38 protein-coding genes and 1 pseudogene are annotated in these 42016 nt (G+C 29.9%); 29 read left to right on the top strand and 10 right to left on the bottom strand.

Going from position 1 to position 42016, the window contains the following annotated elements; translation table 11 throughout:
• Window positions 1-75 precede the first annotated feature (75 nt).
• The 11 genes and pseudogenes from ABF633_RS13715 to ABF633_RS13665 all read left to right on the top strand — a co-directional run bounded on the left by ABF633_RS13715 (window position 76) and on the right by ABF633_RS13665 (window position 13833).
• The gene (locus ABF633_RS13715) at window positions 76-2112 is read left to right on the top strand and encodes a metallophosphoesterase (protein WP_415524451.1); all 2037 of its coding nucleotides are present in this window, start codon (window positions 76-78) and stop codon (window positions 2110-2112) included.
• 251 nt (window positions 2113-2363) lie between these two features.
• Complete coding sequence (locus ABF633_RS13710; RefSeq protein WP_415524450.1) at window positions 2364-3590, top strand: efflux RND transporter periplasmic adaptor subunit; 1227 nt, start codon at window positions 2364-2366, stop codon at window positions 3588-3590.
• A gap of 46 nt (window positions 3591-3636) precedes the next feature.
• A complete protein-coding gene (locus ABF633_RS13705) occupies window positions 3637-4353 on the top strand; it encodes an ABC transporter ATP-binding protein (RefSeq protein WP_415524449.1) in 717 nt (238 codons plus the stop codon).
• A complete protein-coding gene (locus tag ABF633_RS13700) occupies window positions 4350-5546 on the top strand; it encodes an ABC transporter permease (RefSeq protein WP_415524448.1) in 1197 nt (398 codons plus the stop codon). The genes ABF633_RS13705 and ABF633_RS13700 overlap by 4 nt, the downstream gene beginning before the upstream one ends.
• A 32-nt stretch (window positions 5547-5578) precedes the next feature.
• Window positions 5579-5800 (top strand): annotated as a pseudogene (locus tag ABF633_RS13695) (glycosyltransferase); the annotation flags it as partial.
• Window positions 5801-6093: 293 nt separating this feature from the next.
• The gene (locus ABF633_RS13690; RefSeq protein ID WP_415524447.1) at window positions 6094-6849 is read left to right on the top strand and encodes a hypothetical protein; all 756 of its coding nucleotides are present in this window, start codon (window positions 6094-6096) and stop codon (window positions 6847-6849) included.
• A 352-nt stretch (window positions 6850-7201) separates the two neighbouring features.
• Window positions 7202-8113 (top strand): quinolinate synthase NadA, encoded by a 912-nt coding sequence (nadA, locus tag ABF633_RS13685; protein ID WP_415524446.1) that lies wholly within the window; start codon window positions 7202-7204, stop codon window positions 8111-8113.
• A gap of 1 nt (window position 8114) precedes the next feature.
• Window positions 8115-9419 (top strand): L-aspartate oxidase, encoded by a 1305-nt coding sequence (locus ABF633_RS13680; RefSeq protein ID WP_415524445.1) that lies wholly within the window; start codon window positions 8115-8117, stop codon window positions 9417-9419.
• Window positions 9400-10236 (top strand): carboxylating nicotinate-nucleotide diphosphorylase, encoded by an 837-nt coding sequence (nadC, locus tag ABF633_RS13675; RefSeq protein WP_415524444.1) that lies wholly within the window; start codon window positions 9400-9402, stop codon window positions 10234-10236. The genes ABF633_RS13680 and nadC overlap by 20 nt, the downstream gene beginning before the upstream one ends.
• 545 nt (window positions 10237-10781) lie before the next feature.
• On the top strand, window positions 10782-12161 hold the full coding sequence (locus tag ABF633_RS13670) for a radical SAM protein (RefSeq protein WP_415524443.1): 1380 nt from the start codon (window positions 10782-10784) through the stop codon (window positions 12159-12161).
• Window positions 12162-12555: 394 nt separating this feature from the next.
• Window positions 12556-13833, top strand: a complete 1278-nt coding sequence (locus ABF633_RS13665; protein ID WP_415524442.1) for an ABC transporter substrate-binding protein — start codon at window positions 12556-12558, stop codon at window positions 13831-13833.
• Between the two features lie 331 nt (window positions 13834-14164).
• On the opposite strand, the gene ABF633_RS13660 is transcribed toward ABF633_RS13665, so the two are convergent.
• On the bottom strand, window positions 14165-15307 hold the full coding sequence (locus tag ABF633_RS13660) for a glycosyltransferase family 4 protein (RefSeq protein ID WP_415524441.1): 1143 nt from the start codon (window positions 15305-15307) through the stop codon (window positions 14165-14167).
• A 278-nt stretch (window positions 15308-15585) separates the two neighbouring features.
• On the opposite strand from ABF633_RS13660, the gene ABF633_RS13655 reads away from it, so the two are divergent.
• Genes ABF633_RS13655 through ABF633_RS13640 form a run of 4 tightly spaced genes read left to right on the top strand, consistent with a single transcriptional unit; the run spans window position 15586 to window position 18630 of the window.
• The gene (locus tag ABF633_RS13655) at window positions 15586-16602 is read left to right on the top strand and encodes a CotS family spore coat protein (protein ID WP_415524440.1); all 1017 of its coding nucleotides are present in this window, start codon (window positions 15586-15588) and stop codon (window positions 16600-16602) included.
• A complete protein-coding gene (locus ABF633_RS13650) occupies window positions 16599-16811 on the top strand; it encodes a hypothetical protein (protein WP_415524439.1) in 213 nt (70 codons plus the stop codon). The genes ABF633_RS13655 and ABF633_RS13650 overlap by 4 nt, the downstream gene beginning before the upstream one ends.
• Before the next feature lie 6 nt (window positions 16812-16817).
• Window positions 16818-17576 (top strand): hypothetical protein, encoded by a 759-nt coding sequence (locus tag ABF633_RS13645; protein ID WP_415524438.1) that lies wholly within the window; start codon window positions 16818-16820, stop codon window positions 17574-17576.
• Window positions 17577-17601: 25 nt separating this feature from the next.
• Window positions 17602-18630 carry a CotS family spore coat protein gene (locus tag ABF633_RS13640; protein WP_415524437.1) on the top strand — a complete coding sequence of 343 codons (1029 nt, stop codon included), beginning with the start codon at window positions 17602-17604 and terminating at the stop codon, window positions 18628-18630.
• Between the two features lie 77 nt (window positions 18631-18707).
• On the opposite strand, the gene ABF633_RS13635 is transcribed toward ABF633_RS13640, so the two are convergent.
• The gene (locus ABF633_RS13635) at window positions 18708-19835 is read right to left on the bottom strand and encodes a glycosyltransferase family 4 protein (protein WP_415524436.1); all 1128 of its coding nucleotides are present in this window, start codon (window positions 19833-19835) and stop codon (window positions 18708-18710) included.
• Between the two features lie 235 nt (window positions 19836-20070).
• Here ABF633_RS13635 and ABF633_RS13630 point away from each other — a divergent pair, with 235 nt between their 5' ends.
• The 5 genes from ABF633_RS13630 to ispE all read left to right on the top strand — a co-directional run bounded on the left by ABF633_RS13630 (window position 20071) and on the right by ispE (window position 26418).
• The gene (locus ABF633_RS13630; protein ID WP_415524435.1) at window positions 20071-21075 is read left to right on the top strand and encodes a CotS family spore coat protein; all 1005 of its coding nucleotides are present in this window, start codon (window positions 20071-20073) and stop codon (window positions 21073-21075) included.
• Window positions 21076-21191: 116 nt separating this feature from the next.
• Entirely contained in the window at window positions 21192-22169 is a 978-nt protein-coding gene (gene yabG / locus ABF633_RS13625) for a sporulation peptidase YabG (protein ID WP_415524434.1), read from the top strand.
• Window positions 22170-22563: 394 nt separating this feature from the next.
• Window positions 22564-22800 (top strand): Veg family protein, encoded by a 237-nt coding sequence (locus tag ABF633_RS13620; protein WP_415524433.1) that lies wholly within the window; start codon window positions 22564-22566, stop codon window positions 22798-22800.
• Window positions 22801-23639: 839 nt separating this feature from the next.
• On the top strand, window positions 23640-25202 hold the full coding sequence (locus ABF633_RS13615; protein WP_415524432.1) for a DUF3794 and LysM peptidoglycan-binding domain-containing protein: 1563 nt from the start codon (window positions 23640-23642) through the stop codon (window positions 25200-25202).
• 373 nt (window positions 25203-25575) lie between these two features.
• A complete protein-coding gene (gene ispE, locus ABF633_RS13610) occupies window positions 25576-26418 on the top strand; it encodes a 4-(cytidine 5'-diphospho)-2-C-methyl-D-erythritol kinase (RefSeq protein ID WP_415524431.1) in 843 nt (280 codons plus the stop codon).
• A gap of 168 nt (window positions 26419-26586) precedes the next feature.
• Here ispE and ABF633_RS13605 read toward each other — a convergent pair whose 3' ends face one another.
• From ABF633_RS13605 to ABF633_RS13590, 4 genes are all read right to left on the bottom strand, one after another.
• Window positions 26587-27471 (bottom strand): HDOD domain-containing protein, encoded by an 885-nt coding sequence (locus ABF633_RS13605; RefSeq protein ID WP_415524430.1) that lies wholly within the window; start codon window positions 27469-27471, stop codon window positions 26587-26589.
• 91 nt (window positions 27472-27562) lie between these two features.
• On the bottom strand, window positions 27563-27769 hold the full coding sequence (locus tag ABF633_RS13600; RefSeq protein ID WP_415524429.1) for a hypothetical protein: 207 nt from the start codon (window positions 27767-27769) through the stop codon (window positions 27563-27565).
• Window positions 27770-27838: 69 nt separating this feature from the next.
• A complete protein-coding gene (locus ABF633_RS13595; RefSeq protein ID WP_415524428.1) occupies window positions 27839-28432 on the bottom strand; it encodes an HDOD domain-containing protein in 594 nt (197 codons plus the stop codon).
• 76 nt (window positions 28433-28508) lie between these two features.
• A complete protein-coding gene (locus tag ABF633_RS13590; protein ID WP_415524427.1) occupies window positions 28509-28931 on the bottom strand; it encodes a LysM peptidoglycan-binding domain-containing protein in 423 nt (140 codons plus the stop codon).
• A 238-nt stretch (window positions 28932-29169) separates the two neighbouring features.
• On the opposite strand from ABF633_RS13590, the gene spoIIR reads away from it, so the two are divergent.
• Window positions 29170-29871 (top strand): stage II sporulation protein R, encoded by a 702-nt coding sequence (gene spoIIR / locus ABF633_RS13585; protein ID WP_415524426.1) that lies wholly within the window; start codon window positions 29170-29172, stop codon window positions 29869-29871.
• 44 nt (window positions 29872-29915) lie between these two features.
• Here the strand turns inward: spoIIR and ABF633_RS13580 are convergent, their stop codons facing one another.
• Window positions 29916-31070, bottom strand: a complete 1155-nt coding sequence (locus ABF633_RS13580) for an MGDG synthase family glycosyltransferase (protein ID WP_415524425.1) — start codon at window positions 31068-31070, stop codon at window positions 29916-29918.
• Between the two features lie 288 nt (window positions 31071-31358).
• Between ABF633_RS13580 and ypeB the strand changes: the two genes are divergently transcribed.
• The 3 genes from ypeB to ABF633_RS13565 all read left to right on the top strand — a co-directional run bounded on the left by ypeB (window position 31359) and on the right by ABF633_RS13565 (window position 34524).
• Window positions 31359-32732, top strand: a complete 1374-nt coding sequence (gene ypeB / locus ABF633_RS13575; protein ID WP_415524424.1) for a germination protein YpeB — start codon at window positions 31359-31361, stop codon at window positions 32730-32732.
• A 149-nt stretch (window positions 32733-32881) separates the two neighbouring features.
• Window positions 32882-33913: a D-alanine--D-alanine ligase family protein gene (locus ABF633_RS13570; RefSeq protein WP_415524423.1), complete on the top strand. Its 1032-nt coding sequence runs from the start codon at window positions 32882-32884 to the stop codon at window positions 33911-33913.
• 194 nt (window positions 33914-34107) lie between these two features.
• Window positions 34108-34524, top strand: coding sequence for a DUF1934 domain-containing protein (locus tag ABF633_RS13565; protein ID WP_415524422.1), 417 nt, complete (start codon window positions 34108-34110; stop codon window positions 34522-34524).
• A 134-nt stretch (window positions 34525-34658) separates the two neighbouring features.
• On the opposite strand, the gene ABF633_RS13560 is transcribed toward ABF633_RS13565, so the two are convergent.
• Complete coding sequence (locus tag ABF633_RS13560; protein WP_415524421.1) at window positions 34659-36257, bottom strand: CTP synthase; 1599 nt, start codon at window positions 36255-36257, stop codon at window positions 34659-34661.
• A gap of 323 nt (window positions 36258-36580) precedes the next feature.
• Window positions 36581-36874 (bottom strand): ribose-5-phosphate isomerase, encoded by a 294-nt coding sequence (locus ABF633_RS13555; RefSeq protein ID WP_415524420.1) that lies wholly within the window; start codon window positions 36872-36874, stop codon window positions 36581-36583.
• Between the two features lie 346 nt (window positions 36875-37220).
• On the opposite strand from ABF633_RS13555, the gene ABF633_RS13550 reads away from it, so the two are divergent.
• The 3 genes from ABF633_RS13550 to rho all read left to right on the top strand — a co-directional run bounded on the left by ABF633_RS13550 (window position 37221) and on the right by rho (window position 39961).
• Window positions 37221-37568: a hypothetical protein gene (locus ABF633_RS13550; protein ID WP_415524419.1), complete on the top strand. Its 348-nt coding sequence runs from the start codon at window positions 37221-37223 to the stop codon at window positions 37566-37568.
• Between the two features lie 110 nt (window positions 37569-37678).
• Complete coding sequence (locus ABF633_RS13545; RefSeq protein ID WP_415524418.1) at window positions 37679-37837, top strand: hypothetical protein; 159 nt, start codon at window positions 37679-37681, stop codon at window positions 37835-37837.
• 465 nt (window positions 37838-38302) lie between these two features.
• Complete coding sequence (gene rho / locus ABF633_RS13540) at window positions 38303-39961, top strand: transcription termination factor Rho (RefSeq protein WP_415524452.1); 1659 nt, start codon at window positions 38303-38305, stop codon at window positions 39959-39961.
• Between the two features lie 72 nt (window positions 39962-40033).
• Here rho and rpmE read toward each other — a convergent pair whose 3' ends face one another.
• Window positions 40034-40246, bottom strand: coding sequence for a 50S ribosomal protein L31 (gene rpmE / locus ABF633_RS13535; RefSeq protein WP_415524417.1), 213 nt, complete (start codon window positions 40244-40246; stop codon window positions 40034-40036).
• Window positions 40247-40418: 172 nt separating this feature from the next.
• On the opposite strand from rpmE, the gene ABF633_RS13530 reads away from it, so the two are divergent.
• Window positions 40419-41003 (top strand): thymidine kinase, encoded by a 585-nt coding sequence (locus tag ABF633_RS13530; RefSeq protein ID WP_415524416.1) that lies wholly within the window; start codon window positions 40419-40421, stop codon window positions 41001-41003.
• Window positions 41004-41005: 2 nt separating this feature from the next.
• A complete protein-coding gene (locus tag ABF633_RS13525) occupies window positions 41006-41983 on the top strand; it encodes a DUF1385 domain-containing protein (protein WP_415524415.1) in 978 nt (325 codons plus the stop codon).
• The last annotated feature ends 33 nt before the right edge of the window (window positions 41984-42016 follow it).

The following is a 42016-nucleotide window of genomic DNA, read 5'->3' as shown; positions in this document are numbered from 1 at the left end:
GGATTCAAAATATTCGTCGCATCTTTGACTTACTATTTATTTTCACATGCCTAAAGTAGAGGGGTAGATTAAAAAATGATAGGTCATAAGAAATTAGCCGCATTAGTTGTAATGCTTACAGTAACACTTTCTGGTTCGCTTGTAACAAGTGGAATAGCAGCTACCAGTCCAACAGGAAATAACACATTAACAGCTGCAGCTACCGACAGTAATAGTAATTTCACTGATATATCACTTTCAGTAGGTTCAAATCCTACAGACTTAAATTTCACATGGTATTCACTAAATAGCAAAGGTACTCCAACAGTTCAGGTGGCATTAAAATCTGATTATAATGGTACAAGCTTCCCAGCTGATAAAGCACGTGTATTCACTGGAACTACTTCATTAGGAAATAACGGTTTTACTTCCTATAAAGTAAATACCAATGGATTTGCAGAATCTACTCAATACGTATATCGTTTAGGTGATGGAACAAATTGGAGTCCGGTGTATAATTACAATACTTATCAAACAAGTCAATATAGTTTCTTCTATATGGGTGATCCACAGATTGGTGCAGGCGGCGATATAGCCAAAGATACTGCTGGTTGGGTAGATACTATGAATAAAGCTACTAAGCAATTTCCTAGCACTAATTTTATGGTTTCAATTGGTGACCAGATAAACAATGGTGGCGAACTTAATGGACAAAGTAATGAATTAGAGTACAGTGGATATTTTGCACCAGACCAGCTTAAGAATATCCCTATTGCAGCAATTGCCGGAAATCATGAAACCTATGGAGCAGGCCATACAACTCATTTTGATGCTCCAAATATGTCAACACAATATGGTAATTTTGCAGGGCAGCCTACTTCAGGAGCAGATTACTATTTTACTTATGGTAACACATTGTTTATGGCTTTAAATAGTAATGATATGAATGAAGCTGAACATGAGCAATTTATGAAAGATGCCATTGCTAAAAATCCAAATGCAACTTGGAAAATAGTACTTATGCATCATTCAATTTATAGTTCTGCAAATCATGAAACTGATTCTGATATTAAACAGAGAAGAATAGATATACCACCAATTATTGATGAACTTGGAATAGACGTAGTCTTAGACGGACATGACCACGAATATACAAGAACTTATCAAATGAAGGGCGGACAAGCTCAGAAAGTTAATGTAGATGCTGAGGGAAGAGTTATAGATCCAGCAGGTACTCTTTATATGACAGTTAACTCTGCCAGCGGAAGTAAGTACTATAAATTACAAGAGCCAAATAATAATTACTATGAAGCTAAGAAAGAGCAACTTCAGGTACCAACCTTCTCCCGTGTTTCTGTAACAAGCAACAGCTTTACAATTACAACTTATAGAACTGATAATATGACAATAACAGATAGTTATACAATTGCTAAAACAACAGCACCTCAGCAGGCAGCTGTAAATGTCAATGATCAAATAAACAACTTACCAAATGCAGATTCTATTTCATTGAACGATGCTGATAAAGTTCAAGCAGCTCGCAATGCTTATAATGCATTAGATGCTAGTCAGCAGAAGTTTATAAGTAATTTAGATAAATTAACTGCTGATGAAAGTAAAATCGCTCAGCTTCAAGCAACAGCAAAACGACAGGCTGATAAGAAAGCAGCAGATGATGCTATTGCAGCAATTAATAATATTCCTGACAATATAGTTTTAGATTCTAATTCAAAGGTTTCAGCTGCACAAGAAGCATACAATGCACTTACTTCTGCTCAGAAGGCACTAGTAACAAATTATGCAAAATTACAAACAGCTGAAGCTACTGTTGCAAAACTTCAACAACCAACTTCAAATGGATCATCATCAGGCAGTAATTCAGGATCAATTTCTTCAGCAGCATCTAACGGAAGTTCATCTAATGGAACTTCAACAAGTACTACACCAACAACTACTTCGGTAGCAACTACTCTTCCAAAGACTGGACAGTTTGTAGATCAAAATGTTCTTATTGCATTGGGAGTATTATTAATTGCTATGGGATCAGCTGTTATGGTAATTTATAAAAAGAAGATAAATTTAAAAGAAACCTGTTCAAGATTTTTTAATTCTTTTAGACATTTAAGAGCATAGTAGAAGAATGTATGGCTCCTCACTTTGGTGAGGAGCCATTATTGCTTTAAGAAAGAAAAAAATTAGTTTGATAAAGATACCTTCGTGTTATATGCATGAAGGTGTCTTTTTTATTTTCAACAATCACATAAATTTCACACAATTATTTGATATTAGTGCAACAATTTCTCACTATAATTAACCTCAGACAGAGATATGAATTAAAAAATAATTATGAAAATTAATAATATAAGATTAGTGGAGGTATAAGAATGAAAAGTAAGTTGATTAAAGCTATTATTGCATGTGTTGTAGTTGCCATGCTTGGTACAGGTGGATATTTTGGATATAAAAATTATTTTGGAAAGAAAACAACAACTACTTCTACAAGATACTATAGTGCTTCGGTTACCAAGATGAATTTAAGTAAAACAGTTCAGGGAACAGGTGCTGTTTACTCAGGTTCTACAAAAGATGTTACACCAAATAATAACGGAACCTTATCGGGGTTAACTGTAAAAACAGGGGATACCGTTAAAGCAGGTCAGACTTTATTTACGGCTAGCAGCAGTGACCTTACTAAAGCTGTGACTACAGCACAAAATAATTTGACAAAGGCTCAGCTTTCATTGTCAACAGATGAAAGTGCAGATAAAGTGGATGCAAATAAAGTAGCTCAGGATAAAATATCTGTAAGTGATGCTGAAGATCAATTAACTACGGCACAAACTGCCTTAAATAGTATAACAGTTACTGCACCTATAGGTGGACTTGTAACTGCAGTAAATAATGTAAATGGAGATACGGTACAAGCTGGAAAAAGTGTACTTACAATACAGAATATGAGTTCATTAAATATTAATGTATCTGTAGATGAGCTTGATATAAATAAGATAGCTCTAAATCAAAAAGCTACTATAAAATTTGATGCTATTTCCGATAAAACCTATAATGGCACAGTGGCATCAATAGCTCAGACGGGTACAACTTCAAACAGTGTAACTACCTATAATGTAGTGGTCACTATAAGTAATCCTGATTCAAATATAAAGCTTGGTATGAATGGTACTGCAACTATTGCTGTACAGAGTAAAGAAAATGCTTTAGTAATTCCGGCAGAGGCATTAGTTGAAACTAATGGTCAGAAGTATGTAAGAGTAGCAGATACCAGTGATTCATCAAGCAGTAGTAATAATAGTGGAAGTTCAAATTCAGCTGCCACAAATGGAAATAGGTCATCTTTTTCAAATAGCGGTGGTAAATTAGTGGCTATAAAAACGGGATTAGAAACTGAAAATTATATAGAAGTAACGGAGGGAGTTAAAGAAGGAGATAAAATTTTAGTTCAGCTGCCACAATCAACTACTACTAACAGCAATAGAAATAACGGCTTTGGTGGTATGGGACAGGGAATGAATGGCGGTATGGGAGGTGGACCTCAAGGAAGCGGGGGAAGCTCTCAAGGTAGAAGCAGTAGTGGCAGCAGCGGAAAAAATTAATGTATTTATTTTATAAATAAAAGATTTCCAAAGGGAGGGAAAATAAATGACAGAGGTTTCAAATGGTAAGGATATAATTAAAATGACTAACATAGAGAAAATATATAAAATGGGAAGTAGTACTTTTAAAGCTTTAAGTGATGTTAATTTAAATATTGCAGAAGGAGAATATGTTGCCATTGTCGGACCGTCAGGTGCTGGAAAATCTACTCTGATGAATATTATAGGATGCCTTGATAAACCCAGCAGGGGAGAATATGTTTTAGATGGTATAAATACCAATTGTAATGATAATAAATTAGCTGAAATAAGAAATAAAAAGATAGGATTTATATTTCAGAACTATAACTTATTACCTAAATTAAATATATTGGAGAATGTGGAACTGCCATTATTATACTTAGGATACCCAAATAATAAATCAAAGGAAAAGGTAAGAGGTGTAATTGAAAAGGTTGGATTGTCCAATCATTTAAAACATAAACCTTCGGAGTTGTCTGGAGGGCAAATGCAAAGAGTTGCCATAGCTAGGGCATTAGTAACGGATCCTCAGATGATTCTTGCAGATGAGCCTACAGGTGCACTTGATAGTAAAACGGGAAAAGAAGTTCTAAAAATGCTAACGGATTTAAATGATGAAGGTAATACTATTGTAATGATTACTCATGATATGGATATAGCTTCTCATGCCAAGAGAATCATCACAGTACGGGATGGGAAAATAATTTCAGATAATTTGAATAAGAGGGAGGTAGGAGCATGAAATTTACAAAACTTGTTAAAATAGCCTTATCCTCTGTATGGAATAATAAAATGCGTTCTTTTCTTACAATGCTTGGTATAATTATTGGTATATCTTCAGTAATTATACTTGTAGGTATAGGTCAGGGAACTCAAAAGGAGGTTAGTGACCAGATTGATAGCTTAGGTACTAACCTCATAACAGCAAATATTATGAGTTCAAAGTCTATAACCATCAGTGATGAAGATTTATCTAGTTTGAAAACTAAGCCGGGAGTTAAAGAAATTGCTCCGCAAATATCTGAATCAAATATAAATGTAAAATCAGGTACTAAATCAAGTACTACAACTTTAGAGGCATCAACGCCTGAATATGTACAAATTAGAAATCTTACAGTAAGTTCTGGAAGGTTTATAACTGAAAGAGATATAACAAACAGATTTAATGTAGCTGTAATAGGAACTGAAACAGCTGAAAATGTTTTTGGAGATACAAATGTAGTAGGAAATAGTATATATGTGAATGGTATAGAATTTACTGTAGTAGGAGTTCTTAAATCAGAAGGTACTTCAAGTTCAGGTTCTAGTGATAATAGAATAATAGTTCCATTAACCTCAGGACAAAGACTTTTAAAGACTGCCAGTGCTAAGACTTATTATATAGAAGCAGATAGTAAGGATACAGTAGATACAGCAATGTCTTATATACAATTATTCTTAGATAAAAAATTTGGTCTTGCTGGAAATTCTACCAGTACAACCACCAATAGTTATTACAGAGTTATGAGTCAAACAAGTCTTTTGGATACTGCTACGTCCACTACTAAGAGCATGACTACCATGCTTGCAGGAGTTGCGGCTATATCACTTGTGGTAGGTGGTATAGGTATTATGAATATAATGCTTGTTTCTGTAGTAGAGAGAACACGAGAAATAGGTACAAGAAAGGCTATTGGAGCTAAAAGAAGAACCATATTGCTACAATTTTTAATTGAAGCAGCAAGTGTAAGTGCAGTAGGTGGAGGTATAGGTGTTTTATTTGGGTATTTAGGAGCATTTATTGGAGAAAAATTCTTTTCTACAACAATTGTTATTTCCAACAATGTTGTACTTGGTTCCTTTATATTCTCTGTAGTAGTAGGTCTGGTATTTGGAATATATCCAGCCAATAAAGCATCTAAATTAAATCCAATAGATGCCCTAAGATTTGAGTAAAATTAAAATTTATTTAAAGTGAAGTGATAAAAATGGAAGATAAAATAATTTATTCTGTTATGGTTCCCTTATATAATGAAGAGCTTGTAATTAATGAAAGTTATAAAAAGTTAGCTTGGGTTATGAATTGTACAAAAGAAAATTATGAAATTGTATTTATAAATGATGGAAGCAAAGATTCTACTAGAATTAAAGTAGAAGATATATGCAGAGAAGATAATAGAATAAAACTTGTAAATTTTTCAAGAAATTATTGATAGTATAATAAATTATAAGGAAGATAAAAATAAACATGAATTAGGTATGTAAAAATAGATAGTAAGTCAAATATACTATCATATTGACGAGTTAGTTATTTGAATATGCCTTAAATACATTGAGATATTGGGATAACAATATGTAAATTTTTGTATTTATTCCTATAACGTATCAAAAGTAATAGGTAAATATTGATAAAATTGCAAATAAAAACTTTTCTATATATTTAATTAATAATTAATCATATTGGTTATAATAACCTCGTAATAAATTATTAGGAGGTAACGATATGATAAAATGTGTAAAAAAAATTGCAGCTATGGCTCTTTGTCTGGCAATAGGAATAAGTGCAACAGCTTATGCTTCTCCTCAAAATAATAACAATACTATTAATAATGAAAATATTAATAATAAGGCTGGCAACGGAGCTAATGAAGGTAATGAGGGTAATGAAGGCAATGAAAGTCATCAACACCATCATAAGGGAAAAGTATTGGAAAAGTTGGGGATAACAAAAGATGAATTGGAAGAAGCAAAGAAATCAGGAAAAAGTTTCTTTGATGTTGCCAAGAAAAAAGGTCATAGTGAGGCAGAAGTAAAAAAAATTATGATAGAAGATAGAAATAATTATATAGATCAGGCAGTTAAGGATAAAAAATTGACCAAGGAAAAAGCCGATCAAATAAAAAATATAGTAAATGAGAAAATAAAAAATTGGAATGGAAGTCTTAAGGATAAAGACAATTCAAGTAATAAAGAAAATGAAGCTGAAGATAATAAAATCCAAAATAATGATTCTAAAAAAGAGTCTAATAGTGGAAATAATGGAGCAAATCAAAATAATGGCAGCCCAAACAATAACAATAACTTGGATAATAGTAGTCAGAATAACAGCAATCAAAACAATAACAACTTAAATAATAGTAACTCCAATAGTAGCAATCCAAATACCAGTAACACAAAAAATAATTCTAAAGATAATAGTTCCAAGGATAATAAATCTCAAAATAATGTATCTAACAATAAATCAAAAAGCACACGATAGAATATATAAAAATTAATTGAGTTTTAGTTCTAATTATTTGCCAAGTAAGTTTCATGACATCGATATTTGTAAATTTACCTATATAATAAGTAAATTTACAAATATCAAATGTATTGTGAATTTACTTGGCAAGTTCGATTTTAGGCATATTCACATAAATAACTAGTCGGTATATTTGCCTTACTATTTATTTTCACATGCCTTATATTATTTTTACAAGAAATTATCAAGATTTTATGATTATGGAGTTGTAAAATTTTATCCTTATATTATTGATAATGCAATTTGATAGTGATATATTTAGTTATAAGTGTATATACAGATGTAAATATAGAACGGAGGACTGTAAATAATGTCTGAATATTTAAATGAAGAAATAAGGAAGCTTAAGGAAAGTAAAAATGCTATAATTTTAGCACATTACTATCAAGTGCCAGAAGTTCAGGATGCTGCTGATTTTGTAGGAGATTCCTTTGAGTTAAGCAGGCGTGCTAAGGAAAATGATGCAGATTTAATAGTATTTTGTGGTGTGAGATTTATGGCAGAGAGTGCTAAAATTTTATCTCCAAATAAAAAAGTGTTGCTTCCAGTTAAGGAAGCAGGTTGTCCAATGGCGGATATGGCAGCAGCTCAGCAGATTATTGATATGAAAAAGGAACATCCTAATGCCAAGGTGGTAACTTATGTAAATTCTTCTGTAGAAGCAAAAGCAGTTTCAGATGTCTGTTGTACTTCATCTAATGCCATAAGGATTGTAAAAAATATAGATGCAGAGGAAATAATATTTGCTCCAGATAAGAATTTGGGCTCTTATATTCAAGAACATGTTCCAGAAAAAAATATCATTTTATGGAATGGCCATTGCTGTGTTCATGACAGAATCAGTGCAGAGGATGTTTTTAGAGCAAAAGAGCAGTGCAATACAGCTAAGGTTTTAGTTCACCCTGAGTGTAGAAAAGAAGTTAGGGATTTAGCGGATTATATAGGAAGTACCAGTGGAATAATTAATTATGCTGGAGAAAGTAACTATGATAAATTTTTAATTGTTACTGAAGAGGGAGTTTTGCATAAACTTAAAAAAGAAAATCCTAATAAAGAGTTCTTTTCAATAAGAGGTATGACCTGTAAAAATATGAAAAAGACATCTTTGGATAATGTATATTGGAGTCTTGATGAAAACTATTATGAAATAAATATAGATGAAGAAATAAGAAGAAAAGCAGCTGCTGCCTTAGAAAATATGCTCATTTTAGGAAGTGATTAAAATGGATATATACACAGATGTTTTAGTAGTTGGATGTGGTGTATCTGGAATGTATTCAGCTTTAAACATAGATAAAAGCTACAGAATAACCATAATTTCAAAATCTAAAACTGAAGAATGTAATACTTATCTTGCTCAAGGTGGAATTTCTTCTGCAAGAGGTATAGATGATATTGATCTTTTTGTTAAAGATACAATGAAAGCGGGAAAAAATAAGAATAATATAGAAGCAGTGAAAGTTTTAGCTGAGGAATCTATAGAAAATATCCATAGATTGATGGAATTTGGAATGGACTTTGACTATAAGGATGGGGAATTGGATTATACTAGAGAAGGTGCCCATAGTATAAATAGAATAGTTCATTCTACAGATGAAACTGGAAAAAGAGTATTTGAAACTCTTTTAGATCAGGTTAAAAAAAGAGATAACATAACTATATATGAGGATACGATTTTAGTAGATATATTGAAGTTTAAAGGAGAATGCTGCGGTGGTATAGTAAAGAGAGATGACAAGGTTGATTTCATACACGCAAAATATGTTATTTTAGCATCTGGTGGTATTGGTGGCTTATTTTCCAATTCAACTAATAGGAGAACTATTACTGGTGATGGCATAGCCATAGCTTTAAAAAATAATATAGAAGTGGAAAATCTGGAATATGTACAATTTCATCCTACTGCATTGTATGAAGAAGATAATACGGAAGGAAGAAAATTTCTTATTTCAGAATCTTTAAGAGGAGAAGGGGCCAAACTATTTAACATTAATGGGCAGCGTTTCATAAATGAACTTTTGCCAAGAGATGTAGTAGCAGCTAGTATCTGGGATGAGGAAAAAAAGACTAATTCAAAGTTTGTGTATTTAGATGCCAGTTTTATGAAAAGTGAATTTATAATAAATAGATTTCCGGGTATCTACAAAGAATGTAAAAAAAGAGGCATAGATGTGACAAACGACCCCATACCAGTTACTCCGGTACAGCATTATTTTATGGGAGGAATAAAGGTGGATTTAAATTCCAAGACTTCAATGGATAATTTATATGCCTGTGGAGAAGTTAGTTGTACAGGTGTCCACGGGGCTAATAGACTTGCCAGTAATTCTCTTTTGGAGGGTTTGGTGTTTTCTAGAAGAGCAGCTTTAGATATAAATAAATTTATATCTAGTAAAGATATAGCTGATGTAAGTAGAAATATTACTATAAAAGAGGCAGATGAATTAATAGACTCAAATTTAAAGTGTGTACTCAGTGAATTTAAAAAAGTATTAGGAGAAAAAAAACATGAACTCATTAACAATTGATAATATAATAATTAATGCCCTTAAAGAAGATGGTGCTTATGATGATATCACTACAAAATCTATTGTAAATGTAGAGGACAGATGTAAGGTAGATTTAATAGCAAAAGAAGATGGTATTCTATGTGGAATAGAAGTATTTAAAAGAGTATTTGAAATTTTAGGAGACACGTCAGTGGAGTTTTTTACTATGGATGGGGAAAAGATAAGAAATGGACAGGTAATTGGTAAAATTGAAGGATTAACTTTAAGCGTACTTAGTGGTGAAAGAGTAGCCTTAAATATTTTGCAGAGAATGAGCGGAGTAGCAACTCTAACTAGCAGATTTGTGGAAAAATTACAGGGTACTAAGGCTAAGTTACTGGACACAAGAAAGACTACCCCTAATTTTAGAATATTAGAAAGATATGCAGTTAAGGTTGGTGGTGGAGAAAATCATAGGTATAATCTAAGTGATGGTGTTCTTATCAAAGATAATCATATAGATGCTGCTGGAGGAATAAAAAATGCTATAGATATGACTCGAAAATATGTTTCCTTTGTCAAGAAGATAGAGGTTGAAACTGAGAGCTTAGAACAAGTAGAAGAGGCTCTTTTAGCCAAGGCAGATATAATAATGCTGGACAATATGAAACTGGATACAATAAGGAAAGCCTTAAGTATAATTGATGGGAGAGCCCTCACTGAGGTATCTGGCAATGTAGATCTTGAAAGCATAAGATCTATAGCTGAAACTGGAGTTGACTATATATCTACAGGTTACATAACTCATTCATATAAAGTACTTGATTTAAGTATGAAGAATCTAATATTAATTTAATGGGATAATGTCCCTATTTATCTAATAAAAAAAGAGTAAGGTATATCTAAAACTGTACTGTGGATATACCTTATTATTGTTATCTAAAAAAATAATATTTATTTTTTACTTATATGTATTATTTTACAATAAAAGTAGTATAATAATGGTATGAATTTAAACTAGCTAGTGGAATTTAAGATAAATAATGAAAAAATTTTAAAGATTCTTTAAAACTACTTAAAATTTTTAAAAAACTGTTTACATCCAATAAAATAGAGCCTTGAATGGATTTCAATATTTTTACATTTCATGCATATGATTATAAGTTTGCTTTTAATATGAAGAAAGCTAGAGAAATTTGAAGCATTTCAATGGTAATACCAGGTTATGTGAAATTTATTTCATATTTATAAGATTATGAAGTAGTATAGGATTTGTAAAAATGTCGAATTGGAATATAATAGTTTTATAGAAGAGATGGTACTATCTAATCTAACAACTTTTTAATAGCCTGTAGGATACATGAGTTCTATTTACTATTAAGTTTGTGAGGAGGATTTTTCATGAGTGTTATTAATTCAGTAGAAAAGGGTCTAAAAAATACGTTAGTTAATACTATCGTTGATATTTTAGATAAAAATCCTGAGAAGAATGTTGATAGGATTTTTGCTCTAATAAAGAAAGCAATTAAAGACCCAGATGAGAAGGCTCAAATAGACTTTGTATGTGATTACTATAATGAAAACCAACATATACATGATTTTGTACAAAATATATTGAAAACTACAAATAAGAATTGCATAAAGAAATTCTTTATTAATTTCTTTGCAAACGCTGCATGGTTTGGAGCTCCTATAAGAGATAGTCTTAAAGAGGAAGGCGGCAGCGTGCCATTCATAATTCTTTTAAGCCCTTCAATGAGATGTAACCTAAGATGTACAGGATGTTATGCTGGTAATTATAGCAAAGAAGATGATATACCTAGAGAAGAAGTAGAAAGAATCATAAGTGAAGCAAGAGATCTTGGAATTTATTATATGGTAATACTCGGTGGAGAGCCATTTATAAATAAATACATGTTAGACGTATATGAGAAGTTTAATGATGTTATGTTTACACCATTTACTAATGGTACAATGTTTACTCCTGAAGTAGCTGATAGATTACAAAAGCTTGGTAACGTAATTCCGATGTTTTCACTTGAAGGTTTTGAAAAGGAAACTGATGCAAGAAGAGGCAAAGGGGTATTTAAATCTGTTATGAAGGGCATGGATCTTTTGAAAGAAAGAGGAGTCCTATTTGGGGTTTCTTCAGCAACTGCCACAAATAATTTAGACGTAGTTACTTCAGATGAATTTATAGATATGTTAATAGAAAAAGGATCAAAAATGAGCTGGTATTTCATGTATATGCCAATTGGTGAAAAACCAGATATCAGCGCTATGCTTACACCAGAACAGAGATTGAGACTTGGAGAAAGAACAAGGGCAATAAGAACTGAAAAGCCTTATTTTACTATAGATTTCTTTAATGACTCACCTTATGTTGGTGGTTGTATCGCTGGAAAATATTACTGTCACATCAATTCAAATGAAGATGTAGAACCATGTATTTTCTCACATTTTGCAGCTTATAATGTTAAGGGCAAGCCTTTAAAAGAAGCATTTAAGACAGAATACTTTAAAGAGATAAGAAGCAGACAGCCATACAATAAAAATCTGTTATTACCATGTATGATGATAGATAATACAAATCAAATAAGAGAAATTGTTAAAAAGACAGGAGCATATCCAACTCATCCAAGTGCAGCTAAGATGATAGAGGATCCTTTGTTTATGAAACAATTAGATAATCTTTCAGCAAAATTTAAACCAGAAGCAGAGAAAGCTTGGAAAGAAGTTTTCAATGAAGAAGGAAATTACAAAATGTCTAAAGTGGATTAATTAATAGTTTATATAAGTAGATAAAAATATTCCCTAATATAAATGATCATTTATATTAGGGAATATTTTGTTTAAAGTTTAACATGGTTATTAGTAAAATAACAATTTATAGCTATGGACATTTTAAACATATAAACTTAAAATTAATATATACAGTATATTTAACTCATTAGTTTTATCCGATGACTAGCCGCTGTAATATCCCATCGCACTCTGTGAAAGTGATTCACACAAAATCAAAGATTTTGGTTCTCTACTTTTCTAAAGGTGGAGATAACAGCGACACGTCCCTGGATAATTTATCTAAACTCAGTGGAAATACAAGCTCCTACTGAGTAAGATTCATTGATCAATATACTTTAACTAAAATTTTCTTAAACTGGGAGAAACATTTATGAAAAAAATAATTATTATATTAACTATAGTTTTTATGAGTATGAGCTTAGTTTCTTGTGATGCTAAATCTAAAAATAACAGCATGGAGGAAATGAAAGGAAAAGTAAATATATGGACAACAGATGCAAATGAGGCTTTAATAAGTGATGCTATAGTATTATTTAAGAAAAAATATCCCAATGTAGATGTAAATATATCTACTTTAGCTGAGGATAAATTCGAAGATAATTTATCTAGCAGCTTAAAAGAAAAAATTAATTTGCCTGATATCGTAGTAATGAGAGACAAAAATGTACCTTTAATAATAAATAAATTTGAAAGTAGTTTTTTAGATACATCATCAATACCTCAATTTAATAAAGATATATTTATTAAAAATCAAATAAATAACAGTACATATAAAAATAAAGTTTATGCTGTACCACTATATGTGGAACCAACATTTATGCTTTACAGAGAAGATATACTTGGAAGTTTAAATATAAAATCAGAGGATATTAAAACCTGGCAGCAATATATAGACATTGGAGTTAATCTAGTAAAGTCCAATGGTAAGTTTATGCTCTCTTCAGATTATCTTAATAACGGAACTATCTACGATTTAGCATTAAGCCAACTTGGAGCTAATTATTTTAATAAAGATAAAGAAATAGACTTACTTAATGAGAAAGCTGTAAGAGCTGCAGCTCTTTTAAATAATATGTACAATAGTAAAATTTCACAGGATAATAAGGAAAACACTGATAAAATACAATCTTTTGTAAGAGGAGATACAATATCATTAATATGTAATTTAAGCACTATGTATAATATACAAAATAAATATCCGGATTTAAGTGGAAAGTTAAAAGTACAAAAAATACCAGCTTTTGAGCAGGGTGGAAATAGAGATAATATAAATTTTGGAGATAATTTAATGCTTTTAAAAACAAGTAAGAATAATTCTGCTGCCTTAGAATTCACTAAATTTTTAAGTTCTAATGTGGAGTTGTCCACCTATGAATATACCAGGTACGGATTTATGTCTTCTAATATTAATTCTTACACTGATGATAGCTTTTATAAAAAGAATATTTTTTATAATAATGAAAGTTTAGGGAGAATGGCTATAGATGAAATATTAGGGCTTAGAAACATGCAATATAGTTATGATTTTAATGTAATAAGAAATAAAGTATTACAAACTATAATTGATACGTCTATTGGCAGTAAGCCTTTAAATGATAGTTTATATAATTTACAAGCTAGCTTAGAACAGACAGATGAGCTAAAGTAATGTATTAATTTTTTATTGTAAATATTTTAAAAACAATTACAATAAACGTTTACAATATTAAAAAATTGTTTTATAATTTATATGTAACATATAGAGAGAGTTACTAGTTGCAAAAATTTAGGGTTTAATTAAGGGAATATTTGTTTAGGCATCTTTAAAGAAATAATCAGTTATTATGCTAGTCTAGCTAGTAGTTTTGACTTGGTATTCCTTTTGAGATGCCTAAATTGTTTTGAAATTATTGAAGCAAGTTCTTAATTCAGGTGGGGATTCTTTTACCCCATCTGAATTTTAGAACTGCAAATGCATGGCTTACTTGGCGTAAGTCAGGTTAAATTATATTTGAAGATATCTGTGAAATTTTATAAATATTCTCATATACCTTTAATGTATTCTCGGCTGTTTTGAGCCAGGAAAATTCTAGAGAACGTTTCAGTCCTTTAATGGATAAATCCTTTTTTATAACTTCACTAGTAAGGACTTTATAAAGTTTATCTGAAAGCATATCTGTATCAATAGGGTCTATTAGCATAGCACAATTATCAGTCACCTCTGGGATAGAAGTGCTATTTGAAGTTATAACTGGAGTCCCACAGCTCATTGCTTCTAATGGAGGAAGCCCAAAGCCTTCATATAGGGATGGATATACAAATACTTCACAGGAATTATAAAAAATTGGTAAGTCTTCAGTGGGAATAAAATCTGTAAAAATTATATTATTGGAGGTTTTTGAATTACAGCTCATTTTTATTAAATTTTCAATATCATCTTTTTTTGCACCACAAATCACAAGCTTAATATCTTTATTGATTTCATTTGATATCTTTTCATAAGCTTTAATCAAAGAAGATACATTTTTTCTTGCGCTGAAACCACCTACATAAAGTATAAAAGGAGAAATTATATTGTATTTTTTTGCAATATATTCTTTGCAGTTATTCTTGTTTAGAGGCCTATATATACTATCGGCAGCTAAGGGTGTAACGAATATTTTATCAGGACTAATTGGAAAAAACTTTAATATATCCTTTTTGGAGTATTCAGAAACTGTTATTATGGCATTTGCCTCTTCAATAATCCGCGGCATATCTCTTAAAAATTTTAGTAGATAACCTTTACCTACAGTCTCTGGCATAATATATGGAATTAAATCGTGTATTGTTACTATCTTTAAACAATTTATATTCTGTGAAAGTCCTATTCCATTTTGAGATATGTGGTATATATCTATATTATCTTTTTTTATGTCCTTAGGGAAAAAATATTCTTGAAAAAATCTATGATATCTCTTTGATGCCATTCTTATAGTTGTATTATTATTTTTAAATTTTTCATAATTTTCCCCGGACCAATAAAGAACGTATTTATTTAAATTATCTATGGAAATAAGGTTTTTTAAAATATTTTCTGTATAAGTACCTATACCAGTACCTTTATACCAATTTATTCCTCGGGCATCAAATGCAATTCTCATTGAATACACTCCTCAAAAATTGATTAATAAATAATCTTATGGGTTATTAACAAATGCTGTGTAATATAAAATGACAATTATTTTACAGATAATAAATTTATTTTTATATATTCATATTATATTTCCAATATTATTATATGAAATATAAAAATCAGTCAGATTATAATTGTTGTACTTATATTAATAATATTAATCTTCACTAGGAAATGTGCCATCATTCACATAGTTGAAAAAACCTCATATAATAAAGGAGAACAATGCTTATTGGAGGCATAGTTATGGAACTAGAAGCTGTAATAAAGCTAGTAGTTGATAATTATGAAATAAATGTTAATAAAGCAATAAAAATAAAAAATGTTTATAAGCTAGAAGGATACTCTGAGGAATATTGTCTTAAGATTGTTCACTATGAATATGGACACTTTTTATTCATATTGGAAGCAATGAAACATTTAATTAATAGGGGTTTTAACAATATACCTAAAATAATAAAAAATAAAAATGGTGAAGATTATATAAGATTTGGTCAGTATTATGCATTTCTTACCAAATGGGCAATTGCAAGAGAATGTAATTACGATAATCCTTTAGATATAATTTTAGCTGCTTCTACCCTTGCTAGCTTGCATAAAAAAAGTGAAGGCTTTGTTGTAACAGAAGAAATGCATCCAAGATATAACTGGCTTAAATGGAAGCAGGTATTTAGCACGAGAAAAGATGAGATATTGGATTTTAAAAATAGAATTGAAAAAAAAGAAAATAAGACAGAATTTGATTACAAATATAAAAGTATGCTTAGTAGAGAAATTCAGAGAGCTAATATAAGTATAATAGATTTAAATAAAACGGATTATTTTAATAAAATGAAAATGGAAATGAAGAAGAATGGATATTGTCATCATGATTTTGCTCATCATAATGTACTTATAGACAAGGACGAAGATGTAATCATAATAGATTTTGACTATTGCATTTTAGATACGCATCTTCATGATTTATCAAGCCTTTTAATAAGAAAAATGAAAAATGGTAAATGGGATATGAGCGGTGCTATCTATGTATTAGATGCATATAACTCTATATACCCTATAGAAAAAAGCGATATACCTGTTATGACTGCATTTATGGAATTTCCACAGGACTTTTGGCAAGTAGGTATTCAATATTATTGGGAGAAGCAGCCTTGGGGAGAAGAGTTTTTCTTAAATAAATTAAAGAAGATGGAATTAGACATAGATGAAAGACAAGAATTCCTAGAGAAATTTAGAAATTTAAATTACGGAGGTAATATATGAGTAAACGTAAGCATATTGCTGATAATTTAATTGAAACTATAAATGATGATGAACAAAACATAAGTGATTATGATAAAAAAATTGAAGAATTAAGTGAAAGAGTTAAAAGATTAAAGAAGATAAAGAGAAGAACAAAAAAAATAGCAGAACTTGAGGAAAAAGAACATGAGATAATAAAAAAGTTAACGAAACATCACAAATCGAGGTGATTGTCTATGCTAGAAGGTGGAGTATCTTCCTTGCAAGAATGTTTAAGTAAAAACAATATTAAATTAGTAAAAGATGATAATTTCAATGATATATTAGGTGATATTACAGAGGATAAGGTCTTAGAACAAATAGATACTATGTACCTTTTCCATAAGGCAGTATTAAACTGTAATGAATCTGCTTCTAAGTTAATTCCTAATAAAATAGGCAAAACTGTTGAAAAATACAAAATGCGTATAAAAAATTTAAAAAGAGACTTAAAAACTTTTAAAGCTAGGAATTCTTTAAACCAATTTGAAAATATGGTGATTCAGAGTTCAGATTCCTATTTAAATAGAGCGGAAAAATGTATTGATATAGTGAATCACTGTAATTATATAGGCTTAGTTAAAAGAAGTATGAGAAGATTTGAAATTTGTCTTGGAAACACCTATTTTGATAATCTTAGAAAAGGTAATGAAATAGAAATAAATAATTTTAAAAAATGTGCTTATAATATGCTGGAAATGGACGGGGTATATTTAATTAATAGACTTAAAAGAAATGGAAGCCACATAGATTTAGAAAAAATAATAAATTATTTTTGTAAAGTGGAGGGATTTGATGATAATAGCAATAATTTTATTAAGGCTTTAGTATCTTATCCGCATGTATATATGAAGTGTTGTGAAAGATACAGGTTAAGTAAAAAACAGTGGGATATAAATGAGTATGTTATGAGTCTTAATAGAGCGATAGAGCAAGATGGTAATAGCATTCTATAGCATTCATTGATAGGAGGTTAAAGCAATGGTGGATTTAGGATATAGGGATAGAGCTTATCTGTCTAAATACGATTTAGATGTGAAACTTTTTGAAAAATTTGATTTAAAAGTTTTAGATTTGATTCCCATAAGAAAAGTATTTTTAATTATTACTGATAAAGGAGATAAAATATTAAAGAGAATAGATTGTACTCTAGAAGAATTTGATTTTGTAGTTAAGGCTTTAGAATATATAAGTACAAATTTTAAGCGTGTTATGGGCTTTGAAGATAGCGTAGATGGTAAAAAATATGCAGAGTGGAAAGGTGAATTCTATTGCATTATGAATAAAGTTGAGGGCAGAGAATGTGAATTTAGCAATCCTGTAGATTTGGCGGTTTCTGCTAAGGGGTTAGGTGAACTTCATAAAGCATCCGAGGGTTTTAGATATAAAAATTCTAATAAAAATATATGCGGTAATCTTTTGAAAAATATTAATAGAAAAAAAGAAGAGATGCTATTTTTTAAGAGGATGGTAAATCTTTATGAAAATAAAGCAGAATTTGATGATATTTTTTTAATGAATGTAGATAATTATATAAAGAAGATTGATGATTGTTTAACATTTTTAAATAAAACTTCTTATTATAAGCTTTGCAGCGAAGAGGACAAAATAGTATTGTGTCATCATGATTTGGCTCATCACAATATAATAATCAATGATGATGATGCCTATTTTGTAGATTTTGATTTTTCAGTAATTGATTTAAAAATTCATGATCTATGCAACTTTATTAATAAGGTAACAAAGGATTTTTCTTTCGATATGGATAAGGCGAAGATTATTTTAGATAATTATTGCACTGCTAATACATTAAATAAAAATGAACTCAATGTATTGTTTGGCATGCTTACTTTTCCAGAAGATTTTTATGATATATCTAAAGATTATTATTCTAAGAGAAAAGATTGGGAAGAAAAAATTTTTATATCTAGGTTAAAGAAAAAAATTCATTTTGAAGCAGATAGACAGGAATTCCTAAAGGAATTTAAACAAGAAATAGATAAGTTTTAAAAAATTAGTATAGAAAGTTAAAAGTTCTTTAAATCTATTAATTAAGATATAAAGGACTTTTAACTTTTGTATATGTCTTAAAGACTGTTTATTATTTTTTTGTAAGCGGTTAATGTGGAAACAGCTGTATTTTCCCAGGTTAATTTTTGATTTATATTTAAGCCTTTGTAAATCAGCTCACATCTAAGCTTACTATCTGTTAGACCTCTGTATAATGTATTACAAATTTTATCTTCATCTTTTGGATCTACTAATAGGGTACAGTCCTTAAGTACCTCAGGAAGGGATGTAACATTTGAAGCTACCACAGGTATACCGCAGGCCATAGCTTCAATAGGTGGGAGCCCAAAGCCCTCATACAGTGATAGATAAACAAATAGTTCCGCTGAGTTATATAAATAGGGCATATAATTTACAGGAATAAAACCAGGAAATATAACGTTATTTTCAATGTGAAGTTTTTCAGCACAGCTTTTATAATTTTCGTAGGATTTGCCCTTAGTACCTGCAATAACCAGTTTTAAATCTTTTGTGGTTTTTGATAAAAGCTTTTCAAAAGCTTGTAGAAGACCTATTATATTTTTCCTAGGACTAAAACCACCAACATATAATATGAAATCACCAGTTATCCCATAATTATTTTTAATGATTTCCTTGCTCATCTTTTTATTTAACGGTTTGTATATATTTTCAGCAGCAAGATAGGTTACATATATTTTATTGGTTGGAAAGTTAAATGCTTTTGCTATATCATCCTTTGAGAAATTAGATACCGTTATGATACCATCACAGAGAGAAACTATGTTTGGCAGTTCTTCATTAAAAATATGAAGATATCTGTCACTTACGGTTTCCGGCATTTTATAGGGAATTACGTCATGCAAAGTTATAACAAAAGGACATATTTTATCTAGAGGTATACCTACTCCATTTTGTGGAACATGATATAACTGTATATCCTTGTTGCTTAAAATATTAGGGACATTAACTTGATCCCAAAAATTGCTGCTGACGTTTTCGTTTATATTATTTATTTTAAATTTTTCAGAAAAATTTATATCTATATTTGAATTGTCAGGCATAAATAATAAATAATCATTGGTGGTGTCGATTTTATTTAAGCAATTTATTAATTGATAAGTATATGTGCCAATGCCAGTACCCCTATACAATTTGGCGGCCCGCGCATCTATTCCTATTTTCATAATATATACCTTTCGTAATTGGTTCACTTTAGTATATTAATATGAGCAGTAAAGTGTTAATGATTTTGTGTATATTAGGCAAATAATGAATTTAGTATGGTGTTATATTTAATGAAAAATTATAAGATATAAATTGAGAGCTGTTCAAATATATGATGCTTTATAACTTGTACAATAAACTTATTCTAAAAAAGTAATAATAATCATATACATATTTCTATGGGGGGTGATTAAGATGATGAGGGAATTTGAAATAGAGAGGCAATTTGATCTGAAAATCGAATCTATTAAACCCAATAGAGGAGTATATTATTTAAAAACTAATAAAGGTAATAAATGCCTTAAGAAGATAGATTACGGTATTCAAAAGCTTCTATTTGTTTATTCTGCAAAAGAACATCTTATTTCAAAAGAATTTACAAAAGTGGATAGATATTGTTTAAATATTGAAGGTAATCCCTATGCACTTGTAAATGAAGATATATATACACTTTCAGAATGGATTGAAGGTAGAGAATGCAATTTTCATGAAATAGAAGATTTAACAAATGCATCTCAAACCCTTGCTATATTACATGAAAAATCAAAAGGATATGAACCACCGGAAAATAGTAAATTAAAAACGGACCTTGGGAGATGGCCTCATCTTATGGAAAAGAGAGTTAGATCCTTTGAAAAAATGAGAGATATGGCTAGAAAAAAAGGCAATAAAGCACAATTTGATTTGAATTATATTAAAAATTATGATTTTTTTAAACAAATTGGGCTAAAAGCTATAAAGATCTTAAATACTTCTGAATATATAAATTTATGTAAGAAAACTGAGGAAGAAAAGGGCTTTTGCCACCATGATTATACCTATCATAACATAATTATAGATAGTGAAAATCAAGTTAATGTCATTGATTTTGATTATTGTAAAAGGGAAGTTAGGGTATATGATCTGTCAAATTACATGATGAAGGTACTAAAGAGATGTGACTGGGATATTAAATATGCTAAGCTTATAATTGATTCCTATAATAAAATATCACCTTTAGAGGAATATGAGTACAGAGTATTATATGCATTTTTACTTTTTCCCCAGCGATTCTGGAGACTTTGCAATAGATTTTATTATAATGAAGTTAATTGGGGGCAAAGTACCTTCAATAATAAAATACAAGAATTAATAGATGAAAGAGAAAAATTCAATAAGTTTATTGATGATTTTAGAGAAATGTATAATCAAAAGGAATAAAAGATTATATGATAATTAATTAAGTCATGTAAGTATAGAAATTATATTTTACATGACTTTTAACATTTCATCATTGTATTTCATAAAATATAATAGTAATTTTATGGAGTGAAGTTATGAAAATAGGTGATACTGTAGTAAGAAAGTCTTATGACAAAGATATAACTTTTAAAATTATTGACATTAAAGATACAGATAAAGGTAGTATATATATACTTAATGGCGTTAATTTAAGAATAGTGGCGGATGCTCCTTTAGAAGATCTTGAACAAATTGATGAAGACAGTCTTGGAGTAACTGACATAGTGTTTAATAGAAAGGTTAATGAATCTATAAAAAATATAATTAATTCTAGAAATATCAGCAAAAATACTAAAAGATATAAGAGTAATAGAGATAGAAAAAATACTAAAGATAATAGAGAAACTAAAAGTAAAAGAAATAGCAGGGGAAGCGAAATAGCTAAAAGCTATAATAGAGACTTAAAAAAAATTAAAATTACCACCATTGATAGCAGCGATAGTATGGTATTTAGCAGACCAGGTAAAATACTTCATGTAGATGGGGATGCCACCTATCTAGAGGTTTGTATTAAAGTGTATAAACAGCTATCCATTAATGTAGTGGGAAAAGTAATTCCTGAAAGTAGGCAGCCGGAAGAAATAGTTAACATTGTGAAAGAAGTTAAACCGGATATAGTAGTAATAACAGGGCATGATGGAGTAGCTAAAGGAGTAAAAGATTATTTTGATCTGAATAATTATAGAAATTCAAAATACTTTGTTGATTCTGTATCAAGATTAAGAGACTATGAACCTAACTATGACGATCTGGTAATATATGCAGGAGCATGTCAATCCTGCTACGAAGCAATTCTAGATGCAGGTGCTAATTATGCAAGTTCTCCTGAAAGAGTACTTATACATTGTTTAGATCCAGTTTTTGTATGTCAAAAGGTTGCATATACAAATATAAACGATATTGTAAATATACGGGAAGCGGTTACTAATACTATAACGGGAGCCAAAGGAGTAGGAGGACTTCAAACTAGGGGTAAATGTAGAGAAGGCTATCCAAGATCTACTTTTTTTTAATAAGCTAGGTATCTCGAAGAAGTTGGTTATCTTGGATAAAATATTTGTGGTAGCTTTATTATGATATTTTATCCGATGACTACCCACTCTAATACTCCCATCTTCTTCAAAGTGGAAGTAAAGAGTGGCTATGTCCCTGGATAACGACTTCTAAGCATCAGATGGAATAAAAACTCCACCTGATGCCAAGAATTCTGTTTATAGTAAGTAATAGAGAAATAACAAGTGAGACAGGTATAAAATGGACCTCAAGCTTAAATATAACTTGAGGTTTATTTTATTAACAAAAAATTTACCTTGACAACTTGTATTATTTACTGTTAAAATAATAAGTTTATTTGACATAAATAAATTTATCATGTATAATATAAGATATGGAAAGAGGGTGTTTTGCATGGAAAAAATGAATGTTTTAGATTCCATTAAAAGAAATATTGAGGATCACTTGGGGGAAAAAGTAGTACTTAAAGCAAATAGTGGAAGAAAAAGAGTTGTGGTCAATAATGGAATTATAGAAAAAACCTATCCTAGTATATTTGTAGTTAGATTAGAATCAGACACCCAAAGGAAGGTGACTTATAGTTATTCAGACGTGTTAACAAAGACAGTTCAATTAGTTTTTGCAGTATAATAAAAAACGATACTAATATTAGTATCGTTTTTTCATATTGAAAGGGCACCATGGTACAATAATTTATTAAATCCACATTGGGTTAGGCATGTGAAAATAAATAGTAAGTCAAAGATGCGACGAATATTTTGAATCCAACAAGGAAGCAGGTTCCGAGGATAGTGGGCTATCTGAGGGTTCTGCTGACGCAGTAGGATTCAAAATAGGCTAGCATACTGACTAGTTATTTATTTGAATATGCCTTATATCCTTGAACATATTAAGTTGAGCTAATATGATTTGTTAAATAAAAAATGAAAGTTTTATTATAATATAGAAATAAAAAAGAAAGATGGTGGGTTCCATCTTTCAACTATGGTATAAAAGGGTATTGAGAATTTATGAGAGGTTATATGGTCAATAACCATTATCTATAATACGTCATATTATGAACTTTGTCAATAAGTTTAAATAATTTATAACGTAAAAGCTAGTAGTATATAAAGGAAAATGATGAAAACCAAATAAATATGTAGAAATATACAAGTGATAAACTATATATTTCTACATATTTCAATAGTATTTAAAATGTATAAAGCTAATTTAAATTATACATTTTACTAATAATGACCAATAAATATTATTTGAATAAAATGTTTATTTCAATAGTGAAAGTGATTTATTGATACACATTAGAAATACTCGTTGAAATATATTTATATACATATAATAATTAAAAAATAATTATAAAGTTATCATATTTGTGATGAAATGCTTATATATATTATATTAGGCATCTTTGAAAAAATAATGAGTTTATTTATTTTCAAATGCCTTAGGTATTTCATAGGGGGGATAACATGGCTATAGAATTAGTTAAAGAAAATATAGAATATGAACAGTTACTAGGGGAAAATACAGCTGATACAGTGGTACAGGAAGAATACATTATACCAGATACTCAGCCAGATGTGTTAAAGGTACTCATGGTAGATGCAAAGCCTTCTATATTAAATACAGAAGTAATGCAAGACAAGGTATATTTAGAAGGTCAAGTAGAATTTGATGTGGTATATTTGGGGAAGACAGAAGATGGCACAGAAATCTGCGGAGTTTCGTATTCAGCTAAATTTAGTAATTATGTAGAAATAGAAGGCGCAGCCCACAAAATGATTTCTGATACAGATTATTATGTAGAACATATTGATTGTAACGCAGTAAATGAAAGAAAGATAGCAGTTGAGGGTATAATCAAATTAAAATCAGAAGTGTATAGTAAAAATGAATTAGAAATAGTTAAGGATATTACAGGATTAGGAGATGTGCAATTTTTAAGAAATCCCACTTCTATTGATAAAGTGGCTGGTAACACATCAGTAGATTTAGTTGCTAAATCTCATTTACAAGTTCCTATGGAAAATCCTCAAGTTGGGAACATACTAAAATACGATGTTAATATACACAAAAAGCAGGTTAAGCTGTTAGAGGGAAAGATAAGTATAGAAGCCTTTGCTGAAATCAATGTTTTATACAAGGGAAAAGATACTGCAGATGTATTCCATTTATCTGATGATGTGCTTTTAAGCCAGGAAGTTGAGCTTGAAGGTGTAAATTCAAACATGAATGTATTTGGGGAATTTACTGTTGATGCTACAGAGTGTAATATAAAGGAAGATGATTTAGGGGAGAATAGAAATATTGATATAGAAGCTCTAGTAAAAGCTAATGTAAAGGTCCAGAGTAAGGAAAATGTGGATGTTATACAGGATGCCTATTCACCAGATTTAAATCTTAAAATAGAAAAGAAGGATTATGAGTTTAATTTGGTATATGGTCATGCAAATACTGAAAATATAGTTAAAGAAAATCTTGAAATTAAAGAAGAAAATGCAGTTCCTATTGAGGTGATTTTAGCTGTGGGCAAGGTTTCCATAACTGATAAAAAGTTATTGGAAGATAAATTATCAGTAGAAGGAATAATAAATGTTTCTGTTATTTATAAGACAAATGATGAGAAGAACAATCTAAGTTCCTTAAATGAGGATATTCCTTTTAGTTCTACTGTGGATATACCAGGAGCTAAAATAGAGATGAGTTCTATTGCAAAAGGTGATTTGGATAGTCTAGAGGCTTCCATTGAGGCAAATACGATAGCAATTAAGGCCATTGTATCTGTACGTGGAAGAGTGAATTATAATTCCAATAAGGATTTTCTTATAAATATAGTTCCACTGGAAGGTGAAAAGCCTAAAAAGAAAGCTAGTGTTACTATATACACAACTCAGGCAGGGGATACACTATGGAAAATTGCAAAAGTGTACTTTACAACTGTTGAATCCATAGTAAATATTAATGGTATAGAGAATTCGGATTACGTTTTACCAGGACAGAAACTTATAATTCCAGGAAGAGCTGTTATATAGCTCTGATTTGAACATGCCTAATAAGGCAAATTCATATAAACAGAATTCTTGGCATCAGGTGGAGTTTTTATTCCATCTGATGGTTAGAAGTCGTTATCCAGGGACGTAGCCACTCTTTACTCCCACTTGAAGAAAAGCAGAGAACCAAAATCTTAGATTTTGTGTGAATCGCTTTCACAGAGTGCGATGGAAGTGTTAGAGTGGGTAGTCATCGGATAAATAACTAGCATCTTTGACTTACTATTTATTTTCATATGCCTAAGTTAAATATATAATTGATATTTGTATCAACAAAAATCCTTTTAGCACTATATGTGTTGGAAGGCTTTTTTGTTATAATGTAAGTAATATAATGATTATATGGAGGCTAACCATGTTACTAAAAGCATATGCAAAAATAAATATATCCTTAGATATAATAGGTAAAAGAGAAGATGGATATCACTTGTTAAAAATGATAATGCAAGCAATTGATTTATATGATGTGATGAATATAAATAAAATAGATAACGGAATAAAGTTAAGCTGTGACAAACAGTATGTACCTACTGATGAGAAAAATATAGCTTACAAGGCTGCAAAGCTTTTTATGGATACCTACAATATAAAATCAGGAATTAGTATTGAAATAAATAAAAATATACCAGTAGCAGCAGGACTTGCGGGAGGAAGTACAGATGGAGCAGCAGTTTTGCGAGCTATGAGAGATATTTTTAGTATTGATGTAACTGATGAAGAGCTTATGGAACTTGGATTAAAATTAGGTGCAGATGTGCCTTATTGTATATTGGGTGGAACTGCGCTTTGTGAGGGAATAGGTGAAAAAATTACGCCTCTAAAATCGTTTAAGAATAAAATATTAATATTGGTTAAACCGAATTTTGGAGTATCTACAAAGGAAGTGTATAAGAATTTTGATATAGAGAGGGTCTTTAAACATCCGGATATGAATAGCTTAATAAAAGCTATGGAAAGGGATGATTTAGAATTTATAAGTAATAACATGAAGAATTTGCTTGAAAATGTTACTATTAGAAAATACAGTATGTTAAAAAATATTAAAGATTCTATGCTTAGATATGGAGCTTTGGGTTCCATGATGAGTGGAAGTGGTCCCAGCATTTTTGGATTTTTTGATGATATGTTAAAAGCACAGTGGTGTTTTGAAGGTATGAAAGAAAAATATGAAGAAGTATACATAACTAGAACTATATAAAATTCAGGTCTAGAGTTGGTTTCAAATTAGTATGTATTAAATAAAGATTAAAATTCTTATTCTACAATTTACATTGCAGAAATATTTAATCAATTGAACGTTTACACATGATTATATAGTGAATAGATTATTAAAAAATAATCTATCACAAAATCAAAGATAGAAATTTTAATTTGCTATCTGTGGATTGAAAATTGATGTATTTAGTACCTTTAGTATTTCTTCAACTTTATCTGGTAGTTCTTTGCTGATTTTTTCAATATCCTCCATTGTTATTCCTAAAGAATCAGCAACTGTTTCATTTAGTACGTAGAAAGTATTAAGACATAATAATTTTTCATAATACAATGTGCTAATTGAATCAGCTATGCTCATAACATTAACTTCTTCTATATATTCAGTTGCAAGTAAAGGTGTATGATGGTAGGTTATTGCGGCATTAACATCCTTTGGTAAATTCCATTTTTCACATAACCAGTTCCCGATATCAGAATGGGTACAACCTTCCATGACTGTTCTCTCAGCAACAATTTGATGGACTCCTTTTAACTCTATTTTTACAACTTCATTAATGATACCAGGCAAACAAATGTCAAGTACAGCATTTCCGATATCATGAACCAGTCCATAGGCAAAATACTTGTATTTATCCTTTAGCCCTAGTTTATCAGCTATAGCAGTAGCAGCTATAGAGGTGCCTAAACAGTGTTTTAAATACTTAACTCTATCAATCGCATCTGACCTCCCTAGGTTATCAGGAAGTAAGCATTTAATTAAATAGGATAATACTAAACGATGGATGGTTGTTGTTCCCAAATACATTATGGATTCTTTTAAGCTAGAAACTTTTTTTGGTATTTTGAAATAACCTGAGTTTATAATAGTGAGAAGGGATGTTTTTAAATTTGGCCATTTTGATATTTCATCTACAAGTGTATCTATGTCAAAACTATTTGAAGTTTCCAAAATAGAAATTATATTAGTGAAATCTTTGTTTATTTTAGGTAATCTATTAGACTGCTCAATATAGTTGATAATTTCTGATTTATTCATATATAAATACCTCCTTGTATATTTATTATACTATAAGTTCATTTAGTTTGAAAATATTTTATGAATTACTAGATTATAGAGTAAATGAATTTTAAAGACAAGCTTCTATGGCTACGTTACTAAAAAAATTATCAATTTTATTTGGTAGTGAATTGCCGATTTTTTCTACATCCCTCATTGTAAGGCCTAGATACTTCATTGTTTCTTCGTTTATTATGTAAAAATTGTTAAGATATAATAATTTTTCATAGTATAAGGTATTTATAGAATCTGCTAAATTTACAATGGCAACTTCCATTTTATACTTAGTCTCTACTAGAGGATCGTGGTGATGTGCTACTATAGCTTATATATCTTCTGGCAAATTCTATTTTTTGCATATCCAACTTCCTATTTCGCAATGAGTACAGCCTTTCATTACTTCTCTTTCAGCAACAATTTGATTGACACCTTTTGATTGTATTTCTGTAACCTCATTAATAATTCCAGGTAAACAAATATCAATGGCTGCATTTCCAATGTCATGGATTAAACCGTAAGCAAAATACTTATATTTTTCACCTATATTTAGTTTTTCGGCTATATCAATGGCTGCAATGGAAGTACCTAAACAATGCTTCAAATATTTATCTTTGTCAATTTCATCTGATCGTCCTAAATTATCTGGAAGTATAGATCTTATCATATAGGCTAATACCAATCTTTTAACTGTATTAAGACCTAAATACATTATAGAATCTTTTAGGGTTTCAGCCTTCCTTGGCATTTTGAAATTTTCTGAGTTTATAGTTGTGAGTAGAGATTTTCTTAAATTTGGACATATTGATATTTCATCGACAAGTTTGTCTATACTTAATTCATCTGAAGTATTTAACATAGAAATTATTTTAGAAAAATCTTCATTTATATTGGGAAGATGTTGAAATTGATCCATGTATGCAATAATTTCTGATTTATCCATAATATGTACCTCCTTTATAATTACATTATACTACAAAAACTGCAAAATTAATTAGTAATATGTAAGTTGAAAAAGATTAAATAAAAAATTTTCGCTTCGAAGGTATTAATATTTTTTGCCCGGGATATAATACTTTCTCTATATTATTTTTGCTTTTTATAATTTCTGAGGTTCTCCAGGGATTGCATTCTGGAAGAAATTGCTCTGATATTGTGAGTAAGTTATCTCCTTTTTTTACAGTGTATAAAATATAATTTGCCCTTAAAAATATATATGCATCGTATAACCTTATGGAAATAAGCATTAAAATGCAAATAATAGCAACAATTATAGCTAGTAATATAAATTTTATCGAACTGTCATTTCTGTGTTTAAACAAGGTGAAAATAATTCCAATTTCCAATAGAAGAGTAGAAAATATACCAACTCTGAATGTTCTGTTCTCCTCATCTGTTTTATTTATGTTAAGACTTAAAAACTTAATTATAATTTTTTTCATAAGTCGTAGAACCCCTTTTAGTTATATATGCTAAGAATTGTAATTTCATATTAATTAAATATATAATTTTAATTGAAACTTATATATTATAGTTACTATATTGTGATAATAATATTTATTATTTTTATCATAATTATGAATTTATAATCTCCAGAAAAAAACTTTTTTTATTAGAATGAATATAAATAGTATTTATGTAAATAATTAACAATATAATTATTGATTTGGGGGATTATTTATGAAAAAAGTTTTGATATTGATGGGAATAATGTTAATTAGTACTATGTTTATTTGGAATTATAGTAAAGATAAAACTTATTTTACTGCAAAGGTTGAGGCAAGAGAAGTAAATAAACAAGCTAGCCAGCAAAGTATATCTGAAAAAATAATAAGATTTCATGTTTTAGCTAACAGTGATTCTAATGAAGACCAAGCTTTGAAGTTAAAGGTTAGGGATAAAGTATTAGCTTATATTGCTCCTAAACTGAGTAACTCTAAGAGCATTGAGGAATCAAGAGAGTTACTTAAAAAATACGATAAAAATATTAATGAAATAGCTGAGAGCGTAGTAAGAGAAAATGGATATAATTATGCCGTTAAGACAGAATTGAGCTATGTGGACTTTCCTGTTAAGTCCTATGGAACTATAGTGCTTCCACAAGGACGATATCAGGCTTATAGAATTTTAATAGGCAGTGCTAAAGGACATAACTGGTGGTGTGTAATGTTTCCGCCTCTTTGCTTTACTGATATTACTAAAGGTAATGTAGAGGTTGAAAAGACTCAAGATGAAATGAAAGGTGCTTTGACTAAAGATGAATATGCACTGGTAGATAATTCAAAAAATAATAGTGAAAATACCAATAATAAAATAATAGTTAGATTTAAGTTGTTAGATGAGCTAAAAAAATTGGTAACTGATATAAAAGATAAAATATAAAAAATAAGGGGAGAATGCTAATATAGAATCCTTCCCTTTGCTTTTTATATTTCATTTTTCATAATAGCAATTTCTCTTCTTTTAATAAGATCGTTTATAACATTAAAAATATTATATCCGCAGTTAGGCTTTGAAAATTTTTTACAGTTATGTTTCATTATTTTTAAAGTTTCAGAGGAACATAGAAGTTTTTCTATTTTTTCTCTGCAATTGCTGCCATCACCTATACTTATAGCAAGATTATGCTTTAATAAAAACTCCTCATTTTTTTCTTCTTGTCCAGGAATTGGGGAAAAAAGAACTATGGGTATTTGACATATTAAGGCTTCAGATATAGTTAGACCACCTGGTTTTGTAATGAGAATATCACTACATTGCATGTATTTGTTCACGTCTTTGGTGAAACCTAGTATTCTAGTATCTACATTAGAAGTCTTTTTAATAGACATAAGTTTTGTATAAAGTTTTTTATTGTTACCTGCAACTACTATTATCTGAATATTTTTAGTAGAATTTGCTATCTGAGAATATATTTCCGAAATTCTGCCCATACCAAGGCTTCCACCCATCATAAGTATAACTTGTTTATTAGGATCTAATTCTAGTTCTTTGAGCGTATCATTTCGGTTGTATCTATCAAAAAAATCAGAGCCTACAGGGATACCTGAATCAAATATAGAATCTCTATTTATGCCTCGATGCACCATTTCTTCTACCATATCATTATTAGAAACTATATAGGAATCAACTTGTGGATATATCCAAAAGCTATGAGGCGCATAATCTGTAATTATGCAAACAATAGGAATATTAAGTTTATTTTTTTCCTTTAGTATTGACACCATTTCTACTGGGTACCAGTGAGTACATATTATTATATCGGGCTTAAACTTTTCTATGGCGGGTAGTATTTTATGAGCCATAATCTCAGTTAATTTATTTTTAAAGGATGATATACCAGCATCTTTATCAGTGTTTTCTGTAAATCTATAAATTTTGCCAAAAAGCGAAGGAGTAATTTTTAATGTATTAAGGTAACCACCTATCAAAACTTTATTTAAAATTGGATTTATATATTTTATCGTATCTAATATCTTAATCTCCGAAACTGGTTCAAACTTTAAGATATAGTCTTTAAGTGCAAGAGCTGCATGCTTATGCCCCCCGCCTGCTGAAACTGAAAGTATTAAAGCTCTCATTATTTTCACCCTTCAATTAAATTAAACTCAAGTATTAAAATTATACGTGTACAACTTATATTATACAACTTAGGCGTTTGAAAATAAATAACAAGTGAAAGGATGTATGATTTATTTTACAGATATATTATATCGTAAAATATTAATTTAATTATATAAGATATAAAATATGAGATAAAGTATAAATATTTTACAAAGATTATAACTATAGAGATTATATGATGAATAAGGAAAAGTAAATTACAAATAATAAGAAATAAGGAATATAAAATAAAGGAGAGCTTTGCAATGAACACAACTAAAAAGAGAATAATATATACTATAGCAGTAGCCTTAATTGTAGTATTTTCAACCACATTTGCAATTCTTATGACTCTAGAGAGAATTGATTATAGAAATTATTTAATGGGAGAATACAGTAAAAGTATGTACCAATTAATAAATTCAGTTGAGAATATAGGGAGTAATTTAGCTAAAGTGCCAGTATTAGGTTCAAAGGATCAAGATATTGTAGCCTTAGAAGAGATATTTAGATATTCTTCTATAGCTAATGACAAGCTGCATTCACTGCCAATTGATGAGCAGCAGTTAAGTGGAACAAGTAAATTTATAACCCAGGTAGGAGATTTTTGTTATACATTAGCTAATAAAACTACTCAAGGAGTAGAACTTTCAGATGAGGATATAGCAAAAGTTGAAACTCTAAAAAAACAGGCATATACTCTTGAAAACCAATTAAAAAATGTACAAAACGATATAAATAATGGTGATGTAAAATGGGGAGAAATAAGAAAAAAGGCCAGCGGGGTGTTACTTTCCAGTAATGAAAATGCAGTATCTACTAGTTTTGAGAGTATACAAAAACAGATAGTTCAATATCCTTCGCTGATATACGATGGACCATTTTCAGATAACAATCTAGACATAAATCCTAAAATTAATTCTTCAAAAGATGTTACAGCAGCTGAGGCAGAAGGTGTTGTGAGAAAAGCTATTGGGAATGAAAGGATAGAGAGTATTGAGAGGCAAGAGGATGTAAATAAACAGAAAATTCCTTGCTATAGTTTTAATGTTAATATAAAGGGACGAAAAAACGATAATAAAGTATCCTGTGAAATTACAAAAAAGGGTGGTATGATATATTATATTCTAGATAATAGAAATATCGACAAACCTACTATAGATGTAAATAAAGCTCAGGATATAGGCAGTAAATATCTAGCTGATATGGCATATACCAATATGACGCCAACTTATAGCCTCGTTTATAACAATACTGCTATTGTAAGCTATATTTATAATATAGGGAATGTGGCAGTATATACAGATCAGATAAAACTCAAAATTGCGCTGGATAATGGGAATATAATTGGTATGGAGTCTGCGAAGTATCTTACAGCTCATGATAGGGAAAGAAAAATACCTGATGAAAATAGTCTTATAAGTAAAGATAAGGCACAGGAAAAAGTAAGTAAAAGATTGGATGTTACATCCTCAAGGCTGGCTATAGTGCCTACTGAATCAAACAAGGAAGTCTTGTGTTATGAGTTTGTAGGTAATTACAATGGAGATTCCTTTATTGTCTACATAAATGCTCAAACTGGATATGAAGTAAGAATACTGCAGATAAGAAATACACCAAATGGTAAACTGACAATATAATATTTTATATGAATTCAATTATGATATAATAGAACCGCAGAAGAAAAAAACTGGGCTTACTGTGGTTCTTTTTTTAATTATAGAGAAATTGTAAAATATAATAAAGGATAATTATTTGAATATTATTAAGGTCAGAGGAGAGAATTTGTATGAAAAAGAAAATAGCTGTATTATTTGGTGGAAAGTCAACTGAACATGAGGTTTCAAGAGTATCAGCAGCATCGGTACTTAGAAATATTGATATATCTAAATATGACGTTTATCCAATAGGGATAACAAAAGATGGTCAATGGTTTGAATATACAGGAAGTATAGATAAAATAGAGAATGGCCAATGGGAAAAAGATGAATATTATAAGAAACCGGAAGGTCAAAAAGTTTTATTTAATAGAGAAGCGGATGTAGTATTTCCTGTACTCCATGGGTTATGTGGAGAAGATGGTACTGTACAAGGGCTGTGCAGGCTTATAGATATCCCCTGTGTAGGACCTAATGTTATGTCTTCAGCAGTGTGCATGGATAAGGTATATACTAAATATGTATTGGAACATTTTGAAATAAAACAGGCTGATTATGTAGTGGTAACAGCAGTAGAATATGGTGTTAACAGAGATAATATAATAGACGCAATAGAAAAAAAATTAAAATATGATGTATTTATTAAGCCTTCTAACAGCGGATCTTCAGTGGGAATTACAAAAGCACATGATAGAAAAGAATTGATAGATGGTATAGAGGAAGCACTAAAATACGATAGAAAAGTTTTAGTTGAAAAAGCTATTAATGCTAGAGAAGTAGAAGTAGCTGTTCTTGGAAATGACAAACCAAAGGCTGGAGTTCCAGGAGAAATTCTTCCTGCAAAAGAATTCTATGATTATGAAGCAAAGTACGAAGATGTAGAATCAAAATTATTAATACCAGCAGATATGAATGACGCTGAATTAGAAGAAATAAAGAAGCTTGCTGTAAAAATATATACAGCTTTAGATTGTGCAGGTATGGCAAGAGTTGACTTTCTAGTAGATAAAGTGACTTCAGAAATATATTTGAATGAGGTTAATACTATTCCGGGATTCACTAAGATAAGCATGTATCCTAAAATGTGGGAGGCTGCTGGTAAGGCATATAAAGATTTGATTAGTGAACTTATAGAATTTGCTATAGAAAGAAATAATAATTAGTATTTAAAATATGTCTTAGGCATGTGAAAATAAATAGTAAGTCAAAGATGCGACGAATATTTTGAATGATACAAGGAAACAGGTTCCGAAGATAGTGAGCTATCTGAGGGTTCTGTTGACGCAGTAGGATTCAAAATAGGCTAGCATACTGACTAGTTATTTATTTGAATATGCCTTACGTTAAGGAGATAAAGATGGAGAAAAAAGCTATTATAACCATTTCTAGTATACAGGGAGATAAAGAAGAAGATTCCATACAGGTTGTTACTCCAGGAATTTTTTATTTAAAGGATGATTTCTATTGTGCTGTTTATGAAGAAACAGAAATATCCGGTATGCAGGGTACAACTACTACTCTAAAAATAAAACCAGAGGAACTCATACTATTAAGAGAAGGAACTACTAATGCTAATATGCATTTTGTTTGTGGAGAAAACAATTTATCTATGTATGATACTCCTTATGGAACTCTGAAAATGGAAGTGGATACAAAAGAAATAAATATAGATGTAAATGAAAAAGGTGGAAGTATCTCTGTTAAGTATGATATGAATATATCAGGCCAGATGGTTTCGGAAACCTCTCTTGATATAAATATAAAATTGCAATAATACAGGTTAAGGCTGATTTAATAATTACATTTAAAATAGTAAAACACTATGAAAATCTATTAGCATTAAATGTATCCTCCGGTACAGGATGCATTTTATTGCATAAGTTTCATAGTGTTCTTTAAAATTTAAATTTATTTCAATGAGGCTTTAATAAAATCTCTGAAAAGTGGATGAGGTTTATTTGGTCTTGACTTAAATTCAGGGTGGAACTGAACTGCAACAAACCAAGGATGATCCTTAAGTTCCACAATTTCTACTAATCTTTCATCAGGACTTGTTCCTGAAAGTATGAGACCTTTTTCTATTAAACTAGTTCTATATTCATTATTAAATTCATATCTATGTCTATGTCTTTCGTATATAACCTGTTCGTTATATGCTGCCATGGCATTTGTATCCTTAGATAATTTACATGCGTATAGTCCAAGTCTCATTGTACCGCCTTTTTCATCGATATCCTTTTGATCAGGCATTAAATCTATAACAGGATGTTTAGTATCAGGAGCTATTTCTGAACTGTGAGCATCTGAATAACCTAGTACATTTCTAGCATATTCTATTACTGCACATTGCATTCCAAGACAGATCCCAAGAAATGGAACTTTGTTTTCTCTTGCCCATCTTATAGATTCTATTTTACCTTCAATGCCTCTATCTCCAAAGCCGCCAGGTACTAATACGCCATCTACGTCTTTTAAAATATCATTAACATTTTCAGCAGTAACGTCAACGGAGTTTATCCATTTTACATTTACGTTTGCTCCACTTGCAAGACCACCATGACTAAGTGATTCTACAACTGAAAGATAAGCATCGTGCAATTCTACATATTTACCAACTAAAGCTATAGTAACTTCTTTAGATAGATTTTTTAATTTTCCTACCATTTCTATCCATTCAGTATTATCTACATCATTGCAGCCCAGACTAAGTTTTTCACATACTAAATTATCTAGGCCCTCTTTATGAAGTAATAATGGAATTTCATAAAGATTTTCTGCATCTAGATTTTGTATTACAGCTTTTCCATCTACATTACAAAACAATCCAAGTTTATTTCTCACATCTTCAGATAGTTCTTTTTCAGTACGACATACTATTATATCAGGTTGAATACCAATACTTCTCAACTCTTTAACTGAGTGCTGAGTTGGTTTTGTTTTTATTTCTCCGGCTTTACGTAAGTATGGTACAAGTGTTACGTGTATAAAACAAGAATTGCCGCTTCCAACTTCATATTTTATTTGCCTTATAGCTTCTAGAAAAGGAAGTGATTCAATATCTCCAACGGTTCCACCTATTTCAGTTATAACTACATCTACATCTTTTTCCTTAGCAACCCTATAAACTCTATCTTTAAGTTCATTTGTTATATGGGGAATTACTTGTACTGTACCACCGAGGTAATCGCCTTTTCTCTCTTTGGATATAACAGACCAATAAACCTTACCAGTAGTAACATTACTATTTTTGCTTAAATTTTCATCTATAAATCTTTCATAATGTCCAAGATCCAAATCTGTTTCGGCACCATCATCAGTAACGAAAACTTCTCCGTGTTGATATGGGCTCATAGTCCCTGGGTCAACGTTTATATATGGATCAAATTTTTGTATAGAAACTTTTAATCCTCTATTTTTAAGCAATCTTCCAAGAGAAGCTGCTGTTATTCCCTTGCCTAATGATGAAACAACACCACCGGTTACAAAAATATATTTAGTATTTTTCATTTAATATCCTCCCATGTATAAATAGTTATAATCAATGAATCTCACTTGGAGGAGGTTTGTAATTCCTCTAAGTTTAGATGAATTATCCAGGAACATGTCGCTGTTATCGTCCTCTTTGGAAAAGAGGAAGTATTAAAGCCACTAGTCATCGGACAAATTAATGAGTATAATATAAAAAATTAGTTGACAAACACAGAAAATAAATCTATAATAGAAATTACCCTACAAAATATTTATAATGGGATTCCTGTGTTCTTACTAACATAAATAATATTGTATCATATTCGATTACGTTTTTCTACATTTTTTTTTAATTTTTTATTTTATAAAGATTTTTTTATGTCATCTTCTATTTCAAAATATTCATCTCGGAATTCTTTATTTATAAAAAACTTCTCTTTTGCTTTTTTTAATCCATAATTTAAAGATTTTTTGCTGTAATCTGGAAAATAGCTATTTATTACATCTAAATCTATGCATTTGTATTTTTTTAAAAGTAATAAAAGAATATATTTACAATCTCTGTCCTTCAATATTTTCAAAAGCTCATCTTGAGAAATATTTTTATAATCACATACAAACTCAATTATTTTTTCATATTTACTATTAATTTTCATAAATTACACCTCCTTTCAATTATTATCCAAATGCAATAAAATTAAACTTATATTAGAGATTCTAGAGGTGAAAATTTGTTTATAACTACTTATTGTGGTACTTTCCTGAATAATTGATTTAAATTAATATTTTTTGTTGAGTTTAAAGGGATTTTTAAAAAATTATAGAATAAATATATATAAAATAATATGATCATATGTTTTATTTGATAGCCTTAGTTTGGATAAATAATTCACTTAAGTATTGATATAGATATATCTGCCTTAAAATTTTTTGTAAAGATTGTTATATCATTGCTCATAGATTAGTTGTCGAACTGGGGATAGTATAATGGGGGTGTGAAGTTTGTTGTTATATGATACCAACTTAAGTCTCGCTTTGAAAAGTGAAATAGGACAATATGAGGTTAAAGATTTTGTATTATTCCAAGTAAAGAATGGCAGTAGTAAATTTGAAAATCTATACATTAAATGTACTAAAAATAAGGAAATAAGATTTAAAGTTAAATGTCCATTATGTAACAAGTATCATTATTATACCTATAGTTTAGATGTCTTTTTTAAAAGAGAAATGATTATAGGTGGATGTGAACTTTTAGGGGAACAAATATTTTTTATTGGAAAGACTAAAAAAGTACAGGAAAGAATAAATAAATATATGGATATTAGAAATAAAATGTATGCTATGTTATAGACATGATGAAAATATATATCATAGTTTTAAACATAGTAACTTGAAAATTTATTAGGTTATGATATCATTAGATTAGTGCAAAGTGAATACTTATCATATTGGAGGGAAATATGGACGCGGATATGGAAAAGTGTGAAGATGATTTAAAAGATCTTTGTAATAATATGATTTATTTATTAAATGAACTTAAAGATAAAGGACTAATGCAAGAAGAGGAATACGAAAGACATATATATCTCAAAAAAAAATTTTTAAATAATACATATTAATAAGAGTATAATAAAATAATTTATATTAATAATTTTAAAACAACAGTATAATACAATTTATATTTTTATGTGCCAATATTTTTATGCCTTTCTATATAATTTTCTATATATTTCTTTAAATTTATGATTTATCTGATTAAGTTCTCTATTTTAGGCAATTTCTCATATGGATATCTGTAGAAATAAAATAAAACTAATATGCTTTTGATGTAATTTTAAATAGCTATTGTCTTAATATGCTTTTAAGGGTATTATTATATGGATGGAAATTTTTAAAGTATTAAAAAGTTTTTATTGTTTTTATGGATAATACGAAAAAAATAGGTTATAATCTATAAAAGTTAAATTTCATATCTGATAATTCTTTGTAAATTCCCTAATGATTAATTTAAAATATAATATGGAGGTGTTGTCTTTTTGTTTAGCGTTGACTTGGAAAGCAGGACTCTTATACAGCTTAAGGAAATGGCAAAAGGGCTGGGAATAAAAAATATTTCAAAATTTAAAAAGAGAGATCTTATTGAGGAAATTAAAAAGGTTTCTCCGGTTTCTATAGAAAAAGATGGAGTTGTACTTAGTGAGAAAATATCTCCTAAAAAAAATGAAAAAGCAGCTCTCATTACCAATAAAAATAAGAATAACGATTTAAAAAATAAAGTTGATTCAGAAGTTAAGAAAAAAGAAATATTAAAAGTGGAAACAGACAATGTACCAAAGGTAATTGCAAAGGAAACTGAGGTTAGCAGTAATGGAGCGGAAAATACTAACAACAAAGTAGAAGTAGTTGAAGATAAAGAAAATGCTAATATCAGAGGGGAACTTAACAAGGAAGAAGCAACTAACGATAAAGCAGAGTCTACTAAGAGTAAGGTAGGGACTATTAGGAATTATGAAAGAAAAGAGCCCCAAAATTTTAAAAGTAATTTTGACCAATCAAGAAATACTAATGAAAAATATGTAAGAGAAGAAAAAGATGATAAGTTTAAAGAAATGGTACATGAATCCAATTCCGCCAAAGGAGTTTTAGAATTAGTAGACAATAATAATTTTGGATTTTTACGTGGAAAAAATTATTTGACTAGTCCGGATGATATATATGTATCCCCTTCCCAGATAAGAAGATTCAATTTAAAAACAGGAGACGAAGTTGAGGGTAAAGTCAGAATACCTAAAGAAGGTGAAAAATTTAAAGCACTTCTTTATGTGCAAAGCGTAAATGGAGAGAATCCAGAAAAGGCAGTAGGCAGAAAGCCTTTTGAAACCTTAGTTCCTATTTATCCTAATAAAAGATTGAAATTAGAGAAGAATGAAAAAGAATTGGCAACTAGGCTTATGGATATTATGTCTCCTATTGGAAAAGGACAAAGAGGTCTTATAGTTGCTCCGCCTAAGGCTGGAAAAACCACATTATTAAAAACAGTGGCGCAAAGCATATCTTCCAATCATCCAGAGGTTAAATTAATAGTGCTTTTAATAGACGAGAGACCGGAAGAAGTTACTGACATGAAAGAGTCTATAAAAGGTGAAGTTATATATTCCACCTTTGATGAGGAACCAGAACATCACACAAAAGTTGCATATATGGTTTTGGAACGTACTAAAAGAATGGTTGAACAGGGTCAGGATGTTGTAATCCTTTTAGATAGTTTAACTAGACTTGCAAGAGCCTATAATTTAACTATAACGCCTACGGGAAGAACCCTATCTGGAGGTCTGGATCCTGGTGCATTGATAATGCCAAAAAAATTCTTTGGAGCGGCTAGAAATATAAAAGAAGGTGGAAGTCTTACTATACTTGCTACAGCACTTGTGGATACCGGAAGCAGAATGGATGATATGATTTTTGAAGAATTTAAAGGGACAGGTAATATGGAAGTGCATCTTGACAGAAGACTTCAAGAAAGAAGAATTTTCCCTGCAATTGATATTTATAAGTCAGGAACTAGAAAGGAAAAGCTTCTTTTAGCCCAGGAAGAGTATGATGCATCCTATTTGATTAGAAAAGTATTATATAATGAAAATAGCACTCAAAGTGTAACGGAAAAGCTAATAAATCTTTTGAGTGAAACTAAGAATAATAAGGACTTTGTAGATATTATAAATAAAGAAAAATGGGAAAGATAAAATCTTTCCCATTTAAGGCATCTTTGAATTTCTATTTTCAGATGCTTAATATTATTACTTATACTTAAAATACTATTCCTCTTCTGATAAGTTGTATTTCTTTCTGAATTTCTCAACTCTACCACCAACGTCAACTAATTTCTGACGTCCAGTGAAGAAAGGATGGCATTTTGAACAAATATCTACTTTAAGTTCAGCTTTAGTTGAACCTGTTGTAAAAGTATTTCCACATGCACATTTAACAACTGCATCATGATGATACTCTGGATGTATGCCTTCTTTCATATTTTTCACCTCTTTCAATACACGATAAATAACTACAATATCAACTTTGCTATTATATCACATGTATCCAAAGCTCGTCAATATATGTAAAAAAACTACTCTTTAATAAATTGCAAATTTCTGTTAGAATATATTATGTCTATAGTTCATTAATTGGGGAGGAAAATATCATATGTATGGACCGAAGGATCATGGCTGGATAGAAATAATAGTTGGACCAATGTATAGTGGAAAGTCAGAAGAATTGATAAGAAGAATAAGAAGGGCAAAGATTGCAAAGCAAAAGGTCCAGGTATTTAAACCTGAAATTGATAATAGATACAGTTTAGATGATATAGTATCACATTGTGGTGAAAAGGAAGAGGCTATTGCTATAAAAAATAGTGAAGAAATACTTGAATTTTTAAAAAAAGATGTAGATGTTATAGCAGTGGATGAGGTGCAATTTTTTGATGATAATATAATTGACATTTTAACAAAGATATCAAATGGTGGGAAAAGGGTTATATGTGCAGGATTAGATATGGATTTTAGAGGAGAACCTTTTGGTTGTGTGCCAAAGCTTATGGCTATAGCAGAATTTGTAGATAAATTACAAGCAATATGCATGTGCTGCGGTAATCCGGCTACAAGGACTCAAAGACTTATAAATGGTAATCCTGCAAATTACAATGAAGCTATAATATTAATAGGGGCTAAGGAATCCTATGAAGCACGATGCAGAAAGTGTCATAGTGTTCCGAAAGATGAGGTGTGAATATGGATGAAAAACATTCCGTAGGTGGTCAAGCTGTAATTGAAGGCGTAATGATGAGAGGCGCTAAGGGTATTGCAACTGCTGTTAGAAAAGAAGATAATACCATTGAATTGAAAATTGAGAAGATAGTACCTTATGCTAAAAGAAATAAATTTTTTGCACTTCCTATTATAAGGGGCTTTGTATCCCTTGTAGAATCTATGATTATAGGAATAAAAACTTTGAATTATTCGGCTTCTTTTTTTGAGGACGAAGAAGATAATGAACCTTCCAAATTTGATGAATTTTTAAATAAGATATTTAAGGATAAAACTAATGATGCATTAATGGCAATATCCTTATGTATATCAATTGTTTTTGCTGTAGGAGTTTTTTTCGCATTACCTACTTTTGCAGCTAATATATTTAAAAATTTAAATGTTCATAATACTGTTATTCTGAATTTACTAGAAGGAGTAATAAGGGTAACTATTTTTATTTTGTATTTATATTTAATTGGGAAAATGAGTGATATACAAAGAGTTTTTCAATACCATGGAGCGGAGCATAAAACTGTATTTTGCTACGAGAACAATGATGAATTAACTCCAGAAAATGCCTCAAAATACTCTAGATTTCATCCTCGCTGTGGAACAAATTTTTTGTTTTTGGTTATGATAATAAGTATATTTGTTTTTTCGCTTACGGGTTGGAATTCGCTTATTTTTAGAATCATTTCAAGAATAGTGCTGCTGCCTATTGTATCAGGAGTAACCTATGAGGTCATAAGGTGGATGGGTAGAAGTAATAATGGATTGTCGAAAATATTTTCATATCCAGGATTAATGCTGCAAAAACTTACTACCAGAGAGCCAGACTATAGTCAATTGGAAGTTGCTATTAAAGCTCTGAAAGGAGCAGAAGGCATAGTGGATTCAGAAAATGCAGATGAGGTAGAAGATAAGAATTGTGTAGAAGATAAGGCATATGAAAATAAATAGTAAGTCAAAGATGCGACGGATATTTTGAATCAT

The sequence above is a fragment of the Clostridium sp. genome, from assembly GCF_047718555.1.
GTDB lineage: Bacteria > Bacillota > Clostridia > Clostridiales > Clostridiaceae > Clostridium_I.
This window is presented reverse-complemented; position numbering and strand designations above follow the sequence as displayed.

What these genes read in the sequence shown, in the direction of transcription:
- ABF633_RS13715 (WP_415524451.1), top strand. Translation starts at nt 76, where the DNA reads ATGATAGGTCATAAGAAATTAGCCGCATTAGTTGTAATGCTTACAGTA.
- ABF633_RS13710 (WP_415524450.1), top strand. Translation starts at nt 2,364, where the DNA reads ATGAAAAGTAAGTTGATTAAAGCTATTATTGCATGTGTTGTAGTTGCC.
- ABF633_RS13705 (WP_415524449.1), top strand. Translation starts at nt 3,637, where the DNA reads ATGACAGAGGTTTCAAATGGTAAGGATATAATTAAAATGACTAACATA.
- ABF633_RS13700 (WP_415524448.1), top strand. Translation starts at nt 4,350, where the DNA reads ATGAAATTTACAAAACTTGTTAAAATAGCCTTATCCTCTGTATGGAAT.
- ABF633_RS13690 (WP_415524447.1), top strand. Translation starts at nt 6,094, where the DNA reads ATGATAAAATGTGTAAAAAAAATTGCAGCTATGGCTCTTTGTCTGGCA.
- nadA (WP_415524446.1), top strand. Translation starts at nt 7,202, where the DNA reads ATGTCTGAATATTTAAATGAAGAAATAAGGAAGCTTAAGGAAAGTAAA.
- ABF633_RS13680 (WP_415524445.1), top strand. Translation starts at nt 8,115, where the DNA reads ATGGATATATACACAGATGTTTTAGTAGTTGGATGTGGTGTATCTGGA.
- nadC (WP_415524444.1), top strand. Translation starts at nt 9,400, where the DNA reads ATGAACTCATTAACAATTGATAATATAATAATTAATGCCCTTAAAGAA.
- ABF633_RS13670 (WP_415524443.1), top strand. Translation starts at nt 10,782, where the DNA reads ATGAGTGTTATTAATTCAGTAGAAAAGGGTCTAAAAAATACGTTAGTT.
- ABF633_RS13665 (WP_415524442.1), top strand. Translation starts at nt 12,556, where the DNA reads ATGAAAAAAATAATTATTATATTAACTATAGTTTTTATGAGTATGAGC.
- ABF633_RS13660 (WP_415524441.1), bottom strand. Translation starts at nt 15,307, where the DNA reads ATGAGAATTGCATTTGATGCCCGAGGAATAAATTGGTATAAAGGTACT.
- ABF633_RS13655 (WP_415524440.1), top strand. Translation starts at nt 15,586, where the DNA reads ATGGAACTAGAAGCTGTAATAAAGCTAGTAGTTGATAATTATGAAATA.
- ABF633_RS13650 (WP_415524439.1), top strand. Translation starts at nt 16,599, where the DNA reads ATGAGTAAACGTAAGCATATTGCTGATAATTTAATTGAAACTATAAAT.
- ABF633_RS13645 (WP_415524438.1), top strand. Translation starts at nt 16,818, where the DNA reads ATGCTAGAAGGTGGAGTATCTTCCTTGCAAGAATGTTTAAGTAAAAAC.
- ABF633_RS13640 (WP_415524437.1), top strand. Translation starts at nt 17,602, where the DNA reads ATGGTGGATTTAGGATATAGGGATAGAGCTTATCTGTCTAAATACGAT.
- ABF633_RS13635 (WP_415524436.1), bottom strand. Translation starts at nt 19,835, where the DNA reads ATGAAAATAGGAATAGATGCGCGGGCCGCCAAATTGTATAGGGGTACT.
- ABF633_RS13630 (WP_415524435.1), top strand. Translation starts at nt 20,071, where the DNA reads ATGATGAGGGAATTTGAAATAGAGAGGCAATTTGATCTGAAAATCGAA.
- yabG (WP_415524434.1), top strand. Translation starts at nt 21,192, where the DNA reads ATGAAAATAGGTGATACTGTAGTAAGAAAGTCTTATGACAAAGATATA.
- ABF633_RS13620 (WP_415524433.1), top strand. Translation starts at nt 22,564, where the DNA reads ATGGAAAAAATGAATGTTTTAGATTCCATTAAAAGAAATATTGAGGAT.
- ABF633_RS13615 (WP_415524432.1), top strand. Translation starts at nt 23,640, where the DNA reads ATGGCTATAGAATTAGTTAAAGAAAATATAGAATATGAACAGTTACTA.
- ispE (WP_415524431.1), top strand. Translation starts at nt 25,576, where the DNA reads ATGTTACTAAAAGCATATGCAAAAATAAATATATCCTTAGATATAATA.
- ABF633_RS13605 (WP_415524430.1), bottom strand. Translation starts at nt 27,471, where the DNA reads ATGAATAAATCAGAAATTATCAACTATATTGAGCAGTCTAATAGATTA.
- ABF633_RS13600 (WP_415524429.1), bottom strand. Translation starts at nt 27,769, where the DNA reads ATGGAAGTTGCCATTGTAAATTTAGCAGATTCTATAAATACCTTATAC.
- ABF633_RS13595 (WP_415524428.1), bottom strand. Translation starts at nt 28,432, where the DNA reads ATGGATAAATCAGAAATTATTGCATACATGGATCAATTTCAACATCTT.
- ABF633_RS13590 (WP_415524427.1), bottom strand. Translation starts at nt 28,931, where the DNA reads ATGAAAAAAATTATAATTAAGTTTTTAAGTCTTAACATAAATAAAACA.
- spoIIR (WP_415524426.1), top strand. Translation starts at nt 29,170, where the DNA reads ATGAAAAAAGTTTTGATATTGATGGGAATAATGTTAATTAGTACTATG.
- ABF633_RS13580 (WP_415524425.1), bottom strand. Translation starts at nt 31,070, where the DNA reads ATGAGAGCTTTAATACTTTCAGTTTCAGCAGGCGGGGGGCATAAGCAT.
- ypeB (WP_415524424.1), top strand. Translation starts at nt 31,359, where the DNA reads ATGAACACAACTAAAAAGAGAATAATATATACTATAGCAGTAGCCTTA.
- ABF633_RS13570 (WP_415524423.1), top strand. Translation starts at nt 32,882, where the DNA reads ATGAAAAAGAAAATAGCTGTATTATTTGGTGGAAAGTCAACTGAACAT.
- ABF633_RS13565 (WP_415524422.1), top strand. Translation starts at nt 34,108, where the DNA reads ATGGAGAAAAAAGCTATTATAACCATTTCTAGTATACAGGGAGATAAA.
- ABF633_RS13560 (WP_415524421.1), bottom strand. Translation starts at nt 36,257, where the DNA reads ATGAAAAATACTAAATATATTTTTGTAACCGGTGGTGTTGTTTCATCA.
- ABF633_RS13555 (WP_415524420.1), bottom strand. Translation starts at nt 36,874, where the DNA reads ATGAAAATTAATAGTAAATATGAAAAAATAATTGAGTTTGTATGTGAT.
- ABF633_RS13545 (WP_415524418.1), top strand. Translation starts at nt 37,679, where the DNA reads ATGGACGCGGATATGGAAAAGTGTGAAGATGATTTAAAAGATCTTTGT.
- rho (WP_415524452.1), top strand. Translation starts at nt 38,303, where the DNA reads ATGGCAAAAGGGCTGGGAATAAAAAATATTTCAAAATTTAAAAAGAGA.
- rpmE (WP_415524417.1), bottom strand. Translation starts at nt 40,246, where the DNA reads ATGAAAGAAGGCATACATCCAGAGTATCATCATGATGCAGTTGTTAAA.
- ABF633_RS13530 (WP_415524416.1), top strand. Translation starts at nt 40,419, where the DNA reads ATGTATGGACCGAAGGATCATGGCTGGATAGAAATAATAGTTGGACCA.
- ABF633_RS13525 (WP_415524415.1), top strand. Translation starts at nt 41,006, where the DNA reads ATGGATGAAAAACATTCCGTAGGTGGTCAAGCTGTAATTGAAGGCGTA.